Here is a 57,671-nt window from a genome sequence, read left to right on the forward strand (position 1 = left end):
ATATTCATCTTTTGTGATTTTGTGAAAGAGCATTGAGAGCTGAAAATGTTCAGTTTGAGAAAGTGAATTAATACCATCAAAATAAGATGTAAAAATGTTCAATTTATCTTCATGAGGGGCAGTCACATAGTTTGTTGTCCCTAAATCATAGGTTTTAGAGTACTCATTATCTGTAACATGCATTGCCCCGCCTTTCTCTAACTCTAGATACGCTAAAGTATTTTGAGTTGTTGGAGCTTGCTTTGATTTCTTGATGTTTTTATTTTGAACTGTGTTTTTTTTGTTTTTGGCTTGAGGAGTGCTTTTTATTGATTCTTTCTTTTTTGACCGTAGTGACATTTGTTTCCCTTTCCACTTTATAATTTCTTCGATTAGTTGTTAATCTGAACTTTAAGGCTAATAAAAAGAACTGCCATAACGGTAGCCCTTTAAATCTTCCAAACGTCGATATACCAGTTAAAAATACTGAAATGATTGTGAACGTTTGAATTTCAAGAAATGGTAGTTTCAATGAAAAAAGAGCATAGGCTGACAAAGCAATAATGAGTCCAATAATTGAACCTGCAATGATTAGCTTAGTCGTTTTTCCGGTTTTTGCACCATCTTTATAAACACGAATTTCCATTTTATACTCCTACTCCAAATAATCGTTTTGAAACGCTTAGTGTTTGCCAAATCATAACAATATATGAAATTGCATAAACAAGGCTTCCTAGAGCACTTCCCCAGTTATCTTTAAGTTCTGAAAAAGTGCTCAATGAGCCGCTTACATCAATTGTAGGTTGAGCAAAGAAGCTAAATAACCACATTACTGCTACCAATACTACAGTTTGAAATGCATATGCAAAAGCATATTTTAAATAATTCTTTCCGATGGAATCAAATTCACGAGAGGCAAAGCTTACCAATGGAATTGGTGAGAGTAATGCCATAAGATAGAGTTGGAAAAATCGAAGGTAGATGATAACTGAAACTGAAATGACAGCTACAATTTGAGCAATCAAACAGAGAAGATACATCAAAACACCAGTGATTGCTGTATTGATTAACTTTCCGGGGTTCGTTAACATTCCAAAGATCTCCCCCAGAGCAGAGAGCGGGTTATCCGGTAGTTTAATTTTGGGGATAAAGCTATTTATAAGAGCGTCAGTTATTGAGCCAGACTGGTTAAATAGATTAATTGCCCCAGTAGAAATCATTGTGATAAACACAAAAATAGAAACACCTGCAGTTGCGACAGCCATTGCAACAAGCCAACGCATAAATGCCATTGATATATCTTTGAATTGAACGTTATCGCCTGCTTGACTTTTTGGAACAACTACATTTATAACTTCCATCATGAAAAAGAAAAGAGAAATATAAAAAGCCACTGGTAAGATGACTTGAGTTGACATTTTAACTACCCATGAAAAAGCACTAGGGTTGTAGTTCGTAATGTTTTGAGTAAAATTAGAGAACATATATTTTCTCCTTTCTTTACGCTCCTGGAGGAGCAGTTATTGCTGCGGCAATCGCAAAACCAATCCCCACTAAAACAACCCCTCCTACAAGTGTAAAAATTGGTGAGCGACGAGCTGCAGGACCATCATCCCAGCTCAAGAAAAGCCACCCTAAACCAAGAAGTGCAACAATTATTCCTGCCGTACCAAAGCCCCACTTAATATTGCTTTGCATTGTTTTGACCGCACTTGTTGTCGTTACATCAGCTAATGCTGTCATTTTATATCCCACTGTAGTTGTTACTGCAGCAAGACTAAAGTTTGTTTTTGCAGCAATTTTTTTTAATTTTTTGTTCATTTAAATTCTCCATTTATTATTGATTAAGCGACTTCGCTTAAATTTGCTTCCAAACACTCCATTGTGTCAGGATTTTTGGCTATGTTATCATCAATTTCAGCTTTATCATCAACATAGCGTACCGCTTCGTACCAACGGGGGTCGTTTTTTGATTTCGCCCACTCTTTGGCACGAGGGTGTTTTTTTGAATTATATTTTCTTACTTTAACAATTGGGACATCCCCAGTTATTTTTATCAGTGCATCTAGTCGATTCGAACGTTCAATCTCATCAATCATATAGACATCCCGACCTAAACTGTCAGTATTTTGTGAACCACCCCCATGACCGCCAAATTGTTTTCCTTCACTTTTCTTACCAATGGTTTGTTTTCCAGATAGTTCCGCAAACTTCTCTTTGGTTAGTTTTGTTGTTGCCCCTGTCATATAAATAAGTGAATCACAAGCCCCCAATATTTCTTCCCATGTATCTTTATAAACTCTTTTTAACTGATCGAAATTTTGTGCTGTAAATTCAAAGCTCATTCCACGACCCCGCAAGACCGCAATTGCTTTTAAAATATTAGGAATTGCTCCAATACTTGGGAATTCTTCTAAGATTAAACGGATTGGAACTGGCAAAGCACCTCCATAATTATTGTCCGCCACTTCTTCTGTTATTTGGAATAGCAACGTGAAGACCATATTTGAGAGGAAATTATAGGTATCTGATAAATCTGACAACCCAATATAAAGCACTTGTTTACGAGTTCCCATTTTGTCCAGCTCTAAGGTATCTCTACTGGTCATTTCACGTAAACGTGGTAAGGTAAACATTCTAAAGCGAGCAGTAGGCATTGAAACAACCGATGCTCGTGTTTCTCCTTTGTAATTCTTGAAAGAATGGAAATCAAGAACTGCAGGACAATCTGATCCAAAATACTCTTCAAAATCTTCAAACATCAGTTCAACTGCACTAGGAACTTCTGGATTCTTACGTTCAAGGTTACGAATTAAATCTCCAATATCCGCAAGTGTCGGAAGTTCTCCACTCCCTTCAATTCCTTCATAGCCTTTGTAGTTGTAGTACAGGAATGAGAATAAAGAAGATAGTAATAATTTTTCAGAATTATCCCAGAAAGGTTCTCCTCTTTTTTCATTTTCTCCATCTGTTGCTTTGATAAGAAGATTAATCATATCTTGCAATGTTTCCTCACTATTGATGTAAACAAAAGGATTGAATTGATCAGTATTCAAAAAGTTAATCAAATTCAATATTTTTACTTGATACCCATTTTCTTTCATCATCAATCCTGTTTTATGATAAATTTCAAGTTTAGGGTCAGTAATCACATAAGATGCATTCATTTGTGATAAATTAGGAATATTGTAACTGGTTGTTTTCCAAGCTCCAGTCCCACCAACAACAAACACGTTTTTTGCACGTTGATATTTTGGATTTTTATAGTTATTTTTCACCCACATATAAGCTTTCCAACCCAAAATAATATTTTGGTCAAAATTTTCTTTTTTGGGAGCAGCAAAAGGTTCTAAATCTTTGAGCGTTCCTTCTTTTGAAGAACCAAATTCTTCTCGATGTCGGTAAGTTCTTGTATCACGAGAGGCAATCACAAGAACAATGACGCCTATGAAAAATGCACAGGCCAGAAGTGGCTCTGATCTAAAACTAAAAGCAAGAGGGTGTGCTTTTAGTTCAGGAAGCAGTCGAGCTTGAAAGTTTGGGAGTTTATTTTCATACAAACCACCACTTGTAGTGATAAAGATTTCAGTTACTCGATTCACTAAGAATAAAAGAACGAGTCCAATCAAACTTGAAAGCACATATCTTCTGATAAACTTCATCGTGAAAGCCCCCTTCCAATATCTTGACCCAATTCTTTTGTTTTATTTGCTGTTTTCTCAGCTATTTCCAATAGTTTAGATTCTTTTGCTTTGGCTTTTCTCATTGCTTCTTTCATGGTCGGTCTCGCTTTACGAATCTTTTCAGGATGTTTTTCCAAATCCAAAAAAGCCGCTTTAAGTGCAGCTTTTTGTTCTGATAATTTAGAAGTATCCAATAAGAAGTACATCTTAGTTGAGCCATCTGCCTGCGTTTTAAAGGCAACAGACAAATTGTAATCACTCATGAAAGTTTTTAATTTTTCAACACTTACTTCAGCGTCTAAAGGAAGAGCCTTGATAAATGGTTTTCCTTTAAATTTTGTCGGAAGACCATATTCGTCACTCCCTAACCGTTCTTGATTCTCATAATTTTGATAGACACGGCTTTTATCTTTGAAAAACTCATCATGGTTGACATCATCATAAGGTGTCCAGCCCAACTTGTTTTCAGGAGAAGTTTTTTGGCGTTGCTCATTTTTCCAATTTTCTTCAAAGCCATCTTGGGCGGTTTTTTGAGGCTCCTCTTTATTTAAAGTATCTTCAATTGATTTTTCAAGCGCCCTTTGTATTTTTGACCTGTCTTTTGTAAAAAACACAATCTCTTGAGAATCATCAAGATTTGACTGTCTAATACAATATTGGAGTCTTTCAGCATTGAGATATTCTTTTAATTTATCTAAATTAGTATTAGGGTCAAGTGTATGGTAGCTGAGATCTCGACCAGAATCTAACATGAAATCATAATCTTTTTCTCCAGGGGTTCTCAGATTTTCACGAAAAGCTTTATTTTCTTCACGTTCAGCCTTTTGTTCTTCTTTTTCAAGGCGTCGCTCTTTTTCTTGAACCTTATTATGATAAAAGCGGAGCGCAGTACTCACACCACGAATCGCATCTTGTTTAATCTCTTTAACCGAACGGTTAAATTCTGCCTGTTCTTCCAAATTTACCTCCTCGGCTACTTATCTTTTTTAGCTTTCAGACGCTGAATTTCTTGGATTAACTCATAGTTCTCAGCAATGACTTGATTAAAGTTAGCTGCCAACTTGTGATGTTCTTTCTGCAGTTGTTTGTATAACAACCCATTTTTAAACAGTTTAAAAATTTTTGTCAGCGTTGATAAGAACTGATTTTTGCTTACCTCCTGCTCATTCGGAGGTTTTTCCTTTCCTTCTAACTGATGTATTTTTTTTAAGAGCGCATTATATTGCAAAATCAATTCTGCTTCTTCATCAATGAGGTCATTGTAGCTACTTCCATTTTGAAGAACTGTAAATCCATCAGGCTGTTTTAATTTAGGTAATTGATTCTCATTAAAAAGATTCAAGTTATTCCTCCTTTAATCTACTAGGGACATGTATTATTATTCTTCAAAAAAACTGTCATATTCATCTTGAGTCAAGATACGCTTAATTTTTCCAGAAGTATTTCCTTGATATACTTCGTTTTTGACATAAATATAAACGTCTTTTCCTGTAAGAAAATCAACCGTTTCTTGGTTGTAATCCCAGTCAATTTCTTCTGGAATATCAAAACCATTATGTTTAATTGAAGTCAGAACAAACATTAATTGTTCTACGCCAAATTCATCTCCAAATACAATATTGAAAAAGCCGCTTTCGCCGTCCTCTCCAACAATACGGAGGACTATCATTTCAACTTTACTGTCCTTCGAGTGACTTAATTTTGCACGAGCAATTTTTGCTTCATGTGGTCCTTCAGCAAAGTCCACGTATTCTGTAGTACGTTGTTCTGTTTTTTCTTGAAATTTTGCCATTTGATTTTTTCTCCTTATAATTAATAAATTTTATAAGATTTCACCTAATAAAATTTCGTGAAATCGCCATTCGGTTATTTTTTAACTTTTTACAGTTTTTCATTAATCTTTCATTTGATTTAACATTAACCTAGACATTCTAGGCTGCTCTCTGCTATTATTCATGATGTTAACCTATTATTTCTATTTATCTAATTTTTCTTCAACTATTAATACATGAAAAATACTTCCAAATAATAGAAAATAACAGGCTGTTGGCACCATTGATTTTCCAAAGCTAAAGCATATTACTGATATCAATAAGGTAATGAGAAATAAAACTCTGTATATATTTATCTTCATTTTTTCCTTTCTATAAAAAATACTGAAGAATTCCTCAGCATTTATTATTTATTTACGAATCTTACGAACAGTCTTACGATAAGTAGATACTATCCAGTTCCGTTTAAGATATGCAGCAAGGCCAAGTAATGCAGCGCCAAAGATTGAAACAGCCAAAGCAGCTTTACCTTCACCAGTAGTAGGTAAAACTTTTTCTATTAGATTTTCACCTGGAACTTTTAACTTATTGACACGTGTTTCAGTTTGCATTGAAAGTTGTTTACCATTTGCATTAATAACAATTTGACGAGCAACATTTACAATATCTTTATCAGCTGCTGCATCTGATTTGACTGTTGCTGGGACAACAATTTTATATTGCTGACCAAGTGGCAATTTTGAAGTATCAACAACTTTTACTTCTTTTGCACCTTCTGTCCCTTTTGAAACCTCAACTCCATTTTTATCGACAAAAATAGATTTGAAGATATTCATATTTATTGTTAAGGTTTTACCGTTCAATTTATTTTCAAAACCACCTTTAACAACTTCTTTTCCTGAAGCATCATAGGCCTTTATATTAGACACGTCAACGTCAAGCATTGATGTGTCAATAGTATCTTCCATTCCCATCGTTGTAAGAAGTGACGTTTGGTCATAAGGGGTTGTATCCAGAGTTAGAACATAGAAAAGTTTTTGACCTCGCTTAACGGTTTGAGTGTTCAAATTAAAATCTTGATTGTTATCTGCCTTATCTACATAGGGATTTTTTGCAGTCGCATTGACAATTTCTTGATAACTTTCGTCAGATTCTACTGCTTGATTTTTACTCGAATCCCCAATTAGTTTAAAGTTACTAGAAATATCTTTGTCATCATTACGCATAGAGTCATCTTTAATTCCAGCAGTTGCACTATTAGTTTCGTCTTTGTGAGGTTGTGGCTTATTTACATGAACAGTTTCTTTAGAGTCTTTAGGGTTATTATTTTGGTTCTGTTGCAAAGTTTGAAATTTTAAAATAACGTTTCTGCCCCGTGTTCCTCTTAAGCTGTTATTCCCATTAAAATTTTTATTTCAGTAGAGACCGAAAAGCCGAAGAGCGTTCCATTTCTTCGGTTCTTTTTGTATATTCCTCGAATGGTCTCCATGCCCTTAATCGTGGTTGAGGCAGTCCGGAGACTTCGATAAAATTTATTGCGACGTTTGACTGGTCTATGATCTTGCTCAATTAAGTTATTGAGATATTTCACGGTTCGATGCTCTGTTTTGGTGTATAACCCATTTCTCTGTAACTTTCTAAATGCAGAGCCAATAGAGGGTGCTTTATCAGTTACGATGACTCTAGGTTGTCCAAACTGTTTATGGAGCCTTTTTAAGAAAGCATACGCCGCCTGCGTGTCTCGTTTCTTTCGTAACCAGATATCTAAGGTTAAACCGTCCGCATCAATTGCTCGATAGAGATAATGCCAACGACCTTTGATTTTAATATAGGTTTCATCCATTTTCCACGAATAGAAGGACTGTCTATTTTTCTTTTTCCAGAGATGATAGAGCACTTTACTGTATTCTTGAACCCAACGATAAATCGTAGTGTGACAAACATTTATTCCACGGTCATAAAGCAATTCCTGAACTTCACGATAGCTCAGATTGTAACGGAGGTAGTAACCTACTGCGACAATAATCACATCTTTTTGGAATTGTTTGCCCTTAAAATGATTCATTTGGAACCCCTCGCTCTCTTTTCCCTTCCATTTTATAATAAATCTAGAAAACTTGGAAACTTCGCAACAGAACCAAAATTTGAATAGGGGGATAATAAAAATGACAATAAATTTTAGTACAATTAAGGATATTGATATTAAGCAATTAGAAAATTTATATAACGATGTTGGTTGGTTTGCGTATACTCAAGATTTGAAAGTATTAAAACAAGCTGTATTACAATCGTTAGATGTTATAGCTGCTTGGGATAATGATAAGTTAGTAGGACTTATTAGAGTTGTTGGAGACGGATTAACGATTATGTATATACAAGATATACTTATTTTGAATGCTTATCAGAATAAGGGTATTGCAAGTGAATTATTGCAACAAATGTTAATTAAATATAATAATGTTCGACAAAAAGTTCTTTTAACTGAAGAAGCATCTGATGTTAGACATTTTTATGAAAAGAATGGATTTGAATCCTGTGACCAGGGGTCGTTAGTTGCGTTTGCTAAAATGAACTGAATTATAATTTTGAGAGTGGCATATGCCACTCTCTTTTTTGGTTTTACTGAACGAAAAAATGATAAATTTTTAAGTGAATTATCGCCCACTTTTTGGACTAATGTCAAATTGGACCACTATCAAATAATTAGACATAAAATGAGCTATATTTTTTCAATATTTGAGTGTTCAGAAAATGGTCATTTTCTGGACACTCTTCTTTTGTTATAAAAAGTCTCAAAATCATTTACATTTATTGTCCATTAACCCGTAATTTATTCTATGTTCATTTATATATATTTTTTTAAGTTATGATACAATAAATTAGAACAAAGGAGAATAAAATGAATATCGGATATGCACGAGTTTCAACTGGACTTCAAAATTTGGATTTACAAAAAGATAGTCTTAAAAAATATGATTGTGAGAAAATATTTACTGACCATATGTCAGGAAGTAAAAAAGAGCGACCTGGTTTAAAATCTGCCATCGAATTTTCTCGTTCTGGAGATACAATTGTTGTTTGGCGGTTAGATCGATTAGGAAGAAATATGGAGGACTTAATTAGCATAGTTAATTCACTTAATGATAAAGGAGTAAGCTTCCATAGCTTGCAAGAAAATATCACAATGGATAAATCAAGTTCGACTGGACAATTGATGTTTCATTTGTTTGCGGCTTTTGCGGAATTTGAGCGAAATCTTATTTTGGAGCGTTCTGCCGCTGGTAGAGAAGCTGCACGTGCAAGAGGACGACTTGGAGGAAGACCTGAGAAATTTTCGGAGCAAGACGTAAAGCTTCTTAAAACCTTGGTAGAAAGTGGTACGCCGATTAAGTCGATTGCGGATTCTTGGGGAGTGTCAAGAACAACGATTTATAGATATATTAATAAGTTTTAGAATAAACTAAAAAACCAGCTCACAACTATTAAGGTGCAAGCTGGTTTAATTTTTTTACTTTGGTATACTTAGTAACTCATACTAATTTTACAATCTTCGATAAGATATTAACTGATATTTCTAACAAAAGATTTCAAGCGTTCCTTTTTGTTATGTAAATCTAACGCTGTTTGATTTTCCCAATTTTCTGCAATTATATATTGAGTACTGTCTTGGACAACTACCTGAACCAACTTTGCAATAGGTTGCTTTCAGTGAATCTTGGGCGAAACGAATATGAATTCTCTCCAAGGTCAATAAGTTAAGCAAGATACAAAAAGCTTATCATTATGATAAACTTTTTACGTTTTCAGTTTAAGTATTGCATATTTTCAACTCGTTTTTCCGACCATTTGTGGCATACTTTTAACAATTCTACTTTTTGTTCTTCATTCAATTGCTCGAAGTAAGCTCGTGGGTCATTGGGGACATGATTGGGGTAACTCCCATCAGATATCCCGGTGGAAGTTGGAAGTATTGGGACAAAACTAAAGCAATTTTATTAGCAATAGCTTTTCCTAAAGTTTTCATAATTCCTCCTCTATCAATAATATAACAAGCATAATTATAACCCTTTTGAGAGAAGTTGAAAAGTTTGAGCTAAAAATTCGATAAATTCTTTTTCAGTCATTATCATTATTCATTGTCCTTTTCGTTTAGATTGCTTAGCCTCTGATATTTTATGCGAATGATGATAGCCTTTTATTAAATCAATCGGAAAATTGCCTGTGACTAGTCTAGTCGTTTTTTTAGTCACAGCGTTCTGATTATGCCCTCTTAAACCTATAATGATTGATTGTGCTTGTTTTCTTGTCATCGTTGTAAGGGTGCCAGTAAATACAAAATATTCATTCTCTAGCATTAAACCACCTCTGCTGTTTTTCTGAATGGACTCGATGCTCAACTTATTTGACCTTCTAGGAATCCAATTATATCAGAAAATAAATATAAACCTTTGAAGTATACTCTGGTATCCTAACCGTGCTAGCAATAACTCTTTTTATAATATATCAAAAAGTGGAAAAAGCACTCATAACTTTGTGATTATAGGTGCTTTTTCTAAATTATTTGACTCAATTTCAATATATCATTAATATAAATTCAATGATTACCAAATTTTAAGACGATTTTCTGGTGCACGATACATCTTATCTGTTTCTTTAACATCAAAAGTATCGTAAAATTCTTCGAGATTTGTTGGAGGAATATTGGCACGAAGTTTAGCGGGTGCATGAAAATCCATTGACAAAAGCATTTGTTGGAATTCTTTACTTGCTTTCATGCGCCAAATCTTAGCCCACTGACTAAAGAAAGCTTTCAAATCAACGTCTTTCTCATCTTTAGCTGCTGTCAGTGCCGCTGTAATTCCTCCTTGGTCAGCAATATTTTCTGACACAATGAGTTTTCCGTTTGCTGGACCAGCTTCAGTTTCCACACCGTCAAAGAGTGCAATCATTTCTTTTTGCTTTTCTTCAAAAGCTTCATAATCTTCATCTAACCACCATTTGTTCAAATTTCCTTCTTTATCGAATTGGGCACCGTTGTTATCAAAAGCATGAGAAATTTCATGAGCAATGACTGCGCCAATTCCACCGTAATTTTGTGATGAAGATTGTTCAAGAGAGTAAAAAGGAGCTTGCAAAATTGCTGCTGGAAAAACAATTGTATTACTATCAGGACTATAATAAGCATTGACCATATGAGCAGGCATATGCCAGCTTGTTTTATCAACATCTTCTGAGAATTTTTCAAAAGTTCGAGCAGTCAAAATTTCATCGAATTTAAGTGCATCTTCATAGAGAGAGCCAGAAGTTGTTTTTAAACGACTATAAATTTCAGGCAATTTATCTGGGAAACCAATGAAAGGAGTAATAGCATCCAATTTTTCAATGGCTTTTTCAGCTGTTTCTTGACTGAGCCACTCATTTTTAGACAAACGCGCTTGGTAAACTTTAATCATTGCAGTGACCATCCGTTTGACATCGGCCTTAGCAGCTTCACCAAAATATTTTATACCATAGAATAAACCAATCACTTGACTAAAATAAGACTCAGTCAAATCAAGTTGATGTTTTTCTTGACTTCTTGCTTCTTGAACATTTGAAAGGAAACGTCCATAAGCTCCACCAAGAATTCTAAGGTCTTCATTGAAGAAAGAAGTAGCGCCACGTGCAATTTTAGTCAGCATCCAAGCTTTAATGAGTGACCAATTTTCTTCATTGATAAGTGAATCAAATGATTCATAAAAACGATCTTCGTAAACAATGACTTTATCAGGTTCAGTTTTTACTAAATCTTTAATTAAAGATTTTAAATCAAGGTTTTTAACTTTACTGACAAAGCTGTCAGTAGAAATTGGATGATAAAGTTCAGCATATTTTGCCCACTCTTCAGAAGTATTTGCTGACGGAACTAAAAGAGCATCGAATTTAAGGGCAGACTTTGCAATCTCTTCTGCATTTTCAACATCAAATGTCTTTAAAATTTCGATTGTATTTTTAGCCCAAAAATCAAGTAATTCTTTTTTTCTAGGGTGTTCATCATTATAATAAGTGGTATCAGGTAAAATCAAGCCCGGGCCAGAGAATCCAAGAGAATAGTGAATAGCATCTTTCATATCAGGTTCAACACTAAAAGAAAACGGAAGAGGTGCCTGTGAATGGAAAACGAGTTGAGTCAAATTATTTTTAAAATCTTCAAAAGTCTTTAAAGTTTCAACTTTAGCAAGTTCATTTTTTACGGCAGAAAAATCCGCTTTTTCTCTTGCTTGCCAATCTCCTGCTTTATTATAAAATTTGATTGCTTCAAGCAATTCTGGATTATCAGTAGGTAGGTTTTGTGATAACTCAGCTAAATCTTTAGCCAAATTTTTCTCATTTTTTAGTACTAATTCATCAAAAGCTGAAATTCTTGGTTTGTCAGCAGGAATTTCTGCATTTTCTAACCATTCAGCATTAACAGTAGCGAATAAATCATCTTGAATCCTTGTCATATCAAACTCCTTTTTTAATAAAAGAAGCTCAAATCATAAATTTGAACTTCTTTGACTTTAGAATTGCAAAAACTAAAGTGAGGGTATTTTTACAAAAAACTTGTAAACAAAAGTTAAGTAAAACTATTTGGTGGCTAACTTATCAGAAGAAACACCAATTTCTGACCAAGTATTCATTGCACCATAGTCAAGCGTCATCCCAACTACCCGTTTGTTAACCGGCGTATAACTTAACGAGAAGTTTGTTGGAACAACATAAGCTTTTTTATTCATATCTTCTTGATATTTAACGAAAGCTGCTTTACGATAAGTTGGATCTTCAGACTTGGCAGAATCAATATCATTTAAATCCTTAGTGATTTCTGAATCATTAAAGTGACCAAAGTTATAAGGTGCTGCTGCTGAGAACAAATCTTGTTGCGAAGGTTCTGATGACAATGACCAAGCACCGTCAGTAATATCCCAGTCATTTGCACCTGGAGGAGTCGTCATATGATCAACCCAAGAATTAAATTCCATTAATTTACCATTGTAAAGACTCACTTTTACCCCAATTTTCTTCCATTGTTGGATGTAGTTTTGGGCAATGGTTTCGGAGTTTGCATCACCTACACGAGCCGCATAAACAAGCGATAATTCTTTTCCATCTTTTTCACGGTAGCCTGTAGATTTATTCAATTTCCATCCGTCTTCATCCAAAAGTTTATTCGCTTTATCAAGATCTTGTTTTTCATATCCTTTGACTGATGGACTCGTAAATTGCTTAAAGATTGGCGGAATCAAACTATTTGCAGGAGTTGAAAGTCCGTTTGAGAACTTATTATCCACTTCTGCGACATTTCGAGCATAACCAATGGCTTGACGAACATTTTGATCCTGCAAAGGCGTTTTACGATCTTGGACATTAATCGAATTTTTAGCATCATAGTGTCCCAAGTTATAGTACATTAAGGAAATATAAAGCGCTTGTTGACCTAAAACCTTGTATCCCTTTAAGTTTTTTACTTGTTTATATTGACTATTAGCCATCGACTTGATAATGTCGTATTTATGTGCAGAAAGGGCTGCGACTGATTTTGCTGTTGATACAATTTCATAAGTAATTGAATTTAGTTTTGGTTTTTTACCCCAATAGTAAGGATTTGGCACATATTTAATAGATTCACCAGCAACCACATTTTCCGGTTTAAAAGGCCCTGTAACTAATGGTTTCGTTGTCGTTTTTGGACTAGAAGCCAAATCTTTAGGGGCAACATCTTTCAAATATTGGTAAGGAGCGACACTTTCAAGGAAGTAACCATTTCCTGATTGTGTCATCCCTGGTTTCATTTCTTTAAATTGAACCTTGATGACTTTTCCGTTTTCACCATCAGGGAAAGTAATTCCTGAGATTGTTTTAGCTTTCCCCGCATGATAATCACTCAAGCCAACAATATTCGCTAGAGAATCAGTCCAACGGTCGGACCCATAAGCAGGATTAGCAATCGTTTCATAGGTAAATTCATAATCTTTAGCCGTTACTTCTGAACCATCAGACCATTTCAAATCTTTACGAAAGGTAATCGTTGCCGTTTTAGCTTTTTGGTCAAGGCTGATATTTGCAGGTCCTCCATCAATAAATTTAAAGGCGCTGTTAGTAAAGAAGAGAGCATCTTGACCGCCTCCAGGACCAGACATTGTACTAAAAGTGGCATCATCAGAAAGTCCGGCTAACCATTCAGCTTTCATCGGAGAATCGCTTTGATAAGCGACTTTTAAATTTCCACCTTTGATTGCCTTGTCTGGATTTTGATAAGCAACGTCAAAGTTCCCCGCTTTTAATTTTTTTGTACTTGTACTTGAGCTTTGGTTAGATCCACAAGCACTTAGGAGTGCAGCTGCTAAAACTACACTACTTGCCAATAAAGTTACTTTGAATTTGTTCATCTTAGTTTCTCCAATAATTTCTTTTTATTTCTTACTTCAATATAATATTTAATTTATCATATCCATTTCTAATAGATAAACATTTTTATCACTCTTGAATGTTGTTTATCTTGTAGCTTGTCTTTGGTCAGCCACTCGTCTTAGTGCATTTCCGATAAAGATAATAGCAAGCACCACAATTAGGATGACCACTGTTGCTGGAACCCAAGTCCAAGGCTTATCAGTCATTGTTTCTGGATTAGTCGCTTCATTTATCATTGTTCCCAAAGATGGTGTCCCCGCTGGAAGTCCAAAACCTAAGAAAGAAAGTCCTGTTTCTAAACCAATGTTTCCAGCAAAAACAAGCGTTGCTTCAGCAATGACTAAGGTGGACAAGTTGGGCCATATTTCCCGAAACATAATTTTAAAATCAGAAGTTCCCGAAGTTTTTGATGCTCGAACATAATCTCGATTGACTTCCGTCATTGTTCTTGCCCGAATTAAACGCGTTGTCCCTATCCAACTAAAGATACTGATAATCCCAATCAAAGACCAAGAATTAAAACGTGGGATGATAGTTACAAAAACAATAATGATCATCATTGATGGTAAAATCATAACAAAATCAGTGAAACGCATGAAGATTAAATCAAATCTCCCACCAAAGTAGCCCGTAATTACCCCTAAGATATTTCCTACAACTAAAGTAATAAGTGTAACTGCAAAAGCGATATTGAAAGAGTTTCGTGCAGAAATCATTAACATCATGATGATATCTCGACCACCATTATCAGTTCCCAGTAAATGTCCATTTGTCAGTGGTGCAAGATACTGGTCCATAATATTAACATCAACATAATTTGATTGTTTTAAAAACATCGAGTAAATATAAACGATTAGAAAGACAGCAACTAGGAAAAGTGCTGAAGTCAGTGCTAATTTGTCATTCTTTAGTTCTTCTTTGATTGAGTGAACTAATGATAAAGAATTTTTGTGTTTTTTTTCTGTCATTTTCACTCCTTATTGAATCCGAATTCGTGGGTCAACCATTGCCATGATAATATCCGACAGGAGGGCTCCAAGAAGTCCCAAAAAACCATTTAATAAAATCAAAGCCGTAATCATTGAATAATCTCGCCCAGTGATTGAAGTAATAAAAAGTTGTCCTAAGCCAGGATAGCCAAAAATTGTTTCAGCAAAGATTGCTCCTCCCAAGAGTCCAGTAATCACAAATCCAAAATTAGAAGCGATTGGTAATGAGGCATTTCTCAAAATATGACGTCTAAAAATCACTTTTTCCTTAACCCCTTTGGCTCGAGCCGTTCGTACATAATCTTGTGTTTGTTCATCTAAAATTCCAGAGCGGAAGTAAGTAAAGATTCCAACTGTTCCAAAGACCGCCAAACTAAAAGCCGGAAGAATCATGTGATAAATCTTACTAAAGAAAACAGGAATGATTCCCATCGCATTTGGACTTACCGTCCCACCTGTCGGAAACCAATTAAGACTATAACCAAAGATAAAGATAATCAAGAGATAGAATACGTAAGGTGGAATACCAAAAGTAATTGAATTATAGGTCAACCACAATTGGTCTTGCCATTTTCCTTCATTTCGAGCTGCAACTATCGACATCGGAATAGCAAATAAGTAAGTTAAAATAACTGACAAAAGTGACATCCAAAAAGTATTAATCGCTCTATGTCCAATGACAGTCATCACAGGCTCTTTGAGATTATAGGACATTCCTAAATTCCCATGTATGGCATTCCCTAACCACCTGAGATACTGCTCCCACCAAGGGTCATATAAACCTGCTGCCCGTCTTAATGCTTCAACTTCATGTGGGTCGGTATGAGGACCAATCAACCCTGAAAAAGGATCACCAGGCATCAATTTAGCAAAGAAGAAAACAAGAATACTCAAGATAAATAATTGAGGAATCATCAATAAAATACGTCTAATAATTACTTTCCACATTTTCCCCTCCTTTTGGCAAAGCAGCCCAATGACTTTCACTTAATTTTTTTAAGGGCAAAGCGTGTCCATCTTTATCATAAAAGTTTGCTTTTTTATCCTCAAAGTCTTGTTCAACTTTTAGACGGTTTTTCCGATTTTCCGCTCTTCTTGTAACATCAATCGAAGGGATAGCAGATAAAAGTCGTTTAGTATAAATGTGCTGTGGCTCATCAAAAATATCTCTTCGTGTTCCTTTTTCGACAATTCGACCGTTGTGCATGACTGCGATATTATCAGTCATATGGCGGACAACCCCTAAATCATGAGAAATAAAAAGAAATGCAATTCCCAAGTCCTTTTGAATGAGCTTCATGAAATTCAAAACCTGAGCTTGAACAGATAAGTCTAATGCTGAAACTGGTTCATCTGCCACAATTAACTTAGGATTAGTAGCAACTGCCCGTGCGATTCCAATTCTTTGTTGTTGACCTCCAGAAAATTGGAAAGGATACTGCTCTAAAGCTTGTTTAGGTAGTCCAACAATATCCAATAATTCATGAATCCGTTTATTTTCTGTATTAGCATCTAATTTTTCAAAATTTCGAATAGGCTCCGCGATGATATCGTAAATTGTTTTCCGGGGATTCAAACTAGAAAAAGCATCTTGAAAAATCATTTGAACATCTTTATTGTATTTGAGTTGATTCCTTACCCTTTTCTTGCTGACATCTTGTCCTTTATAAATCAATTGTCCTGATGTCATTTGTTCTAAACCAACAATTGTTTTGCCAATCGTTGATTTTCCAGAGCCAGATTCACCAACTAAACCGACAGTTTCTCCTTCATGAATCGTTAAATCTACTCCATCAACGGCTAAAACATTATCTGTCACTCGATTAAAGAAACCAGATCGAATAGGATAATAAACTTTTAAGTCCTTTAAATTAAGAATTTCGCTCACTTTTCACCCCCTTTCAATTTTTGATCTGGAAATTCAAATTTTTCCCAAGCCTGACCTCGAACAAAATGATTTGGAGAAATTTCAGTCATTTTTTCCGAAATTACTTTTTGAGCTTCTTCTTTCATCCAAGGTACTCGAGCTAGAAATAAATCTTTGTCATACTCAATTTCTGACAGAGAAGGCACGGACCCTGGAATCACATATAAATCATCCGAAACTGTTTCGGCAGATGGATTTGAACGCAAAAGTGACCGGGTGTAGGGATGTTTGGGATTTTGAAAAAGCTCTTCAACAGAAGCTTTTTCGACGAGTTGTCCGGCATACATCACCGCCACTGTATCAGCAACTTCAGCAACAACTCCTAAATCATGAGTAATTAGAATAACCCCAGCATTCTTCTTCTTTTGTACTTCTAAAATCAAGTCTAAAATCTGAGCTTGAATAGTAACGTCTAAAGCAGTCGTTGGCTCATCAGCAATAATCAAATTTGGGTCATTGGCAATGGCTATTGCAATCATTACTCTTTGTCTCATCCCGCCTGAAAGTTGGTGAGGAAATTGATTAACGACTCTTTTAGGGTTTAGAATTCCTACTTGTTCTAAAAGTTGAAAGATTCTACTTTCATACTGATTTTCTGGATAAACATCATGCACGGCCAACATTTCCTTGATTTGCTGCCCAATTTTCATCAATGGATTAAGCGCAGTGAGTGGATTTTGAAAAATCATTCCAACTTTACTTCCTCGAATACTTGCCATGGAGTCACCCGTTTTACCAATCACTTCTTCCTCATCCAATAAAATGGAGCCTGTAATTTGAGTTTGATTTGGGTTGTGTAATCCCATAACAGCAGTTGCCAAAGTTGATTTCCCAGAACCTGATTCCCCAACAATGGCTAAAACTTCACCACGTCTAAGACTTAAATCAATATCATAAATTGCTTTTTGAAATTTACCAGCAATCCGAAAGGCAACACTCACTTGTTTTGCTTCCAAAATATTTTCACTTTCCATATTTACCTCAATGAAATCTTTCTAAATAGACTTAATAAAAGTATACTGCTTTTTCTGTATATTTGCAAAAAATTATCATTTTGGATATCTTCATGAATTTTCTGAACATTACGAGAAGTGAAGGTAAAACAACAGTTTTGGAGTAAATAATAAAAGCAGTAATCATACTAAAAACTGCTGACGTTAAGTCAATTTTCAGACGGAAAAACATATACCGACCCTGATGGCTTTGAATTTGAACTTCCCCTGTGGGCAACAAATAAAAGTGCCGCTAAAAAATATTTCAAACAAGAAGGCTGGCACTATTATAAAAAGTCAGCCTTTTGTAAGGACTCCTTTGAAAAAATAAATAGTGGATACTTCGTCATTGACCGCTTCAATCAGTTTTATCGTCATGACCTGATTTGCGATACTCCAGACCCTCGTTTCTTGATGACCTTAGACCAGGCACGACCATTTACTTCAGCAACTTATAATGATGAACTCGTTCGCTTTAAAAAGGCATTCCCTATTATGTGTCAAATCCTGAGAGGAGAATGGAGAGTTGATGTTGTGGGACATTATAAATCCGGTTCTGTTGCAAAGTTTTAAATAAAGAATAAAATCCCTTACAGTATCTATGATTTAAGCTGGGATTCCCAATAATACCTTGATTTCAGTACAGACCGAAAACCCGAAGAGAGTGCCTTCTTTTCGGGTTTTCTTATATAATCCTCGGATGGCTTCCATGCCTTTAATCGTGGGTGAGGCAGTGCGTAAACTTCGATAGAATTTATTGCGTCTCTTTACTGGACGATGGTCTTGTTCAATCAAATTATTCAGGTATTTAATGGTACGATGTTCTGTCCCTTGATAAAAGCCGTATTCTTTTAGTTTCTTAAAGGCACTTGTAATAGAGGGGGCTTTATCTGTGACTACAACCTTCGGTTCATCAAACTGCTTCACTAACCGCTTAAGAAAAGCATAGGCTGCTTGTGTGTCCCGTTTTTTACGTAACCAAATATCCAAGGTTAAACCATCTGCATCGGTGGCTCGATACAAATAATGCCATTTTCCTTTAATTTTGATGTACGTTTCATCCATTTTCCATGAATAAAAGGATTTTTTATTTTTCTTTTTCCAAATTTGATAGAGTAGTTTGCCATATTCTTGCACCCAACGATAAATCGTCGTATGAGAAACGTTAATGCCACGATCATATAAGATTTCTTGAACTTCACGATAGCTAAGGTTATAACGAAGATAGTAGCCCACGGCTACAATAATCACATCCTGCTGAAATTGCTTTCCTTTAAAATGATTCATCGTCATTCCTCCTGCTATCTTTTTCTATTATTCTACCTTATTTGATAGTAGATTTAAAACTTTGCAACAGAACCGTTTGAAGAGTCAACAAGTTGCCCAAATCGTTCATGAAATTTGGCAAAGAACGGCAGAAAATCATTCCACTCAACTTATCTTTTCTGATATAGGGACGCCAAAAGGAACGAGGAAAGTAACCGAAGATAATTTATCTGCAGATGACTTCGATTATAAATTTAGTGTCTATTCCGATATACGTCAAAGGCTTGAAAATCTTGGTGTTCCAAGTCATGAGATAGCCTTTATTCACGACTACCCGACAGATAAGCAACGTGCCTCTCTTTTTGATAGAGTTCGCAAAGGAGAAATTAGAGTCCTTTTTGCCTCAACTCAAAAAGGAGGAACAGGTGTAAATATTCAAGATCGTTTAGTAGCTGTTCATCACGTTGATGCACCTTGGAAACCAAGTGATATTGAACAACGAAATGGACGTATTATTCGACAAGGGAATCTTAATCCTATTGTTGAGATTCATCACTACGTAACAACAGGAACGTTTGATACTTTCATGTGGCAAATTCAAGAACAAAAATTGACCTATATCAATCAAATTAGAACCCGTAAAAGTAAGAGTCGTACCGTGGATGACTTAGATGAGCTTGTCCTTAATGCGAGCGAAATTAAGGCAATTGCAACAAAAAATCCATTCATCAGAGAGAAAATGGACTTAGAAAATAAATTGGTTAAACTTTCAATTCTAAGAAACAACTTTTACTCTAGTAAGAATGCGGATAGACTAGAAATTCAACGTTTAGAAAGTAATTTACCTGGAATTGAGCGTTACTATGAAAAAGCCTTAATAGACAGCTCAGTTGCTAGTGAGTTTCATAGTATGGATGCTGATAACTTCAGTTTAAAGCTTGATGGATATTTCTTTACTGACAAAGCTAAAGCAGGAGACTATATTTCGCAGAAAGCCTATCATGCTTCAGAAACGATTACTTTAGGGGAATATGGAGGTTTTGAACTCTTAGTTAAACCAAACGTCAATACTGATATTATGGCTGAACCAACAATTTATCTTGTCGGACAAAATTCATATTCTACCAAAGTTAACCCTTCAAGTGGTTCAGGGACAATGATTCGGATTGATAATTTGCTTAAACGAACAATTGTTAATGCTACTAAAAATCAAGGAGAACAAATCGAAGGGATGAAAGTTCAAATTAAACAGCTAAAAGCAAAAGAAAATCTTATCTTTGAAAAAGAAGAAGAATTTCAGCAAATCACTCATGACTTGTCAGTTATCAATACAAATATTGAATTAGGAAAAACAGCTGAAAAAGCAGAAACTCCGATGATTCCAACCTCAAAACTTCCACAAATTAATATTGACAATGAATTAGAAATGGAATAACTCATACCAATTTTAAAGAGTTATGACATACTAAAAGAAAAATAAACGACAAAGGAGAATTACTTATGGCATATGGAGATTACTGGAAAGCAGTTTCCCCAACAGATTATGATTTGATTCAAGAATGGATAATCAATCATGATGCAGAAGATGGAGTGGATACAGAAGCGATTGATGTCGCATTTCTCTTATTTGGAGATAAATATGGAGAGGATATTAAACTTGTCGAGCATCATGAAGTAGAGGTGCTGAGAGATGGGGAAACAGGCGAGGAATACTACTTAGATGAGTCAAGAAAACCAGTTTATGGCAATTGGGGAGTAGAAACTTTTGAAAGTTATCGTTACTTAGATACCGACTTTACTGATTCAACCATTGAATATATCCCTGTCGCAAATGAATCTATTATCTCAATTGCAAATGACTTAGCCCAAAACTCTTGGCGTTTTGCGTTTGACTTGAAACCCAAAGAAGGTGTTGAAACACTTGAAGAATATCAAGAACAATTAGATGAATGCGGTTACTAGCAACTATAAAATAATAATAAAAAGCCTCGTAAGTCTTTGGCTTACGAGGCTTTTTTTGCTATAATAATGAGGTAGAGTTTATGAACGGTAGCCTGATTGGAGGTGGTGCTTATGGTTTTTTCGTGAGCAGACCTCACAAAACATGAAAGGCAAAAATTTTTTGACTGTATTTCAGGCATTGAGTCTCATGATTGCTTTTGCGACCTTGATGGTTCTTGTTACAAATACGAAGAACAAAAAATGACCGTTCTGCTTAGCGGGCATTGAAGGTCATTTAGATTAAAATGTGTGCTACCGTTCTTAAAACGGCTACATTAGGACTTGTTTCGAGCAAGTCCTTTTTCTTTAGTCTTATTATATCATATATTTGTCTATAATTGAAGATGGAATGTCTTTTTATCTTATTATTTTCTCTAGCATTGTCACTTTTATGTCTGTAAGATAATTGATAAAATATACTTATCAGATAACTGGTAAAGAGATAGGGGAAAAATAATGAAAAATACATTCACAGATACTGAAATAGCCAATGAAGCAATTAAGGGGTATAAAATTGACTTGGGTGATAAAAATGCTATTAAACAACGTATCGCAAAAAAAATAAGACGATTCGTGAATGAGAAATATGGAATAGGTACAAAAATTAACGAGTCAATTATAAATGACATGATATTCTTTACCCAACATTGAATAATTGGCATACACAAAAAAGAGCTCATAACTTAACTGTTATGAGTTTCTTCTGTTTTGTTTTTTAGAGCTGCTCTAAATTATAAATAAAAATAGATTGAATTAGTTTTTTAAAGTGGTATAATATAGTTGAGACTAGATATAGAAAGTGAGGTTGAAAAATGTTATTAGCAGATAATGTTTTTGAAAAAAATACGCAGGTTAATTTTAAAACGAATGATGAATTGTTGAGGGCTGCCAAGCAAATTTTTGCGAAAAAAAATTTGGATATTACTTCAACCTTTAATTTGTTTTTACAAAATGTGGTCGCAAAAGAAGAGCTTCCGTTTGAAACAGAAGCAGAAATTCGTCGTACAGAATTGATTGAACATCTCCAGAAGGATATTCAGCAAAGTATTAGAAATTACGAAATGGGATTAGGTGTTTCAGAGCAAGAAGCGAGGGAACGTTTTGGACTTTGACTATCAAATTGAATATGACCCAACAGTGTTGGACAGGATTTCAGACATTGAAAATTATATTTCCAATGTTCTTTTTTCTCCAGTTGCTGCAAGAAATCGAGTGGAAACTATTTTTGATGATATTGCTCAACTTAAGAAGATGCCAGCATCTTATCCAAGTGCAGACAAAAAAATCGGTGTCCAAATTTCAAAAACCCATGAAACGAAATTTAAATTGATTGTTGGCGGAAAATACCTGGTATTTTTCTTTGTCGATGAAAATATAATTTATATTTCGCATTTGTTGCCTACTGAAACAGATTATATGAGCTTGTTTGAATGAAAAAGACCAGAAGGAATTTTATTTTAGATTTCGTTGCATAGTTTAAAAACTGAAAAAATCTATTTGAAAGAGATAATTTGATAAAAATAATTTCTAAATTTTTTAAGGTTATAAAGGGTAAAAACAACAGTGGCAGCGATTCCGGAAAATGGTGACTGGGAGAATGCTTATGATAAATACGACGGTTTTGGCTTATCTATTGGTATGAATAAATACAAGGCAGAAGCTCAAGAACTTTTAGGGCAATGACAGTCATAAAAAATCTCCTTAAATTTAGGTTACTAGATTTAAGGAGATTTTTTATATTTTTCTTTTTTAGGAAGTATCCAGCAGACACCTTTTATTGAATCTGAAACCACTAAAATCAGATATCGTATTTTCCAGTATGTAAATTTTGGATCGTTTCACCACCTGGTAATGGGGGAAGCCCAAGGCTATCTTCGCGGCTAAAAGCTTCAAATAGTCCAGGAGTTAGTTGAGAGTATTCAATTGTTTGAGGACTAATTTTATGGATAATCGACTCTCCTTTTCCTTCAATAATTTTTTTAGTAAAGTTAGGATCAAGTAGTGTCCCACGAGCTACCGCAATAAGATCAGCATAATTTTCGACAGCATCAGCCGCACTTTCTTCCCCAAAGACCTCGCCAACGATTAAAAGTTTCGTTTCATCATCTAAAATTTGTTTAAATAATTGTGAATAAGACTTTTCATTATTTTTAGGTTTCGAGTTATACCCTGCCCCTAATGAAAGATGGATGTAGTCAAGTTCATATTTAATCACTTCAGAAATGAGGGAGATTGCATCTTTATAATCATATCCAACCTCTTCCCCGTGAAGCTCTTCAGGAGAGATACGGTAACCAACAATAAAGCCTTTAGGAGCATATTCATCAATAATCGTTTTAACTTCTTTAACTACAGCTAAAGGAAATGCCATTCGTTTATCAAGTGATCCGCCCCATTTATCTGTACGAAGATTAGAAAGTTTTGAGAAAAATTGTTGGATTAAATAATGATTTGCGCCATGAATTTCGACACCATCAAACCCAGCGTCAATTGCTCTTTTTGTGGCTTTACCGAAATCGAGAATAATATCGTCAATCTCTGCTAGTGTGAGTTCACGAACAGGATAATCTAAGAAAGCAAACTCAATAGCACTGGGAGCCACCACATCTAATCCATTAACGTGACGTCCTACAGCAGCTCGCCCAGCGTGATGAATTTGAAGGATTGCTTTATTTCCATCTTTTTTTAGAGCCTGTGCGGTTTTTCGAAGCCCTTCAAGATGAGCGTCAGAATAAACCCCTAATTGTTCAGGATATCCTGGGACATAAGCAGGCCGGTTCTGTTGCAAAGTTCCCCATAACTCCTGATTTATTGTAAAATGTAAGAAAACGAGAGTGAGGGTAGACAGATGGATCATTTCAAAGGGAAACAATTTCAAAAAGATGTGATTATTGTCGCTGTTGGTTACTACCTGCGTTACAATCTGAGCTATCGTGAAGTTCAAGAACTACTGTATGATCGTGGAATAAATGTTTGTCACACTACGATTTATCGCTGGGTTCAAGAGTACAGTAAAGTCCTCTATCATCTTTGGAAGAAGAAAAATAGACAGTCCTTCTATTCGTGGAAAATGGATGAAACCTATATCAAAATTAAAGGACGTTGGCATTATCTCTATCGTGCAATTGATTCTGATGGATTAACTTTAGACATTTGGTTACGAAAGAAACGGGATACTCAGGCGGCTTATGCTTTCTTAAAACGGCTCCATAAACAATTTGGACAACCTAGAGTGATTGTAACCGATAAAGCACCATCGATTAGCTCTGCATTCAGAAAGCTACAGATTAACGGTTTATATACCAAGACAGAACATCGGACAGTTAAGTATCTCAATAATTTAATTGAGCAGGACCATCGTCCAATTAAGCGCCGTAATAAATTTTATCGAAGTTTACGAACTGCCTCAACCACGATTAAGGGCATGGAGACTATTCGAGGAATATACAAAAAGAACCGAAGAAACGGAACGCTCTTCGGATTTTCGGTGTCGACTGAAATTAAAGTTCTGATGGGGATCCCAGCATAGTCAAAATGTTAAACTAGGACTTCTATACTCTTTTGGGAAACTTTGCAACAGAACCGTTCGATGTATTCAAAACAAGAGAGTTGCACTTCCTGAATCGAGTGATAAGTTCTGCGATTAATTTCCCGTTGTTTGAGGTACTTGAAAAAGACCTCGGTCACGGCATTATCATAAGGATAGCCAGGTTTGGAATAAGAAGCAAGCAACTGATGGTCATCTAATAGCTTTCTGAAAGAAGCTGATTTAAATTGGCTCCCTTGATCAGAATGAAAAATAATTGGCGCCTTAGGTTTTCTTTTATGCAAAGCTATTTTAAGAGTGTCACAGGCGAGCCTAGCATCAATCTTATCACTTACTTTCCAAGCAATACATTTCCTAGAGTAGAGGTCAAGAATAGCGCAGAGATAAACGTGACGTTTAGAACCGATAGAAATATAAGTAAAGTCGGTTGTCCAAACTTGATTTGGTGACTTCGGATTAAATTCTTGTTTAAGCAGATTATCAGAAGAAAACATAGGAGCTTTCTTTGATTTAAAGCGAGGTTTGATGGTTGACATTTTAGGGAGCGTCATAGACTTGAGAAGTCGTAAAATACGTCCTTCAGAAATATTGGCGCCATAATCACGCAGAAGAATGATTTTAAAAGCTCTTGTTCCGATCCTTTTCTTAGCTTTCATATAAATTTCAAGGAGTAGCTTTCTCAAGTTTTGGTTCTCTATTTCTCGCTTTGAAGGCTTCTTGTTAATGAAATTATAGTAAGTTGACCGGTTGACATGTAAAACACGACAGAGCATAACTGTCGTGTGTTCAAAACGGAGGCGATAGATTGCTTTTAATCTTACTTGGAGTTTTGCATGAATATGGCACTTGCTTTTTTTAAGATAAGATTTTCCTCTTCTAATTGAGCGTTACGCTTTTGTAATTCCTGAATCTGTTTAGCAGTTAACACTGTATTATCTTCAAGTTGAACTTGAGAATACTGCTTAATCCATTTTGCAAGTGCAGAAACCGAGACACCATAATCTTTACAGAGTTCGGATTGAGTTTTACCTGTTTGGTAGAGATTAACGAGAGATTGTTTAAATTCCTCGTCGTAACGTTTAAAGCCTGACATAAAAGTCCTTTCGTTTTTGTGTCTTATGAGACAGATTATAGCACACTAGTTTGTGTCCACTTTTATAGTATAGCTCCACACAAACGGAATATCAAAACCCTGAACTACGCAAACAAAAAAAAGAAACAGAAAAGCACAGCGCTGGATTCGGAGACTTGCTAAAAGGCTGGTTCAAAAAATAAAAACTGGGGATTGGGGACACCCCCAAAAATTAAGTAAATGGATAAGGAAGAAACCTTATCCATTTCTTAAATTCCGTAACATGGGGACATGTTACTATGCTTGCAAAAGGTGAAACCTCGTCCCCCTTGCAAAAGGTCAAAAATAAAAGGATGGTTTAAAAAAATAATCAAAACGGTGAAAGACAACCAAAAAAAGGTGGAAGAACAACGTAACCTTCTAAGTCAGTAGTGAGTGTTTGACTAATGTTGACCAAAGGAAGAAAACAAAGCTTTTTTCTTTCTTAATTGGTTCAAAACAGCCTTAAAAGACACGATACAAAAACTATAAAATGAGAAAACTCTCATAATGCAATCCTATACAAACACTATACGAGCTTGTGGTTGAGCCATTTCAAGTCCTATACAAACACTATAAATGAGAAAAAATCTGACCCCTAGCTAAAACAAGTCGCACTGCGACTTCTATCAACTTTTGATAGCAGTTTCTCTTATGCTCTTATTAAAAAAACACAAAATTAGATTAGAAAACCAAAAAAGCTCTTCAAGAAAGGGAACAGATGGAAATTAAAGTTAGAACACTGACCGATGAGCAAGTGAAAAATCTTGACCAGATTGCTAAAGAAAACAAACTTTCGAGGGATAAAATCATTTCAAAAATCATCGGAGAGTCCCTCGACGGGTTAGAGACTATATAGCGTCTAAATGGCAATATTTGAGCCATAGAAGAACGAAAATAGAAAAAAGGTAAATACCCTTGTCGACAAAGAAACGAGCTTAGAACGCAAATTAGAGGGTCTTAAGAACGAGGTAGAAATTCAAGAAGAAAGTCTTGCGGATAGTGAACCACCCCTACCTCTTAGCGTATGCGTAGGTAGGGGTGGTTCACGTTTAGGAATGTAAATTTGACAAAAAAACGAAGATGTGATAAATTCAAGATAGCGAATTTGAAGAAGTCGCTATTGAACACAAAATCAAAACCACAGGACTGCAATCCTGTGGTTTTTTTAATCAGTTGCGAACCTGATGTCAGGTTGAATGGCGCTAATCGTCATTATCTTTCTCTTTCAACCAACGAGAAAATAGCTTGAGTGCTATTCCAACTAAGATTGGAGCAATGACGTATTTGAAGAAGTCTAGGAACACAAAATCACCTCCTCTCCTAGGCGAGATTTGGGTTAAGCGCCAAAACATATTGTATCACAAGTCAAAGTATCCGCAAAGGCTCTGCCTGCGCCAGTTCTTTTAGCAGTAATGTCAGCTATTTTTATCGAGAAGTACAAGCGGAGCGACAAAAGCAATTTGAACACTCTCGGCACTAAAGTACCGAGTTTTTTAACTGGTTTTAAAAGCTCATATTTTGCGTTTTAAACGATTTTAGAATAATTTGCGGCAAATTCTAAATCCGCGGGCGTAAATCTTTAATACGAGCAAAATATGAGCTCGTGTCGTGAGCCTTGGCGAACTTTTCCTTTTTGGCAACCTCGAAGAGTGGGGGAATTTTTGCGAATGCAAAAAGGGGGCAAAGCCCCTTAAAATGCTTTTGGGAAAAATCGAAGATTTTTGTCATTTTAAACCTCTTTTTTCGAGGGCAAAGAATTTTAGAAAAAAGAGATTAAATCAGAGGGGTCTCTTTTATAATTCTTTTAAACCTCTTTTAGGAAGCTGGAAAACGTTGGTACATCTGGCGTGGAACAATGTTTACATGACCCTCTTTGATACTCTACATGACCCTCTTTGATACTCTACATGACCCTCTTTGATACTTTATTCTTTATAAGCCCTGTTTGATACACCTCATAAATCGCTTTAAATAAGCTTTTAAATGTTTATAAGCCTCGTTTGATACCGTCTATAAGCCTTGTTTGATACTTGATTTTATTTCTATATTTTAGTATTATTTTTATAAGCCCTAAGACTTATAAAGGAGTTGAGAAATATGCACGAAATAGTTCAATATCATAATGATTTTAATACTGTCCCTCTTAGAGGGTTCAATGAACGTGAAAAACGAATTGTAATGGCTCTCCTTCATGAAGTCAAAGGAAAGGACACTCAAGTTGTACAACTCGACTTTAATACTTTGCGTGGACTTGTTGGATGGGACGAAAAAAATGGAAAAAGGAATTCATCTGAATTTGTTAAGTATCTTGAAACACTATCTGAAAAAATCATGACACTTCGAGGAACTCTAAGAAGTGAGAGCGGACTAAAAGTCGTTAAATTTAGTCTATTTCCAACATTTATTATTGACGGCGAGGACACACAAACTCTGAAAGTTTCTATAAATCCTGAATTCAAGTATCTTACAAATATTTTTGATATGTTTACTGCCTTTGAGTTAGAAGACTATAACAAAATGAGTACAAGCTATGGACAAGAACTCTATCGATTAATCAAACAATTTAGAACAACTGGCTTTTATCGAGTGAAAGTAGAAGATTTGAGGCACTTACTTTCTGTTCCAAAAAGCTACACCAATGCGGATATGGATAGAAAAGTCTTTTCTAAAACCACTATCATTGACCTTACAAATGCTTTCCCTAACTTTAAAATCAAGCAAGAGCGAGGCACAGGTCGAGGACGTCCAATCATTGGTTATACCGGTTCTGTTGCAAAGTTTCCCAAAAGAGTATAGAAGTCCTAGTTTAACATTTTGACTATGCTGGGATCCCCATCAGAACTTTAATTTCAGTCGACACCGAAAATCCGAAGAGCGTTCCGTTTCTTCGGTTCTTTTTGTATATTCCTCGAATAGTCTCCATGCCCTTAATCGTGGTTGAGGCAGTTCGTAAACTTCGATAAAATTTATTACGGCGCTTAATTGGACGATGGTCCTGCTCAATTAAATTATTGAGATACTTAACTGTCCGATGTTCTGTCTTGGTATATAAACCGTTAATCTGTAGCTTTCTGAATGCAGAGCTAATCGATGGTGCTTTATCGGTTACAATCACTCTAGGTTGTCCAAATTGTTTATGGAGCCGTTTTAAGAAAGCATAAGCCGCCTGAGTATCCCGTTTCTTTCGTAACCAAATGTCTAAAGTTAATCCATCAGAATCAATTGCACGATAGAGATAATGCCAACGTCCTTTAATTTTGATATAGGTTTCATCCATTTTCCACGAATAGAAGGACTGTCTATTTTTCTTCTTCCAAAGATGATAGAGGACTTTACTGTACTCTTGAACCCAGCGATAAATCGTAGTGTGACAAACATTTATTCCACGATCATACAGTAGTTCTTGAACTTCACGATAGCTCAGATTGTAACGCAGGTAGTAACCAACAGCGACAATAATCACATCTTTTTGAAATTGTTTCCCTTTGAAATGATCCATCTGTCTACCCTCACTCTCGTTTTCTTACATTTTACAATAAATCAGGAGTTATGGGGAACTTTGCAACAGAACCTTATTTTCTTTGTTCCCACGAATCAATTTTTCGTGTAATCCAACCTACATTCCAATCGCTGCGAGCGCTTGCTCTGCATATATTGATGCAACACTTGCCTTTGAAGAATTGTTGAAATCATCTATGGACACTTCAGCTATTCCATCTGATATTTCTGTCAGTGCCTTTTTCATGGCTTCGTTATCTTTTTTGAGCTTTTCAACTTCTCTTTCGGCAGCTAATTTTTCTTGATGAAGCTGCACAAATTCTGAAGCAGTGACTAGCTGCATTTTTTCGTCTCTAATTTTCTGAATCGAATCTGACTTATAAGCTTTAAGATAATTCTCTAAACAATCTTTTACAGTTCCTTCTGCCATAAATAATCCCTCTTTATTTTCTACTGCACTCCAAGCATTGGGTCACATGACCTCTTGTTTCTGTGATCTCACTCTCTTTTTTACCCTTCTGACAATATTGACAAATGTTTTGATAGCTTGGTAACTGATGAATTTGACCGCATTCCTTACACGTTTTATCCCCTTTCATTGATTGCCTCCAATTGTATTCTAAAAACCGCATTAACGGAAAAACCCTATCCTCATTTAAAGAGAATAGAGTGCTTATCATCAGCAAGAACTGCTTCGCTAATTTAGATCCCCATATCTCCCGTATGATATCAATGCCACTTATTTTAAATTTGACATTAGGATAAATTAAATTTGTTTTGAATAGCACTGACAGGAGTCGAACCTGCGATAAACTATATACGGGATGTTTATAGAATATCATTACCAATAATCAGTGCTGCCTTTAGCAATTGCTAACTTCTAGGGAAGCCCTAGAAATGCCTATCAGAGGAGTTGAACCTCTTTGTGATCCGTTGTTCCCAAGTGAACGTGACAGGTGTTTAAGCCATGTTTAAGTAAATTATAAAGTAAGGGGTATGGTTTAATGGATAAAAATGTTATAATGAGGGTTGGTATTATAAGAGAAATAGTACTCTAATTTTAGCTTTTATCATCTAAAAATAGGCTATTTTTATCCATTACTCTTGATTTCTTGTTTAAACAAGAGTTGAGAGTTTTTTTGTGAATTCCAAATATTATGGATTTCGCTTTTTAAAGGTACCATAAAGCTTGATAGGGAAAGTGTTGTTCGGGTTTTTTTAAATGCTTAGTAACAAGAAGTTTTCTTTTTCCCCTGTGAATATATAATACGACTTTAAGTCGTGTTTGTCAAGCGGTAATTCGAAAATTTGAGGTAAAAAATGAATTTTTCAACTAGACTAAGAGAATTAAGGAAAAAAAAGGGGTTAACTCAATCTGAACTAGCAAAAAAATTAAATGTTACATATCGGGCAATCCAGAAGTACGAATCTGGTGAGGGCAAGCCTAGAAATACAAACCTTGTTGCCTTAGCGAAAATCTTTGACGTAAGTGTCAGTTATCTTTTAGGTGAAACAAATGTTAATCCAAAATTTTCCATTGCTGAAGTAATGGAAGAATTAAATGAGCAACGTCAAGAAAAAACTTATAAGTTTGCCAAAAAACAACTTACCGAACAAAACGAAGAAAATAAAATTGTTCAATTAAGTAATTCATTGATTCCCTATGAAGTCGAGGAAGAACAAGCCTTGTCGGCAGGTATGGGGGAAGCCTATACAGACGAAGTTAGTAAGGAAATCGTCTATTGGAACAAACAAGTGAAGCATGATCGTTCAGTCGTTATTAGGGGCAATTCAATGGAACCTGATTATCACTATGGAGATGTTGCCCTGATCTGTTATCAAGATTCAGTGGACGTCCCTGGTGGGATATATGCGGTAGATGACATCGAGAGAGGTTTGGCTTACATCAAATCTGTTTTTGTCGAAGACAAATACATTCGATTAGTTTCTTTGAACGACTCAGAAGACATCGAAGGCAATAGATTATTCCCTGATATTCTTTTGCCAAGAAATGAAAACACAAGGATAATTGGAAAAGTTGTAGAAGCTTTTACGCCAATTAAAAAAGAGTATTAAAAAAGTGAAAATCAACAAATCTTTTAAGCGTTGATTTTCACTTTTTTATTCTTGTTATTCATTATGTTTTTAAACCCTTTGAAGGATTAGCAGACCAACAACGATGAGAGTTATCTTAGAGCTCTTCTTCTAACTTTTCTTTATCAGATTTTTTTGTAGTTGGTTTCCATATTTTTTCTTCAGGTAACATATTGCTAGTAATATCTCTATACGCTTCTTTAATTCCACTTTTTACAGCCCATTTGATAACAAAGTATAAAGTAACAAAAAATATAAAACCACTTCCACCGCTAAGACCTAAATTTTCCCACATGATATCTCCTCTTTCAAATTCAATTTATAATTAAATACTAGCCTTCAATTTTTTTTGAGCTTCAAGCTTAATTTCCTCAAGATAAGCTAATTCTTCTTGACTTGTTTTATTCTCATAATCAGGTTCAGACCAATCAAAGCCTTTGCTATCTTGCTCAGCTCCATCTTTTTGTCCTAAAAAATCTTGGTGTGTCTGATTATTCCAGTATTCAGAAAACATATTTTTCATCGAACCGAAAAGGTAATTCTCAAAATTTGTGATATTTTTTTCTTTCGTTCTAATCACGTTAAAATAGCGTCTCAGCGTGTTTAGTAACTTTTCTTGTAATTCTGGTTCTTCAAGGACGAAGTAAACACCAACAGCCTCATTTTCCTTGCATACAGCATTCTTAGCATTCAGAATTATCCCAATTGTTTTTCTAAGTTGCTGAGGCGAGTTACACCACATTTGAAGTAAGTTGATAGCTTCTTCGCTAAGAAATAAATCGTGAGTTCCTTCTTTGAGGAACTTTTTAGAATTTTTAACCAAGTCTTGATTTTGGGCTTTAATTTGAGCAGCTGAAAAATTAGAAAAAGAAAAATCTAGTTCTTGAGTATCTTTAATATTATCTAAAGAGGTATCTAAAGAGTCTTTATATAGATTTAGTGCAGAATTTGCACCTCCGCTTGTACCAAGGGGTTGAGGGGGTTCTTCAACGTAACTATACGGAAGTGCAGAATTTGCACTTCCGCTTGTACCAAGGGTTTGAACGAAGTTCTGCGGAAGTGCAGAATTTGCACTTCCGCTTGTACCAAGGGTTTGAGGGCTTTTTTTATCATAATCGCCTCGCAAATATACATCAGTAGCACTAACTTCTAATTCAGCTAAGTAAAGTCGGTTCGGCTCATTTTTCCCACTTTTCGGATTAAAACCCATTTTCTTTTGGAGTAAGAGATTTGCACTTTCTAATTCTTTTTTGATGTTAATTACTGTACGAGGAGAAACATCTAACAGATCAGCCAGTTCTTGGTTCGTAAAAATGAAATAGACATTACCAGATTCATCGATCCAATTATTCTTGAGAGAATATTCTTCACGATCCATAAGAACCATGTATGCTGCTTTCGCACTGAGAGATAAATTTTTCTTGTATTTTTTACTGTAATATAGTACTTTAGGAAATTGAAAAAAAAGTTCTTTATATCGATTGTCAGCTTTTCTAAAATTAAAAGTAGTCAAAATAACAATTCCTTTCTGTGATGTTTCTCGTTAGCAATAGCATAACAAAAAAAACATCAAATTTCAAATAGTTTTTTAAGGTATAGAAATATAGATATTAGTAAATTAGTAATTATCTCTATTTCTATATTTAAAAAAATACTAATTTACTAATATCTATAAAACGACGAGCAGAAATACTTTAGGCAATGCATTTATACAAGTAATATCTATATATAGATAAATAGATATTAGTGAATATAGTAATATCAATATTTAGAAATATAGATATTTACTAATCTGCCAAAGACAACTATTTTGTTTAAAAACAGTAGTGTGGGGAGGTTAGATAGGAATATGGATAAAATACTAATATGTAAATATAGATATTTCTATATTTACATATTAGTATAGTTGTGTTATAATATAAATAACAAGGAGGCAAGCATGGAAGAATTAAATCAGGCAAAACAATTGCTAAAAGAACGCAAGAAAGCTGTCACTATTATTATTGGTAATCAAAAAGGAGGAGTTGGTAAAACAACAAATACTTACTTAATTGCTTATACACTTTCGAAGTTAGGGATTAAAACATTAGTGTGTGATCTTGATCCTCAATCAAACTCTACTAAAGCACTAATGCTTACAAAATCTCAGAATAGTAATGAAATAATGACTATTGATAAGACTTTGATGTGGGGAGTCCAACAACGTAACTTAAAAGATTTACCAGTGCCAATTATTGAAAACCTTGATTTATTACCAAGTTATATTGATTTTGAAGACTTTGCAAAGTATTTATATAAAAATACTAGTACAGAATATGAAGAAACTCATTTATTAGAGCCATTGTTTGAGCCGCTAAAAGAAGATTATGACATAATACTAATTGACGTTCCACCTTTAAGTATTGAGGTAACAAGCAATGCTGTTATGTTTAGTGATTATGTTCTTATCTCATTGCAAACTCAGGATGATAGCATGACAGGAGCAGTTGAATATATTAAAACATTAGTTAAGCTGAAGATGAAATATGACCTTGGTATAGAGGTGCTTGGTGCCTTGCCGATGCTATCAAATAGTAGAGGTTCAGTGGATAAACTAATTATTGAGTCAGCAAAAGAAGAGTGGGGGGAAGATCTTGTTTTTGAAACTGTAATTCCTCAAATGGAACGGATAAAGCGATTTAGTATAAATGGTATAACTGATGAAGACCGTTTTGACCGAAAAGTTCTTGAAATGTATGAAAAAGTTGTTTCAGAAATGCTATCTAAGCTTATAGAATTTGAAGAATAGAAGAGAGGAAATTTAATATGGTAAGAAAAGGATTATTAGAACGCAAAGTTGAAGGAGCAATATCTCCAAATCAAAAGTTTGAAAGTGAGGCAAATATCAATATTGTAAAACCAGAAAAAAAACAGAAAAACCAATTTAAAAATCAAAAAGTTACTCTCAAAATTTCAGATGATATTAAAACAAGTTTGGAAGCAATAAAAGTATTGCAAAAATTGAAATTTGATTATGAAGCAATTCAGTTTTTGATTGATGATTTCACTCAAAACCTGAGTGCAGATGAAAAACGCAGGTACTCTGTTTTAAAAGATAATCTCTAAGAGTGGTATAAAAACATTATTTGAAAATAGAAATATAGATATTAGTATATTGGCGAATATCTATATTTCTATATTTTTTTTAAAACAAAGAGTATTGAAGTATGAGTCAAATGCTCAATAAATAATAAGGAATCTCTGAATATGTTAACTGAAAAAGAATTAGAAGAAAAAATTGGAAATTTGATACACTATGTGGGGAACAGAGAGCTAGGAGGAGATGACTCAAGTGAAGAATTAACAAGTATTATATCTGGAGCAAAGAAAGAATTACAAGTCAGATTAGGAATGATAGAACCAGGATCAATTCTTTGTAAGTTTATAAAAAACCCACCACGGAATCCTAAAGAAAAACCTACTGATTATAGAGGGCTTTTATATTACCATGAAAAAAATTTGCAAAAGTTAATTGAAGAGCATTCTGAGCCAGAATATGAAGATATTTTTGGTAGAATGAAACCGGCTAAAATTGCAACCAAAGAGGATATTATTAGCAATTACAATGATACATTAAAAAGATTTAGTGAGGTTTATAACAATTATAAAGATGGTAAACAAATCAAATACGGAAATTTTTCATCTTTTACTTGTGAACCGACTAAAATAGACGTGAATTCTTTTAAATCACACCATGTTTGTGAACGGGTTATTGTGATGCGTGCAAGTGCAAACAATATTTATCCTCATAACGCATTAGGACAACTTGAATATGAAGTATTTGATATTGTGTTAGAAGAAAATATTATAGAATGCATCACATTTGATGAGTGGATGATTAAATATCCGAAATATAGTTTAGCATTTAAAGAGTATGAAGAAAGTATAACTCAGGTAAAAATCATCAAATCAACAAGTGATAAAAAAGTTTATAATGATGAAGAATTGGAAATTATAAACATTATGGATAAAATAAGTTCTGAAATAGATAAAGATCGAAACCAAAGTTAAAGTCAAGATAAAGGTATGACCTTAAAGACACCTTTGTCTTGACAAGGTGGTAATATTCTATGGATAAGAATTCAAGTATAAAAAGACTAATTGTTTTGTAACTAGTCTTTTTATGTATTTATAAGTTATTTTATTCTCATAGTTGAGCGATTTGTATATACAAAGAGAACAAGGAGTAAAGTAGAACTGAACGAATCGTTTCATAAATCGGGTTCTACTTTTTTAAGAAATATTCATAATTTGTTCAATGGAGATGAGGTAAATTTTATCTGTTGATTTTATTCTCACTTGATTATTGATAAATTCAGAAACAAAACCAAAGACTTCAGTTATTTTATTTTTAGAATGATATTTAACTTTGATTTGTACCTGATTAGAAAAAGACTGGTTAAGAAGATGGAGCACTACATGAGGTGATAAAGTTTGAATGACTTTATCATTTTTTTGTTCCTTTTCAAAAGTATTTTGAGCCTCCGTAAGTTCTCCAGTCGCAAATGCGCCCCATTTCATCATCCCTCGGTCGTGATAAGTCCGAATGACCTCATAAGGGCTATATGAACGGTCAACTGACATCTGTTTCCTCCTTGTTTTGGCTTGCTGCGTGACCTCCGATAAGCTTGTTCCGATGGATCACACGTGATCCTGCAGATAAACTACTTGCCTTTTGGATGGAGAGAAAATCGAACTTTTCTCTAATCTCATCGATGGCTTTTTGAAGGGCTTCTTGCTTTTCATTGGATTGATTTTCTTCAACACTTTCAAATAGTGAAAGTTGTTTGACCGAACTATCAGAGAGCTGATTCCCATAGATAGTTTATGGTTCTGTTGCGAAGTTTCCAAGTTTTCTAGATTTATTATAAAATGGAAGGGAAAAGAGAGCGAGGGGTTCCAAATGAATCATTTTAAGGGCAAACAATTCCAAAAAGATGTGATTATTGTCGCAGTAGGTTACTACCTCCGTTACAATCTGAGCTATCGTGAAGTTCAGGAATTGCTTTATGACCGTGGAATAAATGTTTGTCACACTACGATTTATCGTTGGGTTCAAGAATACAGTAAAGTGCTCTATCATCTCTGGAAAAAGAAAAATAGACAGTCCTTCTATTCGTGGAAAATGGATGAAACCTATATTAAAATCAAAGGTCGTTGGCATTATCTCTATCGAGCAATTGATGCGGACGGTTTAACCTTAGATATCTGGTTACGAAAGAAACGAGACACGCAGGCGGCGTATGCTTTCTTAAAAAGGCTCCATAAACAGTTTGGACAACCTAGAGTCATCGTAACTGATAAAGCACCCTCTATTGGCTCTGCATTTAGAAAGTTACAGAGAAATGGGTTATACACCAAAACAGAGCATCGAACCGTGAAATATCTCAATAACTTAATTGAGCAAGATCATAGACCAGTCAAACGTCGCAATAAATTTTATCGAAGTCTCCGGACTGCCTCAACCACGATTAAGGGCATGGAGACCATTCGAGGAATATACAAAAAGAACCGAAGAAATGGAACGCTCTTCGGCTTTTCGGTCTCTACTGAAATAAAAATTTTAATGGGAATAACAGCTTAAGAGGAACACGGGGCAGAAACGTTATTTTAAAATTTCAAACTTTGCAACAGAACCGGCAGTTCTAACAAATCCAAAATCAGCGGCTGCCTGCAAAAGTTCACTATATTGTCTATCAGTTAATCCAAAATTTCTTTGTTTAGATTTTTCAACTGATCTAATTGGATTAATTAGAACTGGTTTGATACTTCTTGCTTCACTAATTTCGAGTTCAGTATCAGTATTACTTTCACCTGCAAGAGGTCTTGTTTCCCAATTTGATGTAACCAGATTTAATTCTTGACCATTGTCCACCTTTGGATTTGCAGGTAGTCCTGGTTCAATAGTATTGAGGTCAGTATCACTATCAGTATTACCTCCTCGCATAAAATCAAGAAATGAATTTGCTTGTTCGTTATTAGCCATTTAATGACTCCTTTGTGTAAGATTTTTGTCGATTAGACAAGGAAGCCTGTATTCTTCCAAAGCAGACAGAGGGATTCCAACCCACATTCAAGCTATCTTACACAGTGGTGAGACAGAGTGGTGTTACTCCACATTACAGGAAGTCTCACCAGTGAGCTTGAGCTTTATGCTTTTAAGCGATGTCCACATCTCTAAACAATTGTTTAGATAAGTAGTTTATTGACATACTTAGGTCAAGGTCTTTATCATCCTTCTTTTTTAGAAATGTACAGAAGAAACTGCTTTTCTTGTTGCTATTTTCTGTTGTAATCCAATTCTGAAGTAACTCAAATAGTTTTGTCTACTGTTATATTTGTTATCTATCAATTGTTCTTTAACCAACTCAGCAAATGCAATTGATGCTTGTTCTGGGTCAGAGTAATCTAAATCAAATCCAACTCGTGTGGTAAACAAGAAGTCCATTAAGTCGGTTTTGACATCCTCAGAAAATTTTGTTTTCAAAAGAGATTCAATCAAATCTTTTTCAAATGGAAAGCATTCAAGATAATCCATTTTTGCTTTTTCAAGTTTATTTTGAAATTCTGAAATTTCTTTATTATTTTCTTCTTCTTCTTCACCATTTATTAGTAAACCTTTATTAATAGATTTAATACCTGTTGATTTTGTGCTGTCCGTTTTATGCTGTTCAAAATCAACACCCATAGAAATCCCATGGTTATCAGTGTGTTGATTTTCAACACCCTGATTAACACTGGGTTTAGGGTCACTTGATTTTTGTGCATTTTCTATCAATTTTTTATTTCGATAGTATGAAGCAGGCTTTCTATTCGTTCCAGAACGATAAGCAATATCCCAACCAGTTGTTAAGTACTCCTCATTTAATTCTTGAATAGTTTCTTCTGAAAATCCTTCATGACTAAAAAGATACTCAAATTGTTGTTTAGGTTTTTTTCCTTTGGAATATGCGATAATGAAATTTTGGTCAAGAAGTTCATTCCAAATTCTTTCAACTGAGGTTTTTTTATTTTTTTCAAAGCATGTATAAAGATTTGTTTTATGAAAAATATAATTATCTGGCATACTTTCCATATAACTTAGTAACCCTCTAGCTTCTAAACTTAAATCGTTTCTTTGCAAAAATTCTCTATTTAAACTTTCATAGCCTTTTTGTTTTTTAAATTTCTTAACTGCCATAATATGTTTCCATTTTCTAACTTAAACGTATCCGCCAAGATACGATAAGAATTAAGTTTTAAAGCGAAATCGAGGATTCGAGCCTCTATCGTCCTTATTGACTTAAGTCAATACAGAATTTCGCAAATGCAAGTACTGTTGGCGCAGACCCGCAAGGCTATTATGGCAGATAGCGATATGAGCTAATGCTCAATGATTTATGCAGGAATCGAACCTGCGAAATTAAGTAATAATTACTATCTAGCACCAATTAAATCAGTATATTGTATATTTATATAACTAGAGTGCATATAAATGCAAAAAACCATCACTCAAATCTAATTGAGTGATGGTTTATAAGTTCCATTATTTATTGTTATTTAGTAATATTTGCTCTTCTGCTTCTGCCAATTCTAATGTAAAAAGAATTACAGTTTTTCGGAAAGATGTTACTTAAAACATATAGGAGTTCTGTGTCACACCTTTCCGAAAGGTTTCATAAACCTTGCTATTATAAGGTTTTTGTAACACATTGCTCTCCTGCTTTTTGTTTTCATCATCTTTCTAAAAAATTTTTTCAGAAGTTTTTTCTTTTTCTTACTAAAATAAATTAATAGATATTATTATAAATCAAATCACTCACAAAAAAGAGAGATTCCTATTAAGAATCTCCCTTTTACATCATTTGACTTGACTTTTTATGCATATTTATTTATAATATCATTAAGTAAGTCGATTGAACGGAATGTGTTCTTAATCGGCAGGTCTGATTAAGCTGTAACTTTATCAGGCCTTTTTTAGTTGCCTTAATTATAGCATAAACTATTCTTGCGTGCAAGGATTTTTTTGTTATGCTCTGTTAGGCTGATTAATCAGCTTTTGGAGGGTATTTGACTTCCATTGTTTTTCTGTCAAAGAATGCTAAGACCTCCTGTTTAACTTCAAATTTGTGCCAGGTATCTCCATTTTTCCAATACAAAAATCCATCCTTTGAGGTCACTACGGCAACAATCTTAACCCTTTGTGGCCCACTTTTGGTTTCAACAGCCGCCTCGTCGCCTTTACGTAGTCTAATTGGTTGTAGGTGGTCTGGTACCTTCCAATAGCGTTTATGTTTGTCAGTTCCGTTAATATGGACGGCTTGAATGATTTTCATGGTTACTCCCCTGTCATTTAATTACGTTAATCTGATTATATCAAAAATTACACGTTAAATAAATTTTAGATAGTTTGTGAAGTTTATAACTTTCTTAATGCATCTTTAGCTTCAGCACTAACAATATGGGTATATAACTCAGTTGGTTTGGTTGAAGAATGTCCTAATTGGTTGCTGACAAGGACTTGGGAGTGACTGACATTATAAAGTCTTGTTGCGAATGTATGCCTTAGTGTATGAGGTGTCACTCGTACTTTATAAGCTGCTGAATACTTTGCGACTAGCTTATTTATCGAAGCATTTGATATTTTTCTTATTTTTTGGTTGTAATCTGTGATGAATAAGGCTTGAACTTCAGTATCTATGCTACTTCTTGCCTCAAAATAATCAGTTATATATCTGTGTGAAAAGTGGGCAATTGGAACAACATCTTTTTTTCCTTCTTTTCGCATCACACTCACTTTCCCTGTTTCAAGGTTTAAATCATTGAGATTGATCCCTACAAGTTCCGCACAACGTAATCCAGAAGATAAAAAGAGGCTTAGTATGGCTAAATCTCTTTTTTTATTTTTTTTGAAACTTGTTTTCGCACGATTACTGACAGACTTTTCATAGTCTTGCTCAACAAATTCTAAAAAGGCTTTGGTTTCATCTCCTAGGAATAGTTTACCTTCTAGTTGAGCAGCACGGTAATGCAAGGTTTCGCTCTTTTTTCGGATATGAATTAAGCGGCTGACATTTCTTGTCATGTATGTATTTCCGTGAATATCTTCAGTTTGTTCACACAAGTAGTTATATAGGCTCTTAATCGCTGCAATGGTTCGATTTAGTGCTGATGTATGTGTATTAGAACCACATTTTGATTCTAAACGGAGCCGTTCGTGAAGTACAAAAGCTTCTAGCTCACGTTTCGTTACGTTTTCCATTTCTTTCAAAGTAATTTCTTTGATGTTAGCATGGCTCGTTATATTATTTTCATTCATCCATTTCAAGTATTTTCTAAATTCTAAGCAGTAAGAGTAAATCGAGGCAATACTCAGTGGTACAGTGTCCTTAGACTGGATAAACTCATTGACGTAGTAGGGAAACTCAAGCATAAGTTTATTTACATTATAACGATAACCATGGTTTTCTGACATCTCTTTTTATTGTTCCTCAACATTTTCTATTCAAATTAGAATATATTGTAGTCAAATATTAAAGTATTGTCAATTTTTATTATAAATCAAAATTTTATGATAAGGGGTCTGTTTAGGCTGATTTAACAGAATCTGGAATATCCGTAAACGGTTATTTCATCCGATTGAAACGATAGATATCTTTCCGAAAAAGTTTGATTTTTCTCATACTAATTTAAATATTTTTTTCGATGCAATACTGACCCTAATACTAACCTTAATACCGACCCTAATACTAACCCTAATACCGACCCTAATACTGACTCTAATACTGACCTTAATACTAACCTCGATACCGACCCTAATACTGACCTCAATACTGACCCTAATACTGACCCTAATACTGACCTCAATACTGACCCTAATACTAACCCTAATACTAACCCTAATACCGACCCTAATACCGACCCTAATACTAACCCTAATACCGACCCTAATACTAACCTCGATACCGACCCTAATACTGACCTTAATACTGACTCTAATACCAGCCCTATTATTTAAACAATGACTTCACTTATATAAGAAAAAAGCTTAATACACCCCTCCAATAGTCCCTGGTTTTTTTTATAAAATTTGATATACTTGGTACATAAAAAATATGCTTGGAGGATAAATTAGTGACAAAAGCAATACTTATATCTGGTACTGAAAACACAGGAAAAACAACAGCAATTAATAATCTTTATGATTACTATACGTCAAAAGAGGGACGAAAAGCAAAGGTTTTATTTAAATTAACTGAGCGTACTGAGATATCTACAATTTTAGAATATGAAGTAAACAATGAAAAAAAATTAGTTGTTTTAATATCAATTGGAGATTCAAAAGATGACATCATAAATCAAAAAAATAATATAGTGGATGAATTAAAAAAACTATCAAAAGGAACAAAAGATGTAGATTATTGGATATTTACAAGTAGGACAAAAGGAAAAAATCGTTCAAGCGCAATATCAATAGCAGCTGACTTAGACCATGAATATACAGAATATCCAACTTTAAATGCTTATTACAATAAACCATCTTCTCCGTATACAAAATACAGCATATCTAAAATTAATTTAATAAATAGCTTATTTATTGATAACATCATTTCATCTGAGAAGTTATAATAAAACTCTACTTCCTAAAAATTCACAATTTTAAAATGGAAAAACACATCATATAGATGTGTTTTTCCATTTTAATTAATGATATTATAGATTTACTCTCTTAAAAATTAGAAAGGCAAAAAAGACTGCCCAAATGGGCAATCTTTTTAAATATTCATAAATATAATGAATCAAAAATCATATTGTACAGTAAAGTGTACTTCAGTATCTCGTATGAAAAATATGTAGGACTTTATTTTCTATGTCCATTTTAGAAGTGGCTTTACATAAAGGCTTACAGGACTTTTCATATTTTGAGATTATCGAAAAACTCAATGCCTAAAATACAAACAAAAGATTTTCAAAGTTTAATTGTAATCAATTTTGTATTGTTTTAAATTACTAAGTCTTAACAGACTACTAAATGGTTCTGTTCCAGTCAAAACAATTGCTCCATTATCTTTAATGATTCGCTTGTATTGTTTCCATAATTTATCAAAAGGAATGATCACATCCCAGGCACATTGAGTTGTACCATAAGGTAGGCCACAGAGAATCATATCAATTGATTTAGAAGGGATTCGTTTCATCCCCTCTAAACAATCTTCATTATATATTTTATTAATTTCCATATATCTCCTTAAATAAGATGTCTAGTATCTGTCGTAACTTATTCTTTTCTATTTGCTACTTCTTGAAATATTTTTTGAACAGCTTCAGCTAAATTTTCATCATAATCAACTGCCCAAATTTCTTCAATAAATGATGAACCACCATCTTTACTCTTTAACTTTAGAACAAAATAATCTCCCACCTCCGCTTCAGCTAAATTCACGTGTCCTTTAGTAGGCATATAAAAATCAATTTTTCCTCTAAAAGTTGAAAACTTTGCTTGTCCGAAGTATCCAGATTCTAAAGTGAAAAAGGTGGTAATTGCCATGTGACGTCCCCATTCTTTAAAATCCAAGCGTCCTAAACAAAAGATATTTTCCTGGATACTTGGATATTCCCAATACGGGAAACCAATTTCTTGCGTTTGTCTTAATGTTAATGCACGTCGAGAATTAAGAAAGTCCATCATGGATTCCTCTTTGGAATTATAATAATCTTTCTCATAAAAATGCTCTTTCAATCGACGAGTTTCAATTTCTTGCTCCAACATATCAAAGGGTTCTTTTTTATCTTCTGGCATGTGTTTGGTTCTCCTGTTCTTGTGATTCTTTCATTTCTTGATGATGTTCTTGGAAATTTTCAAGTTGGTCATATATTTCCAATTCATCAGTAATTTCTTTGTAAGCAACCTCTAATGTCCGTCGCTCTTGTTGTAATTGTTTGAGTTGTTCCAGAAGTTTTGGATTATCTTGATTGAATTTAACAGCTTCTGTTTGTGCAATTATCTTATTGTCCAATCGCTCAAGAGATAACTCTACATTTTCCATATTTGAAATGAATTCCTCTCCAAGATGTTTGAACGATTCCTGTCCGCTAATCCCGTGCTTGCTTAACAAGTTTTGAGCTTCAAAAAGATCATGAACATAATTTAAACCGTAGTTTTTCCTTTTAGGTAGGCGATCGTTTTCTTTTGAAAGTTGACCGATAATTTCTTTTCCTAAAATAATAGATGAGTAGTTTTGATTTTTATCATCTAAAAATTTGAACTTTGAAAAATTGTTGAGGTAAAGTTCTATATTTTCGCCATTTTTATCAAAATGTGAAGTAGCAATTTTTACTGTACCTTTACGATGTCCTGCTTCTACAAAAATTCTAATACCATCAGGGGTCTCAGATTCAATTTGCCAAGGTTCAATAGTTAATCGAATATCTGTGTTTTGTTTGTACCAGTTCTGCTGCTTTTGATATTCCGCATAAATTTCAGACTTACCAAAAACAATCGAATGATTCTGTGCGTTTTTTTCACAGCGTTTCACTATTTCTTCTTGTGAGAAAATCCTTTTTTCTGGGTGGTTTTCCATCCTTTTTTTATCCGCTTTTGAGATTAAGCTGCTATCTCGAATCGGACGTTCTTGTTCAAAATCAGTTAACCGATAAGTCGTGTACTTACCAGATGTATCAACTTCAATGTTAAGTAATTTTGCTTTTTGAAGAAAATCAGAGAGACTTAGAGAATGCTTTAAAAGAAACTTTAAACGTTGTTTGAGTTCAGGGCGAATTGGATTTTCTGACAGGTATTTTTGATAGTTACGGTGATAGTTTTGGTAGGGTCTAGTATTTTCTAAAATCGCACCATGTTTTTCAGCAATCTTATCAGAGAGTTCACGTGCTAACTGAAGTGTGTCTTTTTGCCATCTATAATTTCTAAAATCAGTGCTTGAAGTCGCGTTAAAAATGATATGGTTGTGAATGTGGTCTTTATCAATGTGAGTCCCAATAATGTATTCATGGCTACCGCCAGTAAGCTCCTCTATCCATTCACGACCAATCTGATGAATTTCTTCTGCAGATAAACCATCCTCCGGACGAAATGATTGAACTAAGTGATGAGCTAAAACTTGTTTGTTTTGTCGTCCAATCATTTTTCGAGCCAATATTCTGGTATAGTTCATTTCAACATCCGCATAGTTGAGATTAGAAATATGATAACCACTGGTTAAAATTTGCTCATCAGTTTTATCAGGATTTAAAATATATTTAACAGCACTTTTTAGTGCTTTTTCTGAACGAATTTGTTTAGGTTCTGGTACAACAACCATTATCAGTCCACCCCCAATTGTCTGAGTTTTTCATTAAAACTGTCGACCACGTTTCTTTCAAAATGTTCAATTTGGTCTTTCATACTATTAACTTCCTCTTGTAAAAGGTAGAGATCCATTGCATCAATTTCTTTGCTTTCATTCACATGTTTGGTCACTTGGTTAATATTATTCCCAATACGATTGAATTCATTTCTCAACGAACCGATATCGCCTAATGCACCACGTAATTCTGAAAAGTCCACATTGATAATAATCCCCTCTAAGCCCATTTTTAATAAATAACTTCCTAGAGTTTGGTACCCAGCTTGTAGCTTATTTCGTTCCAGTTGTGCTTTCTCATCTGAAGTTGCCATAAAATGTACGTGCTTATTTCTGAAACGTTCTGCATCGTTCATTAGTAAATGCTCCAATCTATAATATTTAAATTCTTAAAAAATTAAATAAAAAACAATGTCGGGCTACGCCCTCCCAGACCCAACCCTTTAGGGAGAGCTTTGCTCTCGCGGGCATAGCAAGTGTGTTCACACTTGCAAAAAAACAAAAAGGTCAGAATAGGTCAAATGTTCCACTTTGAACATTTTCCTATCCTGCCTTTTATGCTGATTTGGGGAGTTTCCCCAAGCCCCTAATTTTTTATTTTGTTTATTTTTCAAATAATTATTTGCGCTTTATTGCGCACGAGTGATGTAAAATTGTGACGCAATTTTTTTCCATGCTTCAAATTCTTCACTTTCCATTATCTGCAGACTATTTTCAATTTCTGTCAGTTCCCAAAATTCATCTTCACTAATAAAAGGTTCAATTTCTGTTAGAAATTGCTTAAACCTTTTTGACGCTTTAGCATGACTGAGTTTGCCATGTTTCTTCATCATTAAAGAAATTCCATAGGCTATATTAACTGTATCTTCTTCCATTTCTAAGATAACCTCCTTACTTAGATTTTTCCATTTCAGCTTTTAATGCTGCAAGTTCACTTGCTTTTTTGTCACTTTTTAAATCTGTGGGGCTTGATGAGGTTCCACCCCCAGTGCTTTTTTTGAGGTATCAACCGCCTCTCCAAGTTCAGCTTCCTTATTTTTGGCAGCATCCATTTTTTCTTTCAATGTCAATTTTCTATTTTTATCAATAGGGGTCATTTGTTCATAATTTTTAACAACCTTTGGCTTCAGCTGTTTATCAAAGTTTTGTCCTAAAGTTTTTGAAATTTCTTGAATTCGATTTAAAAGACTTGAAAGATGTTCTTGAGATAATGAAACTTCTTTTATTGAAGGTGGAGGTGTTTCTAGTCCTTGCCTACGAAGTAAAAGATAAGTGGTTGCTTCGATTTTCAATTTTTCAATTTCAGGAGTTTCTGAAATTTCAGGATTATTTTGATAGACCAACTCTTGAACAAGGGCTTTTAATGCTTCCTTTGGAGTCAGCCCTTTTTGAATATAGATTTCTTTTTGAGAAGACTTTAACCAAGAATGTTCAAAAGAAATTTCTCGACCTTCTTGCAAGACAGGTTTTTCTGTAAAGCGAATCGAATGAGTTGAAAGTAGGGCAAGATTTTGAAAAATTTCTAACGCTCGTTCACGTGGGATTTCATCAACAATTGACGGTTTTAAACTTGGCCCTACGGTTTGACTTTCGTCGAAAACTGAAACCACACTTTCAGTTACTTTCTCAATCTTTGGTTCGCCCTTATCATTTAAGATGACTTTTCCAGATTCGTCACGTTCGAGCTGAGGGTTAGGTAAAATGATTTTTAAAGCTTTACTCTTAGCTTTTATCTTTCTTTTTTTGATATCAGACCATGTTGTAAAATCAGCAACTTGACTCACATTAGGATTTTGAGCAATTAACAAACGGATATTTTTTTCGGTTTGTTCTGGCATAAATGTCATTACCTTTAGTAATTGATGAAAATGTTTATCCTCTTGATATTTTTTCAAGTCGTCTGATAAATAGTGATGAAGTTTATTAATTTCTCTTTTTTGTAAAAGGGTTGATAAATCATTTACTGTGTCAGAAACTTTTGGACTAATTCGAGCATCAGGAGTCTTTGGGTTTTTAGGAAATTTCCCTCCATTTTTTGCTTGTCTCAATTTACGAATTTCTTCTAATGTAGGCCGAGAGAGTTGTTCACTAGGCACATTAATAGAGAGGATAAAACGGCTGTTTTTTATCGTTTTATCATCGCTGTTTTTTGCTTCTTCAAACTTTGATTTTTTTTGTTCAAGAGTCAAAATACTTACTGCCTCTAAAGAAAGTCGCCCCGCACGGTCAGTTTCTAACTTTGAGAAGTCAGTTAAATTGAGTAATTCATAAATTTTAGAAATCGTATATGGCTTACCTTTGCTATTAATACGAGAGATTGTTTGCTTTACAAATTTCGATGTTGCGCTGGTTGGATTTGCATGGATAGGAGCGGCTTTTGGGGGAGAATATTTAGAAACTATATCTTCTATTTTTTCTATTTCTGATTGACTTTTAGGACGAGGAATCATGTTTTTTTGCATTTTTAATTCATCGTTCCAGTCAGCTTTTTCTTGCCCCTCCACAAGTGGTGGAAGGTCAGTTTCAATTTTTTTAAGAACATCAGGATAGGAATTTTTGAATTTTTCAATAAATTCATGCCCCGCTTTATCGTTATCAAATGCGAAAATAAAGCGACCTGCCTGTGGCTCACTTAACGTGATGAAGCTATGATAATTTTTTCTCAGAAAATCATCAGGGCTATCGATTAAACGTTGCACAAGCGCTTCTTTATGATGATATTTTTCATTATTAACTAGCGGAGAAGAGACAATCGTTTCTGCCATTGCCCGCCAGTAGGCGTCAGGTTTGTATCCGTCATTTGCGACTAATACAACATCTTTAAGTGTCCCTTTATGGAGTTCATAGTAGGACATTAAATCTATTGGGGCTTCAAGAGGAATGACGGATTTGGGTGTTCCAATGGTTACTTTAAGACCACTATAACTTCCAGAATTGAGTAAGGCTTTTTTCAATATTCCACTCTTATGTTTATGACCAGGTATTTCTGGGTGTGGTTCTAAACCATGAACACTTCCGCCAATAATTTTTCCTTCTAAATCAAAAGTTTTAAAGAAGATGACAGTCTCATAAAAGTATTCTCCATTTTCAAGTTCAGTTCTATATTTCCCTTGACTGATGACACCTTTTTCTAAAAAGAAGTCAATCGTTTCATCAGATAAGCCACGTTTTTCTTTAAGAAAAACTCGACCTAAATCGAAATTATCATCTTCATCATAGAAGAAATGAAAAGGTTGTTTTTTAGGATTATCAATCGGCTCAAATGTTCCGATTTCCATTTTTGCGAGACTGACAATACTTCGCTTGGCATATTTTTTGGCTTCTTCATGAGAAGTTGCTCCGTATTTTAAAACTGAAACAAGGTCAATGACTCCACCACCAAAACCTTTACCATTCCAGTAAAATTGATTGGTTTGTCCATTGAGTTTAAAAGATTCATGCCCCTGCCACTTTCCACTAAATTCTTTGCCTTCTTTCTCCAACTCCATTCCAAAAGATTGAGCAACTTCTAAAATGGCCTTGCTATTTGCGACATCTGTCAGTTTCTGTCTTTGAGAATTATTATCATATTTCATTTTTTACCTCATAATAAAAAAGACATGAACGCTCATGCCCTATCTCGTTAATTCCTGTGTTTTTTCCTGCTCTTGTTCTTGCACATTTTGATTAGGATTTAATTCAGAACGTAAATCATTCAATCGTTCTTTAGAATGTTGATATTCTTCTTCTTTGGGAAATTCCATATTTTGATTTTTTAATATCCCAGAAATTGAGGAATTTAATCGTTTGACTTCTTCTTCGGTCTGCAGTAAATCACGAGTTAGACCACTTTCAAAAAAATTATCAATTTTAGAAAAAATTCCTAAGGGTTTATCAGGACTGACTAACAATGAGTATTGCGCTTCATTTTTTAAGATTATTTTTTCATCTATTGACTCGCCTATTATCGTTAATCTTTCTGTTTTAGGAACATAAAGCACTTCAAATCCCCTATAATCGGCAATTTTAATCAATGTTGTTTCTTTATCTACCCGGCTCTGTAATGAATGATTTTGAATTTGACGAGCTAAAAATTCAGCGACATCTGTTTTTTTATCAGTATCATTAAAGTGTCGAGTGGTTTCTTTATAATAAATATCAATACTAAATGGAGTCTCTTTTGTTTCTTCAAGGGCTTTTAAGTCATTCTTGACTGCAGTTATTCGCTGCTCAAAACGTGGTAATTGTTCTTGTGCTGTTTTAACACGCTTTAAGTCAGTAATTTTACTATCAAAGAAACGAGTTCTTGAACGTTCTAATTCTTGGAATTTTTGTTCAAGTTGCATGTACTCTTGTTTAAGTGGATTCCCTTCCGCAATCGTTTTGTATTTCCCCATGTTAATCTGAGTGTCTCCGATTTCTTCCATCTCACGAACGTCAGATTGACCACTCATGATTTGATTGATCACTTTGGCTTTGTTTTCCTGAGTTTGCCATAAGAAAGCATCCATAGAGCCTTTAGTGATATAGTAATGAACGGATACATTAGGGTTTTCATTTCCTTGTCGAATTAATCTTCCGTTACGCTGCGTAATATCTGAGGGACGCCAAGGAACATCAAGATGATGAACTGCAATCATTTTATCTTGTACGTTAAGCCCAGTCCCTGCTTTGCTCGTACTTCCAATTAAAACACGTATTTTACCAACACGCATATCACGCATCATTGCTTCTTTATTTTTTTCAGTTGCCTCATGAATGAATCGTACTTCTGATTCTGGAACGCCTTTAGCAACAAGCATTCGTTTTATTTCATCATAAGCTGAAAACATATTGATACTGTCATCGCTATTTTTAGGTTGACTATTACGATATTTGACAGGAACGGAAAGGTCAGAAAATATCATTTGAGTAGATTTTTTATCATCATTTTCGGTATAAATTCTAAAAACTTCATCAACTACCTGGGTTAACTTATCAGAATCAAAAGCGCTATAGCGTTTATCGTCGAGCGCCCGCATATCAAGCGTTAATTTACGGTTTTCTCCAACAATTTTAAGCATGTTGTCCTCTTTTGGTTCAACTACACCTGCCTCAATGGCTTTAGCTCTGTTTATTAAATACTCGATATAACGTGCCTGCTCTCCAGTCACATTAGTTTCATGTGCTACCATTTCTGCGTGAGGAACAGGTAAATCAAGCATTTCTTGAGTTTGTATATCCCATGTTTCACGGAACATATTCATCAATTCAGGGACGTTCCCAAACTTCGTGAATCTTCGATTGACTTTAAATGTGCCAGAGGCAGTCAATTCAAAGTTATTTTCAATGATTCCAAAGCTTGATACCCAGCTATCAAAGTTGGCAACCCCATACTTTTCAAGGACATCAGGCTCAGTATATTTCATCATCGTATAAAGTTCTACAACAGAGTTTGACATCGGTGTTCCCGTAGAAAAAACAACACGTCGATTATCATAAAGGTTATGCATATATTCAATCTTCATCATTAAGTCCATAGACTTCTCAGCACGTGTATCAGATATTCCTTTTACATTTTCCAGCTGTGTGTAAGGTGCTAGGTTTTTATAACCATGCGCTTCATCGACATAAAGCATATCAATACCTAATTCTTCAAATGTAATAAAAGAATCTGTATCTGTTTTTTGAAGTTTTTCTAAGCGAGTTTTGAGAGCTTCGATCGTTTTCTCAGCTTTTTTAACTGTATATGAACCTTCATCCGCTTGTTCAATCATTGAGCGAGCTTCATAAAGCTGTTCCTTGATATAGTTTTCCTGATAGGCTTTACTCATTCCAATCTTACCGAATTGTGAATCCGCAATAATAATCGCATGATATTTTCCTGTTGCAATACGACTAACAAATCTTTTGCGTCCTGCTTTAGTGAAGTCTTCTGGCTGAGCGACAAGTACTTTACTTTCAGGAAAATATTTATAAATCTCACGTGCAAATTGATTAATTAAAGGCTTAGGAATTACAAAGAGTGCATTATGTACCATCCCAAGCTCTTGAAGTTTCATATTTGAGGCAAGCATGGTCAAGGTTTTACCTGAACCTACTTCATGTGCATAACCTGCTCGTAACTCTTGAACAGTACGCATTATTGCATTATTTTGATGTGGTCGAGGTTGAAACTGTTTTGCCAATCCATTAATCGTAAGTCCACTTCCATCATAGGTTTTGACCACGTAACGATTGAATTGCTCATTATAAATATCTACAATCGTTTCTTGGGCTTCTAAATTTTGTTCAACCCATTGTTTAAAGCGTTCAATCAAGGCTTCGCTTTTCTCCTCAAGAACAGCAGTTGCTACCTGATCTAAAATTCTTTTTCTGCCAGAAGGGTCCTCTGGGTCAGGCATATAAATTTTACCAGGCTTTTGATTAAGCAGAACATTGGCGAGTTTTTGTCCATCAAATCCTTTGTGACCATAGGTATTCGTAATCGCAAACCTATGAAGGGAGGCAAAATTGACATCATAACTATCTGAGGCATTATCATAGACTACAGATACTTTGGTTTCCATGACTTCACTTAAAAAGTCTTGATAAAGTGAGGTTGGAATAAAACGAGAACCAAATTTGTAAGTGATGTCAGATAAAGGTAAATCTTTAGGGACCACTTCTTCAAGTGCATCAATATTCTCAAACCAGTTTCTTTCTTCAACTTGAAAGGCTTGATTATTTCTTGCTTCGAGCAACTTCGTTTTAACATCTCCAGAGAGATAATCTTCTTTGGTTTGATAGATTCCATCGCCAATATAAAAAAGCCTGTCTCCAAGCTCATCAATGATTTCTTCTTTAGTATGGCCATAAATAGATTCCATATATTCAAAATCGAGTTTTCCTCGATGATTGAGGGAAGCTAAGAGCGCATCTGAGGCATTATTAACGACAAGGCTTGTAGGTTGAGGTTGAATTGTTGGCTCATAAAAGACCGTTCCTTTCACTATTTTAGGCTCTTTTGTGAGTTCATCTTCAGTTTCCTCTTCAATTGAGGCTAAAAACTCATAATAATCATCTGTCCTCATTAACAAGCTATTTGCCTGATTTGAAATAGGACCAAATTTATCAACGAATTTATCATATTGAGCATTCAATCTCAATCGTAAATTTTCATATTCGCCTTGGTCATAATCAGGAAGATGTTGAATATTGAGGAGTTCTTGCAAAGTATGTCTCATCTCAATCATTTGGCGCATGGCTTGAACATCTTTGGTCGAGTAATCAACTTTATAGCGGTATTGTGTACTTATAACCTCTTCAATAATTAAACGGTTTTGAAGGTCTCCTTTAACGTATTGGTAACGTTTATCTGAATCAGTAATCTCATGCTCTCCATTGGCTAATCGGTCAAGGATTTCACGAGGAATTTCTGGTAGAGGAACGCCATTAAGTGACTCAGTAACTATAAAATTATTCCAGGTATCTAAGTAGCCTTTAGTGTTAAAAACCTCTTTAAATTTAGGAGTGGTTTCAAAAATCTTTGATTTGTTATTCTCATATCGAGAAAGCTGATTTTTTCTGGTTTCGTTCCTGTTCAACGTCACGCTAGAAGATTTTTGATGAGGGGTAACGCTCTTACCATCAAAATAATAAGGCTTGTTTTTATAAATAAAGAGCGTATAAGGTTCAGCTTGTGCAATGATTTCTTGGGGCACATCTGATTCAATTTGAAGTGCTTCTTCAAAAACGCTTGCCTCATGTTCGCCATAATAAGCTGCCTCTGCTTGCTGAGAAAAGGCTTCAGAAATCTTATCATAAAGCTGTTCTTGCTCAAAATCACGAACAACTGAAAGCATTCCTCGATTAAAGGTCTCTATTTTGATTTGACCTAACAAATATTGAGGGTTTTCCATAAAATAGTGATTGACATTGATTTGATTGTCCTTACCGTCTTTTTGAAGCTCTGTTTTTATCCAGTTGGGGTGAGGGTCTGGAGTGCTTGTCTTTTGAAAAATTAAAAGGTCAGAACTAACATCTGTCCCTGCAATCGACTTAAATGTTCCATTAGGCAGTCGAACTGCAGAAACTAGATTTGCAGTTTTTGAGAGTTCTTCACGAAAACGACTGTCTTTCTTATCCATTGTTCCTGTAGAGGTAATAATGGCAACTAAGCCCCCCTCATGGACTAAATCAAGCGATTTCTTAATGAAATAATCGTGAATCGGATAAACCTTATCATATTGCTCGTCGGCTAAACGAATGACTTCACTAAAAGGGACATTGGTAATAACTAAATCTAGCCCATCATTAGCAAAGTTCGTCGATTCAAAGCCTTTAATTTGAATGTCTGATTTTTGGTGCAATTGTTGAGCAATTTCGCCAGTAATATTGTCAATTTCTACTCCATAGAGGCTAGAATTTTCTTTCATTTCTCCTGGCATCGCAGCAAAAAAGTTTCCTGTTCCCATTGAGGGGTCTAGAATTCTACCGCCTTCAAAGCCAAGCGTTTGAAGTTGAGCGTAAATTGTTTGAATTACTTTAGGGTCAGTATAAAATGCAGTCAGACTTGATTTACGCATTTCTGCGTACTCATCTTTTGAAACTAAGGCTTTAAGTTCATTGCGTTGGTTTTCAAATCTAGGGTTACTTTCATCAAATATCGTATCAGCTAAACCACCCCAACCGACGTATTTTCCTAAGATTTGTTGTTGCTCAGGTGTAGCCAGTTGCCCCTTTAATTCTTTGGTTAATTTTATAGCAGCAAGGTTGGCATTTACCTTTTCAGTAGGCGTCTTAGGGTAGAACTCATTTGAATTTTTAGGAAACTCGAAATCTATTAATGGTTTATCGCTTAATTGTGGGTCCACTTCTAATTGAGGTTTAGCTTCATAAGGGATTTCCATTACTTCACTTAATCTCTGACGCAGTATATCCCGTTGTTCTACAGTCCATTTATCAAGGAATGTCTCATCAGGAATAAACTGACCAGATTGTAAATCAAGATTCACAAGCCCTTTTCTACTTTCCTCTATCATTTGATCGAGTTTTAAGCGTTGTAGCCCGCCTGACCAATCGAACAATATTTGAGGTTTGCGTTGTTCAATTTCGTTAAGCATTTCAGATAAAATCTCACCAGCTTGATAAAGTTGGCTATCCGTGGGTATTTTTTCGTGGGGGAAAGTTGTTTCTGCTTCCTCAAAACTAGAAGTATCTTCCGCCCTCTGAGGAGTTTGAGTAGAAGCAGTCTGGTTTTCTTCTGTGAATGCCACATCTTCAATATCATCAAACAGAGAGATTTCTTTCACTTCTTTTAAATTATTTCTTCGAATCTCCTCTTGTCTCAGTTCTGCCCAACGATTAAATGAACCACGAGAGTATCCATTTCCCTCATTACCAATCATTTTTCCATAGCTATCAATGATTTGTTCTTGAAGTTCTTCATCAGATAACTGGGTAATCTCATTGATTGTATTTTCAGGGTTATTTTCTAAGTCTGTCTCAATGGAGTCTGGGGAATCAAAAAGGTCAATTTCCCCATTTTCAGCTGCAGCTTCTTGTAAATCTTTTTCTTCAATGATTTGTGGCCAACGTAATTCAGCAAAGTTGACTATAGCCTCATCAAGTAACCATTCTTGATAATCATTAATTTTATTGCCGGTTAAATATAAACTATCCTGGACAAATTGTGAGACTCTCTCAGCAATATTGCTCCACGAAAGGGTCAACTCAATCGGTTCTTTTATTTTCAAACCTTTGCTATCATAATCATAAGATAGTTCTTTGCTGCTATATCCGCCAGTTCCGTATTCTTTAGCAAGAAATGCGGAGGCATATTTTTCAAAGCCTGATTCTTGTGGAAGACGTTGTTCAAAATAGTGCTGGATGCGAAAACTACCTTCTGCAATATTGGAACTTCTTAATAATACTTTTTCGATTACTTCTTCTTGGTCATAAGCTATTTCAGAGGGCTCTAGCTCAAATTTTGTAAATAATTCGTCTTTTTCAGCCTCTTTTTGAACTTCAAAATTTATAGTTTCGAGAGCTTGGTCAAAAGTCTTAAAAATACGTGACCGAATTGGCGTACTCATAGGGTCAGTAGAATAAGCCTCAACATCTGTGGACGCCCAGAAAACAACTTTTGAATCATCATTTGTGCCTTGTTCACGTCCAATGTAGTTATAGCCTAGTTGAACTGCTCCTTGTGTGGTTTTAAAATCAAATGTATCATAAGCACCCGATACATTTTGTCCTTTTAATTTCAGGTCTTGAAAGTGCATGTAAGAATCGTAAAGTTGCGTATACCCACGTTCAACGATCTGATTATACTCTTCAATATTTTTAACAATTTCTTGAAAGGATTCCAATCTTTCGGTTTGAGTATCCTTTTCTTCAAGCATTGTGTCAGACTTTGAGACTTCTTCTGTTTTAAGTGTCACTGTGTCTTGTAGATATTCATAAATCTGTTTCCCAATGACACGTGGAAAATCAATCGGTTGATGATTGAGTAAAAAATTAAACAACGCTTTATTATCAGAGTGATGTTCTAAGAGGTAAGCCCCTATAGAATCATTAAAGGAGGACTCAAAAGCTCTATAAGTATTTACTTTTGCCGAATCTCTTAGATTGTTATCTGAAGCTAAAGTATCTCTCATTTGCTCTACAAGTGCTACCAATTCCTCGTCGGTAGTCTCGGAAGGGAAATCGGGATAAAACGTAGGAATGATTTCTTTCATTGCCCAGATTTGCTCAGGATTAAAACTGGGAAAATCATTGCTAGAATCTTGTTCAATTTCTGAAATATTTTCTAAAGCAACTGTTTCTTTTTTATCAATATCATCATTTATAACATTAAAGTCAACATCTGCAGTAATTTCGTCAATTGATTCATTGAGAGTCGCTTGATTTAACATTAAATCATCAGTCAGACTAGAAACTTGTTCGTATCGCTCATTAATTAACTTGGTCAATTGGCGAGAAAAACTGTTAGCGAGGGAAAAAGTTCGTAAGAGATTATCTTCAGCATTTAATTGCTTAAAAGACTCTAAAATATGATTAGAAAAATCTTCATGACCTACACCCGTATCTAAATAAGCTCCAAACTCTTCAAAAATATTATACTGTGCAATAGAGAGGGCTACAGAACGTTGACGGTCGGAATAGCCAGATAGATTGGGGACTGTCTTCTCAATATAATCTTTAATGAACATTGTTGAACTATCTAAAAACTCATCTTCATCTCTATTTCCAAGAAGATAATCATGACCTGAAATGTCTGCGAGTGAGTTAACTAACACTCGATTTGAAAGAAGTGTACTTTTGATTTCAAAAGGGTTAATCAAAGTGGTTTGTGCTAGATCAAATAAAACCTCTTGTACTCGACCGTTGGAATCCCAAAGTCGAACACTTGCTTTTTGACCAAATTGCACACTTGATTCATTCGTTAAATCCTTCCAGAAATCAAAAGAACCCAGAATACAAGCTTCAGGGTTCTGAATATATATTGAAATCACCTCATTGATAGGGCGCAGATGATGATAACGATTAAATCTGAGGAAATCAAGTTGTTCCTCTTTACTTAATTTTGTAAATTCTGCGATAAATTGTTGTTGGGCTTTGACCACTTCGTCTCGGTTCATCGTTTACCTCATTTCTTTAAATTTTTATTAGCCCTCAACTTGTAAAGGCTCTTGTATTGGTTGTTTTCCATCCAATTGAGCAAGTCCGCTACGATACCATTGGTTTAAATACTGACGACGAAGGTCAATCCGCTTTTCAATCTCGTCTTTTTTATCTTGCTCCATTTGAATGATTGCATTATTTTTTTCAGTGGTTAACTTTTCAGCATATTCTGATGAAATTCTAGTTTCTTTTTCCTCGAACTTTTGCCGTTCTTGCTCAATCGCTTCTTTCTTTTGAGTCTCAACTTCTTCTTGTACTTTCTTCAAGATTCCATCTTTTTTCATTTCAAATTCAAGAGCAACTTCATGCTCGATTTTAGGACGAATATTCCAACCTTCTTTAAGAGAAAAAAGTTTAGAAAACTCACTTGGTAAGTCTTCTAAGACTTTTTCATCCAAGACCTCAAGTGAGAGGGGGACTTCTTTAGCAGCTGTCGCTTTAAACCCACTTAAGCTATTTCCGCAAGATGAACAAAATCTTGCCCCCTCAACATTTTTAAAACCACATTGAGCACATTGTCCCTCTTCCTCATTTGAACTTGATTCTTTTGAGGGTTCGTCAAAAGTATTAACATGTTCGTTGTTTTCAGTATTAGTTGAGATAATAGGTCTAGAAATAGATTTTGCGAGTTCTTTATACTCGCTTTCTTCCTTATCTTCTGCAGATGATTGATTAATTTGTTTCCGAAGACGCTCAATTTCAGCATCTTTTTCCGCAATCAAAGTATCAGGAAAAGGTCTTAGTTTTTGTTGGGAATCATCGATTTGTTCCTTGTTGACCTCATCTTGAATATTTTCCTCAACTGGCACTTTTTCTACTTCTTCATTTTCCGTAATTTCCTTATTAGAAATCTCAACCTCAAATGGTCTGATGTTAATGGCATGTGGTTTATTTGAATTAAAGTTGTCAAGTAAAGCATAGAAATCTGTAGAGACAGGCATTGGTAGTTCAAGCGTTAGCCCATAAATTGTTTGCTTTTCATTCTTTTTAAAAACGTTGAATGCTGCCTCACGTTCATCACGTAACAACAGCTGGTTAATGCTTTCAATTGTTACCACAAAATCGTCAAAGGCTTTATTTACTTCAATTCCTTGTTTTTCGCTATCGGTAAGACCTAAATTGTCTGATACCTCGTAACTTACTTTTTTAGATGATTTAAGATTATTCCAAAACATATTATTCTCCTTCGTAGTTTATTGGCTTGTTGTTGATATTTATTTCACTATTGCCTTGATTCAACTCCTTAAGTAGCTCTACAGCTTCAAGTGGAGATAAATTAAGTTTTTTAAATTCTTTAAATAAATTGGCGGCTTCCATAGGGGTCGCATTTTGTTCTTTGAGCGCAGAATGTAATTCTTGTGATTCTAAATCT

General features: G+C 34.8%; 55 protein-coding genes and 3 pseudogenes (1 of these 58 running past the window's edge). 17 read left to right on the forward strand and 41 right to left on the reverse strand.

From position 1 onward, the window contains the following. From EQJ87_RS11120 to EQJ87_RS11165, 10 genes are all read right to left on the reverse strand, one after another. On the reverse strand, window positions 1–183 hold a 183-nt coding region (locus tag EQJ87_RS11120; RefSeq protein WP_130124707.1), incomplete at its 3' end, for a hypothetical protein. A gap of 76 nt (window positions 184–259) precedes the next feature. Then, window positions 260–625: a hypothetical protein gene (locus EQJ87_RS11125; RefSeq protein WP_081199661.1), complete on the reverse strand. Its 366-nt coding sequence runs from the start codon at window positions 623–625 to the stop codon at window positions 260–262. A gap of 1 nt (window position 626) precedes the next feature. After that, window positions 627–1,463 (reverse strand): type IV secretion system protein, encoded by an 837-nt coding sequence (locus tag EQJ87_RS11130; RefSeq protein ID WP_081199663.1) that lies wholly within the window; start codon window positions 1,461–1,463, stop codon window positions 627–629. A 16-nt stretch (window positions 1,464–1,479) separates the two neighbouring features. Further along, window positions 1,480–1,800 (reverse strand): hypothetical protein, encoded by a 321-nt coding sequence (locus EQJ87_RS11135; protein WP_081199665.1) that lies wholly within the window; start codon window positions 1,798–1,800, stop codon window positions 1,480–1,482. A 23-nt stretch (window positions 1,801–1,823) separates the two neighbouring features. Beyond that, window positions 1,824–3,641 carry a VirD4-like conjugal transfer protein, CD1115 family gene (locus EQJ87_RS11140; RefSeq protein WP_130124708.1) on the reverse strand — a complete coding sequence of 606 codons (1,818 nt, stop codon included), beginning with the start codon at window positions 3,639–3,641 and terminating at the stop codon, window positions 1,824–1,826. After that, window positions 3,638–4,621, reverse strand: a complete 984-nt coding sequence (locus tag EQJ87_RS11145; RefSeq protein WP_081199669.1) for a hypothetical protein — start codon at window positions 4,619–4,621, stop codon at window positions 3,638–3,640. The genes EQJ87_RS11140 and EQJ87_RS11145 overlap by 4 nt, the downstream gene beginning before the upstream one ends. A gap of 14 nt (window positions 4,622–4,635) precedes the next feature. Then, entirely contained in the window at window positions 4,636–5,004 is a 369-nt protein-coding gene (locus EQJ87_RS11150; RefSeq protein ID WP_130124709.1) for a hypothetical protein, read from the reverse strand. A gap of 36 nt (window positions 5,005–5,040) precedes the next feature. Next, window positions 5,041–5,454: a hypothetical protein gene (locus EQJ87_RS11155; RefSeq protein ID WP_058225444.1), complete on the reverse strand. Its 414-nt coding sequence runs from the start codon at window positions 5,452–5,454 to the stop codon at window positions 5,041–5,043. A 390-nt stretch (window positions 5,455–5,844) separates the two neighbouring features. Further along, on the reverse strand, window positions 5,845–6,777 hold the full coding sequence (locus tag EQJ87_RS11160; RefSeq protein ID WP_130124710.1) for an SspB-related isopeptide-forming adhesin: 933 nt from the start codon (window positions 6,775–6,777) through the stop codon (window positions 5,845–5,847). Window positions 6,778–6,818: 41 nt separating this feature from the next. Next, entirely contained in the window at window positions 6,819–7,499 is a 681-nt protein-coding gene (locus EQJ87_RS11165) for an IS6 family transposase (RefSeq protein WP_130122782.1), read from the reverse strand. A 100-nt stretch (window positions 7,500–7,599) separates the two neighbouring features. Here EQJ87_RS11165 and EQJ87_RS11170 point away from each other — a divergent pair, with 100 nt between their 5' ends. Further along, window positions 7,600–8,010 carry a GNAT family N-acetyltransferase gene (locus tag EQJ87_RS11170; RefSeq protein WP_017865380.1) on the forward strand — a complete coding sequence of 137 codons (411 nt, stop codon included), beginning with the start codon at window positions 7,600–7,602 and terminating at the stop codon, window positions 8,008–8,010. Window positions 8,011–8,333: 323 nt separating this feature from the next. Next, a complete protein-coding gene (locus EQJ87_RS11175; RefSeq protein WP_011915215.1) occupies window positions 8,334–8,888 on the forward strand; it encodes a recombinase family protein in 555 nt (184 codons plus the stop codon). Between the two features lie 432 nt (window positions 8,889–9,320). On the opposite strand, the gene EQJ87_RS11615 is transcribed toward EQJ87_RS11175, so the two are convergent. The 9 genes and pseudogenes from EQJ87_RS11615 to EQJ87_RS11215 all read right to left on the reverse strand — a co-directional run bounded on the left by EQJ87_RS11615 (window position 9,321) and on the right by EQJ87_RS11215 (window position 19,062). Next, window positions 9,321–9,458, reverse strand: coding sequence for a hypothetical protein (locus EQJ87_RS11615; RefSeq protein ID WP_190289098.1), 138 nt, complete (start codon window positions 9,456–9,458; stop codon window positions 9,321–9,323). A 34-nt stretch (window positions 9,459–9,492) separates the two neighbouring features. Further along, a pseudogene (locus tag EQJ87_RS11180) lies at window positions 9,493–9,789 on the reverse strand (BRCT domain-containing protein). A gap of 246 nt (window positions 9,790–10,035) precedes the next feature. Continuing rightward, a complete protein-coding gene (gene pepO / locus EQJ87_RS11185; RefSeq protein WP_130124711.1) occupies window positions 10,036–11,919 on the reverse strand; it encodes an endopeptidase PepO in 1,884 nt (627 codons plus the stop codon). A 123-nt stretch (window positions 11,920–12,042) separates the two neighbouring features. Next, on the reverse strand, window positions 12,043–13,845 hold the full coding sequence (locus tag EQJ87_RS11190) for an oligopeptide ABC transporter substrate-binding protein (RefSeq protein ID WP_130124712.1): 1,803 nt from the start codon (window positions 13,843–13,845) through the stop codon (window positions 12,043–12,045). A 105-nt stretch (window positions 13,846–13,950) separates the two neighbouring features. After that, window positions 13,951–14,835 (reverse strand): murein tripeptide/oligopeptide ABC transporter permease OppC, encoded by an 885-nt coding sequence (gene oppC, locus EQJ87_RS11195; RefSeq protein WP_130124713.1) that lies wholly within the window; start codon window positions 14,833–14,835, stop codon window positions 13,951–13,953. 9 nt (window positions 14,836–14,844) lie between these two features. Beyond that, window positions 14,845–15,804 (reverse strand): murein tripeptide/oligopeptide ABC transporter permease OppB, encoded by a 960-nt coding sequence (oppB, locus tag EQJ87_RS11200; protein WP_130124714.1) that lies wholly within the window; start codon window positions 15,802–15,804, stop codon window positions 14,845–14,847. Continuing rightward, on the reverse strand, window positions 15,785–16,744 hold the full coding sequence (gene oppF / locus EQJ87_RS11205) for a murein tripeptide/oligopeptide ABC transporter ATP-binding protein OppF (RefSeq protein WP_130124715.1): 960 nt from the start codon (window positions 16,742–16,744) through the stop codon (window positions 15,785–15,787). The genes oppB and oppF overlap by 20 nt, the downstream gene beginning before the upstream one ends. Continuing rightward, window positions 16,741–17,757 (reverse strand): murein tripeptide/oligopeptide ABC transporter ATP-binding protein OppD, encoded by a 1,017-nt coding sequence (gene oppD, locus EQJ87_RS11210; protein WP_130124716.1) that lies wholly within the window; start codon window positions 17,755–17,757, stop codon window positions 16,741–16,743. Before oppD ends, oppF begins: the two co-directional genes overlap by 4 nt. A 624-nt stretch (window positions 17,758–18,381) precedes the next feature. Continuing rightward, entirely contained in the window at window positions 18,382–19,062 is a 681-nt protein-coding gene (locus EQJ87_RS11215) for an IS6-like element IS1216 family transposase (RefSeq protein WP_190289100.1), read from the reverse strand. A gap of 76 nt (window positions 19,063–19,138) precedes the next feature. Here EQJ87_RS11215 and EQJ87_RS11220 point away from each other — a divergent pair, with 76 nt between their 5' ends. From EQJ87_RS11220 to EQJ87_RS11240, 6 genes are all read left to right on the forward strand, one after another. Further along, window positions 19,139–20,476 (forward strand): helicase-related protein, encoded by a 1,338-nt coding sequence (locus tag EQJ87_RS11220; protein WP_190289101.1) that lies wholly within the window; start codon window positions 19,139–19,141, stop codon window positions 20,474–20,476. A 65-nt stretch (window positions 20,477–20,541) separates the two neighbouring features. After that, complete coding sequence (locus EQJ87_RS11225; RefSeq protein ID WP_130124719.1) at window positions 20,542–21,003, forward strand: hypothetical protein; 462 nt, start codon at window positions 20,542–20,544, stop codon at window positions 21,001–21,003. Window positions 21,004–21,190: 187 nt separating this feature from the next. Further along, window positions 21,191–21,247, forward strand: a complete 57-nt coding sequence (locus EQJ87_RS11855) for a hypothetical protein (protein WP_458351485.1) — start codon at window positions 21,191–21,193, stop codon at window positions 21,245–21,247. Window positions 21,248–21,498: 251 nt separating this feature from the next. Next, entirely contained in the window at window positions 21,499–21,693 is a 195-nt protein-coding gene (locus EQJ87_RS11230; RefSeq protein ID WP_130124720.1) for a hypothetical protein, read from the forward strand. Between the two features lie 161 nt (window positions 21,694–21,854). After that, the gene (gene relB, locus EQJ87_RS11235; protein ID WP_130124721.1) at window positions 21,855–22,154 is read left to right on the forward strand and encodes a type II toxin-antitoxin system RelB/ParD family antitoxin; all 300 of its coding nucleotides are present in this window, start codon (window positions 21,855–21,857) and stop codon (window positions 22,152–22,154) included. Further along, a complete protein-coding gene (locus tag EQJ87_RS11240) occupies window positions 22,144–22,476 on the forward strand; it encodes a type II toxin-antitoxin system RelE/ParE family toxin (RefSeq protein ID WP_190289102.1) in 333 nt (110 codons plus the stop codon). The genes relB and EQJ87_RS11240 overlap by 11 nt, the downstream gene beginning before the upstream one ends. Before the next feature lie 364 nt (window positions 22,477–22,840). Here the strand turns inward: EQJ87_RS11240 and EQJ87_RS11245 are convergent, their stop codons facing one another. Continuing rightward, window positions 22,841–23,899 carry an oxidoreductase gene (locus EQJ87_RS11245; protein WP_223804554.1) on the reverse strand — a complete coding sequence of 353 codons (1,059 nt, stop codon included), beginning with the start codon at window positions 23,897–23,899 and terminating at the stop codon, window positions 22,841–22,843. Here EQJ87_RS11245 and EQJ87_RS11250 point away from each other — a divergent pair. Further along, the gene (locus EQJ87_RS11250; RefSeq protein WP_130124723.1) at window positions 23,891–24,571 is read left to right on the forward strand and encodes an IS6 family transposase; all 681 of its coding nucleotides are present in this window, start codon (window positions 23,891–23,893) and stop codon (window positions 24,569–24,571) included. The two genes, EQJ87_RS11245 and EQJ87_RS11250, sit on opposite strands and share 9 nt — an antisense overlap. Before the next feature lie 50 nt (window positions 24,572–24,621). On the opposite strand, the pseudogene EQJ87_RS11255 reads toward EQJ87_RS11250, so the two are convergent. Continuing rightward, window positions 24,622–25,682: pseudogene (locus EQJ87_RS11255) on the reverse strand (IS3 family transposase); the annotation flags it as partial. Between the two features lie 739 nt (window positions 25,683–26,421). Here EQJ87_RS11255 and EQJ87_RS11620 point away from each other — a divergent pair. Then, complete coding sequence (locus tag EQJ87_RS11620) at window positions 26,422–26,559, forward strand: hypothetical protein (protein ID WP_190289103.1); 138 nt, start codon at window positions 26,422–26,424, stop codon at window positions 26,557–26,559. Between the two features lie 346 nt (window positions 26,560–26,905). Here EQJ87_RS11620 and EQJ87_RS11265 read toward each other — a convergent pair whose 3' ends face one another. Continuing rightward, window positions 26,906–27,055, reverse strand: a complete 150-nt coding sequence (locus EQJ87_RS11265; protein WP_130124724.1) for a type I toxin-antitoxin system Fst family toxin — start codon at window positions 27,053–27,055, stop codon at window positions 26,906–26,908. Window positions 27,056–27,800: 745 nt separating this feature from the next. Between EQJ87_RS11265 and EQJ87_RS11270 the strand changes: the two genes are divergently transcribed. Then, entirely contained in the window at window positions 27,801–28,499 is a 699-nt protein-coding gene (locus tag EQJ87_RS11270; RefSeq protein WP_223804555.1) for a replication initiation protein, read from the forward strand. Window positions 28,500–28,521: 22 nt separating this feature from the next. Here EQJ87_RS11270 and EQJ87_RS11275 read toward each other — a convergent pair whose 3' ends face one another. Both EQJ87_RS11275 and EQJ87_RS11280 read right to left on the reverse strand, forming a co-directional pair. Continuing rightward, window positions 28,522–29,202, reverse strand: a complete 681-nt coding sequence (locus tag EQJ87_RS11275; protein ID WP_130124723.1) for an IS6 family transposase — start codon at window positions 29,200–29,202, stop codon at window positions 28,522–28,524. Window positions 29,203–29,319: 117 nt separating this feature from the next. Continuing rightward, window positions 29,320–29,631 (reverse strand): hypothetical protein, encoded by a 312-nt coding sequence (locus tag EQJ87_RS11280; protein ID WP_130124672.1) that lies wholly within the window; start codon window positions 29,629–29,631, stop codon window positions 29,320–29,322. 890 nt (window positions 29,632–30,521) lie between these two features. Here EQJ87_RS11280 and EQJ87_RS11285 point away from each other — a divergent pair. Further along, complete coding sequence (locus EQJ87_RS11285; protein ID WP_130124725.1) at window positions 30,522–31,277, forward strand: XRE family transcriptional regulator; 756 nt, start codon at window positions 30,522–30,524, stop codon at window positions 31,275–31,277. A 115-nt stretch (window positions 31,278–31,392) separates the two neighbouring features. On the opposite strand, the gene EQJ87_RS11290 is transcribed toward EQJ87_RS11285, so the two are convergent. Both EQJ87_RS11290 and EQJ87_RS11295 read right to left on the reverse strand, forming a co-directional pair. Further along, window positions 31,393–31,590, reverse strand: a complete 198-nt coding sequence (locus EQJ87_RS11290; RefSeq protein WP_130124726.1) for a DUF6019 family protein — start codon at window positions 31,588–31,590, stop codon at window positions 31,393–31,395. A gap of 30 nt (window positions 31,591–31,620) precedes the next feature. Then, window positions 31,621–32,808 carry a replication initiator protein A gene (locus EQJ87_RS11295; RefSeq protein ID WP_370449785.1) on the reverse strand — a complete coding sequence of 396 codons (1,188 nt, stop codon included), beginning with the start codon at window positions 32,806–32,808 and terminating at the stop codon, window positions 31,621–31,623. A 426-nt stretch (window positions 32,809–33,234) separates the two neighbouring features. On the opposite strand from EQJ87_RS11295, the gene EQJ87_RS11300 reads away from it, so the two are divergent. The 3 genes from EQJ87_RS11300 to EQJ87_RS11310 all read left to right on the forward strand — a co-directional run bounded on the left by EQJ87_RS11300 (window position 33,235) and on the right by EQJ87_RS11310 (window position 35,345). After that, complete coding sequence (locus EQJ87_RS11300) at window positions 33,235–34,083, forward strand: ParA family protein (protein WP_130124728.1); 849 nt, start codon at window positions 33,235–33,237, stop codon at window positions 34,081–34,083. A 17-nt stretch (window positions 34,084–34,100) separates the two neighbouring features. Beyond that, window positions 34,101–34,400 carry a hypothetical protein gene (locus EQJ87_RS11305; RefSeq protein ID WP_130124729.1) on the forward strand — a complete coding sequence of 100 codons (300 nt, stop codon included), beginning with the start codon at window positions 34,101–34,103 and terminating at the stop codon, window positions 34,398–34,400. A 141-nt stretch (window positions 34,401–34,541) separates the two neighbouring features. Next, window positions 34,542–35,345: a hypothetical protein gene (locus EQJ87_RS11310; RefSeq protein ID WP_130124730.1), complete on the forward strand. Its 804-nt coding sequence runs from the start codon at window positions 34,542–34,544 to the stop codon at window positions 35,343–35,345. A 222-nt stretch (window positions 35,346–35,567) separates the two neighbouring features. Here the strand turns inward: EQJ87_RS11310 and EQJ87_RS11315 are convergent, their stop codons facing one another. Next, complete coding sequence (locus EQJ87_RS11315; RefSeq protein WP_130124731.1) at window positions 35,568–35,918, reverse strand: hypothetical protein; 351 nt, start codon at window positions 35,916–35,918, stop codon at window positions 35,568–35,570. Beyond that, a pseudogene (locus EQJ87_RS11750) lies at window positions 35,908–36,156 on the reverse strand (DNA polymerase); the annotation flags it as partial. The pseudogene EQJ87_RS11750 and the gene EQJ87_RS11315, both read right to left, overlap by 11 nt. A gap of 81 nt (window positions 36,157–36,237) precedes the next feature. On the opposite strand from EQJ87_RS11750, the gene EQJ87_RS11325 reads away from it, so the two are divergent. Then, window positions 36,238–36,918 carry an IS6 family transposase gene (locus EQJ87_RS11325; protein ID WP_130122782.1) on the forward strand — a complete coding sequence of 227 codons (681 nt, stop codon included), beginning with the start codon at window positions 36,238–36,240 and terminating at the stop codon, window positions 36,916–36,918. Between the two features lie 21 nt (window positions 36,919–36,939). Here EQJ87_RS11325 and EQJ87_RS11330 read toward each other — a convergent pair whose 3' ends face one another. The 4 genes from EQJ87_RS11330 to xerS form a co-directional block, all read right to left on the reverse strand. Further along, window positions 36,940–37,320, reverse strand: a complete 381-nt coding sequence (locus EQJ87_RS11330) for a hypothetical protein (protein WP_223804556.1) — start codon at window positions 37,318–37,320, stop codon at window positions 36,940–36,942. 258 nt (window positions 37,321–37,578) lie between these two features. Then, window positions 37,579–38,514 (reverse strand): hypothetical protein, encoded by a 936-nt coding sequence (locus EQJ87_RS11335; protein ID WP_081199700.1) that lies wholly within the window; start codon window positions 38,512–38,514, stop codon window positions 37,579–37,581. Window positions 38,515–39,361: 847 nt separating this feature from the next. Next, window positions 39,362–39,649, reverse strand: a complete 288-nt coding sequence (locus EQJ87_RS11340) for a hypothetical protein (RefSeq protein WP_015426413.1) — start codon at window positions 39,647–39,649, stop codon at window positions 39,362–39,364. Between the two features lie 83 nt (window positions 39,650–39,732). Further along, complete coding sequence (gene xerS, locus EQJ87_RS11345; RefSeq protein WP_130124732.1) at window positions 39,733–40,788, reverse strand: tyrosine recombinase XerS; 1,056 nt, start codon at window positions 40,786–40,788, stop codon at window positions 39,733–39,735. Between the two features lie 659 nt (window positions 40,789–41,447). On the opposite strand from xerS, the gene EQJ87_RS11350 reads away from it, so the two are divergent. Next, window positions 41,448–41,942 carry a muramidase gene (locus EQJ87_RS11350; RefSeq protein ID WP_130124733.1) on the forward strand — a complete coding sequence of 165 codons (495 nt, stop codon included), beginning with the start codon at window positions 41,448–41,450 and terminating at the stop codon, window positions 41,940–41,942. A gap of 347 nt (window positions 41,943–42,289) precedes the next feature. Here EQJ87_RS11350 and EQJ87_RS11355 read toward each other — a convergent pair whose 3' ends face one another. The 9 genes from EQJ87_RS11355 to EQJ87_RS11395 form a co-directional block, all read right to left on the reverse strand. Further along, entirely contained in the window at window positions 42,290–42,553 is a 264-nt protein-coding gene (locus tag EQJ87_RS11355) for a hypothetical protein (protein WP_370449786.1), read from the reverse strand. Window positions 42,554–42,591: 38 nt separating this feature from the next. Further along, complete coding sequence (locus EQJ87_RS11360; RefSeq protein ID WP_130124734.1) at window positions 42,592–43,113, reverse strand: hypothetical protein; 522 nt, start codon at window positions 43,111–43,113, stop codon at window positions 42,592–42,594. Next, window positions 43,100–44,632, reverse strand: coding sequence for a relaxase/mobilization nuclease domain-containing protein (locus EQJ87_RS11365; protein WP_130124735.1), 1,533 nt, complete (start codon window positions 44,630–44,632; stop codon window positions 43,100–43,102). The genes EQJ87_RS11360 and EQJ87_RS11365 overlap by 14 nt, the downstream gene beginning before the upstream one ends. A 2-nt stretch (window positions 44,633–44,634) precedes the next feature. Next, complete coding sequence (locus EQJ87_RS11370; protein ID WP_130124736.1) at window positions 44,635–45,030, reverse strand: plasmid mobilization protein; 396 nt, start codon at window positions 45,028–45,030, stop codon at window positions 44,635–44,637. 273 nt (window positions 45,031–45,303) lie between these two features. Further along, window positions 45,304–45,549 carry a hypothetical protein gene (locus tag EQJ87_RS11375; protein WP_130124737.1) on the reverse strand — a complete coding sequence of 82 codons (246 nt, stop codon included), beginning with the start codon at window positions 45,547–45,549 and terminating at the stop codon, window positions 45,304–45,306. Window positions 45,550–45,627: 78 nt separating this feature from the next. Continuing rightward, on the reverse strand, window positions 45,628–48,249 hold the full coding sequence (locus EQJ87_RS11380) for a toprim domain-containing protein (protein ID WP_130124738.1): 2,622 nt from the start codon (window positions 48,247–48,249) through the stop codon (window positions 45,628–45,630). Between the two features lie 39 nt (window positions 48,250–48,288). Then, window positions 48,289–56,256 carry a helicase-related protein gene (locus tag EQJ87_RS11385; RefSeq protein ID WP_130124739.1) on the reverse strand — a complete coding sequence of 2,656 codons (7,968 nt, stop codon included), beginning with the start codon at window positions 56,254–56,256 and terminating at the stop codon, window positions 48,289–48,291. Window positions 56,257–56,283: 27 nt separating this feature from the next. Continuing rightward, entirely contained in the window at window positions 56,284–57,474 is a 1,191-nt protein-coding gene (locus tag EQJ87_RS11390; RefSeq protein ID WP_130124740.1) for a zinc ribbon domain-containing protein, read from the reverse strand. A gap of 1 nt (window position 57,475) precedes the next feature. Continuing rightward, window positions 57,476–57,671 carry the 3' portion of a hypothetical protein gene (locus EQJ87_RS11395; protein WP_130124741.1) on the reverse strand. 128 nt of this gene lie beyond the right edge of the window, so 196 of the gene's 324 nt are visible here — the last part of the coding sequence; its start codon lies beyond the right edge, outside the window; its stop codon occupies window positions 57,476–57,478.

Source organism: Lactococcus sp. S-13, assembly GCF_004210295.1.
Lineage (GTDB): Bacteria > Bacillota > Bacilli > Lactobacillales > Streptococcaceae > Lactococcus.

What these genes read in the sequence shown, in the direction of transcription:
- EQJ87_RS11175 (WP_011915215.1), top strand. Translation starts at nt 8,334, where the DNA reads ATGAATATCGGATATGCACGAGTTTCAACTGGACTTCAAAATTTGGAT.
- EQJ87_RS11140 (WP_130124708.1), bottom strand. Translation starts at nt 3,641, where the DNA reads ATGAAGTTTATCAGAAGATATGTGCTTTCAAGTTTGATTGGACTCGTT.
- EQJ87_RS11125 (WP_081199661.1), bottom strand. Translation starts at nt 625, where the DNA reads ATGGAAATTCGTGTTTATAAAGATGGTGCAAAAACCGGAAAAACGACT.
- EQJ87_RS11375 (WP_130124737.1), bottom strand. Translation starts at nt 45,549, where the DNA reads ATGGAAGAAGATACAGTTAATATAGCCTATGGAATTTCTTTAATGATG.
- EQJ87_RS11365 (WP_130124735.1), bottom strand. Translation starts at nt 44,632, where the DNA reads ATGGTTGTTGTACCAGAACCTAAACAAATTCGTTCAGAAAAAGCACTA.
- EQJ87_RS11340 (WP_015426413.1), bottom strand. Translation starts at nt 39,649, where the DNA reads ATGAAAATCATTCAAGCCGTCCATATTAACGGAACTGACAAACATAAA.
- EQJ87_RS11215 (WP_190289100.1), bottom strand. Translation starts at nt 19,062, where the DNA reads ATGAATCATTTTAAAGGAAAGCAATTTCAGCAGGATGTGATTATTGTA.
- EQJ87_RS11245 (WP_223804554.1), bottom strand. Translation starts at nt 23,899, where the DNA reads ATGATCCATCTGTCTACCCTCACTCTCGTTTTCTTACATTTTACAATA.
- EQJ87_RS11335 (WP_081199700.1), bottom strand. Translation starts at nt 38,514, where the DNA reads ATGGCAGTTAAGAAATTTAAAAAACAAAAAGGCTATGAAAGTTTAAAT.
- EQJ87_RS11385 (WP_130124739.1), bottom strand. Translation starts at nt 56,256, where the DNA reads ATGAACCGAGACGAAGTGGTCAAAGCCCAACAACAATTTATCGCAGAA.
- EQJ87_RS11390 (WP_130124740.1), bottom strand. Translation starts at nt 57,474, where the DNA reads ATGTTTTGGAATAATCTTAAATCATCTAAAAAAGTAAGTTACGAGGTA.
- EQJ87_RS11130 (WP_081199663.1), bottom strand. Translation starts at nt 1,463, where the DNA reads ATGTTCTCTAATTTTACTCAAAACATTACGAACTACAACCCTAGTGCT.
- oppC (WP_130124713.1), bottom strand. Translation starts at nt 14,835, where the DNA reads ATGACAGAAAAAAAACACAAAAATTCTTTATCATTAGTTCACTCAATC.
- EQJ87_RS11250 (WP_130124723.1), top strand. Translation starts at nt 23,891, where the DNA reads ATGGATCATTTCAAAGGGAAACAATTTCAAAAAGATGTGATTATTGTC.
- oppD (WP_130124716.1), bottom strand. Translation starts at nt 17,757, where the DNA reads ATGGAAAGTGAAAATATTTTGGAAGCAAAACAAGTGAGTGTTGCCTTT.
- EQJ87_RS11230 (WP_130124720.1), top strand. Translation starts at nt 21,499, where the DNA reads ATGAAAAATACATTCACAGATACTGAAATAGCCAATGAAGCAATTAAG.
- EQJ87_RS11190 (WP_130124712.1), bottom strand. Translation starts at nt 13,845, where the DNA reads ATGAACAAATTCAAAGTAACTTTATTGGCAAGTAGTGTAGTTTTAGCA.
- EQJ87_RS11615 (WP_190289098.1), bottom strand. Translation starts at nt 9,458, where the DNA reads ATGAAAACTTTAGGAAAAGCTATTGCTAATAAAATTGCTTTAGTTTTG.
- EQJ87_RS11380 (WP_130124738.1), bottom strand. Translation starts at nt 48,249, where the DNA reads ATGAAATATGATAATAATTCTCAAAGACAGAAACTGACAGATGTCGCA.
- xerS (WP_130124732.1), bottom strand. Translation starts at nt 40,788, where the DNA reads ATGTCAGAAAACCATGGTTATCGTTATAATGTAAATAAACTTATGCTT.
- EQJ87_RS11360 (WP_130124734.1), bottom strand. Translation starts at nt 43,113, where the DNA reads ATGCCAGAAGATAAAAAAGAACCCTTTGATATGTTGGAGCAAGAAATT.
- EQJ87_RS11305 (WP_130124729.1), top strand. Translation starts at nt 34,101, where the DNA reads ATGGTAAGAAAAGGATTATTAGAACGCAAAGTTGAAGGAGCAATATCT.
- pepO (WP_130124711.1), bottom strand. Translation starts at nt 11,919, where the DNA reads ATGACAAGGATTCAAGATGATTTATTCGCTACTGTTAATGCTGAATGG.
- EQJ87_RS11355 (WP_370449786.1), bottom strand. Translation starts at nt 42,553, where the DNA reads ATGGAAATTAATAAAATATATAATGAAGATTGTTTAGAGGGGATGAAA.
- EQJ87_RS11620 (WP_190289103.1), top strand. Translation starts at nt 26,422, where the DNA reads ATGGAAATTAAAGTTAGAACACTGACCGATGAGCAAGTGAAAAATCTT.
- EQJ87_RS11330 (WP_223804556.1), bottom strand. Translation starts at nt 37,320, where the DNA reads ATGGCTAATAACGAACAAGCAAATTCATTTCTTGATTTTATGCGAGGA.
- EQJ87_RS11325 (WP_130122782.1), top strand. Translation starts at nt 36,238, where the DNA reads ATGAATCATTTTAAGGGCAAACAATTCCAAAAAGATGTGATTATTGTC.
- EQJ87_RS11300 (WP_130124728.1), top strand. Translation starts at nt 33,235, where the DNA reads ATGGAAGAATTAAATCAGGCAAAACAATTGCTAAAAGAACGCAAGAAA.
- EQJ87_RS11265 (WP_130124724.1), bottom strand. Translation starts at nt 27,055, where the DNA reads ATGTTTTGGCGCTTAACCCAAATCTCGCCTAGGAGAGGAGGTGATTTT.
- EQJ87_RS11280 (WP_130124672.1), bottom strand. Translation starts at nt 29,631, where the DNA reads ATGGCAGAAGGAACTGTAAAAGATTGTTTAGAGAATTATCTTAAAGCT.
- EQJ87_RS11275 (WP_130124723.1), bottom strand. Translation starts at nt 29,202, where the DNA reads ATGGATCATTTCAAAGGGAAACAATTTCAAAAAGATGTGATTATTGTC.
- oppB (WP_130124714.1), bottom strand. Translation starts at nt 15,804, where the DNA reads ATGTGGAAAGTAATTATTAGACGTATTTTATTGATGATTCCTCAATTA.
- EQJ87_RS11165 (WP_130122782.1), bottom strand. Translation starts at nt 7,499, where the DNA reads ATGAATCATTTTAAGGGCAAACAATTCCAAAAAGATGTGATTATTGTC.
- EQJ87_RS11285 (WP_130124725.1), top strand. Translation starts at nt 30,522, where the DNA reads ATGAATTTTTCAACTAGACTAAGAGAATTAAGGAAAAAAAAGGGGTTA.
- EQJ87_RS11310 (WP_130124730.1), top strand. Translation starts at nt 34,542, where the DNA reads ATGTTAACTGAAAAAGAATTAGAAGAAAAAATTGGAAATTTGATACAC.
- EQJ87_RS11135 (WP_081199665.1), bottom strand. Translation starts at nt 1,800, where the DNA reads ATGAACAAAAAATTAAAAAAAATTGCTGCAAAAACAAACTTTAGTCTT.
- EQJ87_RS11290 (WP_130124726.1), bottom strand. Translation starts at nt 31,590, where the DNA reads ATGTGGGAAAATTTAGGTCTTAGCGGTGGAAGTGGTTTTATATTTTTT.
- EQJ87_RS11315 (WP_130124731.1), bottom strand. Translation starts at nt 35,918, where the DNA reads ATGTCAGTTGACCGTTCATATAGCCCTTATGAGGTCATTCGGACTTAT.
- relB (WP_130124721.1), top strand. Translation starts at nt 21,855, where the DNA reads ATGTTATTAGCAGATAATGTTTTTGAAAAAAATACGCAGGTTAATTTT.
- EQJ87_RS11370 (WP_130124736.1), bottom strand. Translation starts at nt 45,030, where the DNA reads ATGAACGATGCAGAACGTTTCAGAAATAAGCACGTACATTTTATGGCA.
- EQJ87_RS11155 (WP_058225444.1), bottom strand. Translation starts at nt 5,454, where the DNA reads ATGGCAAAATTTCAAGAAAAAACAGAACAACGTACTACAGAATACGTG.
- EQJ87_RS11270 (WP_223804555.1), top strand. Translation starts at nt 27,801, where the DNA reads ATGCACGAAATAGTTCAATATCATAATGATTTTAATACTGTCCCTCTT.
- EQJ87_RS11225 (WP_130124719.1), top strand. Translation starts at nt 20,542, where the DNA reads ATGGCATATGGAGATTACTGGAAAGCAGTTTCCCCAACAGATTATGAT.
- EQJ87_RS11170 (WP_017865380.1), top strand. Translation starts at nt 7,600, where the DNA reads ATGACAATAAATTTTAGTACAATTAAGGATATTGATATTAAGCAATTA.